This window comes from Flavobacterium sp. F52, from assembly GCF_000278705.1.
GTDB lineage: Bacteria > Bacteroidota > Bacteroidia > Flavobacteriales > Flavobacteriaceae > Flavobacterium > Flavobacterium anhuiense.
This window is the reverse complement of sequence record NZ_AKZQ01000023.1, coordinates 230,687-288,357: the sequence shown is the minus strand read 5'-3', so window position 1 is coordinate 288,357 and position 57,671 is coordinate 230,687. Positions and strand designations below refer to the sequence as shown.

Genomic DNA, 57,671 nt, shown 5'->3' with positions numbered 1-57,671 from the left:
TCTCAATATTGATGATGGTAAAAACAGGACTGCCCGGCATCACATTGACACCTGTTTCAATGAATTTTCTGCCTACGATACCGCTCTGGGGAGCATAGATTGAACACTGCTGGAGATTTTTTCTCGCGATTTCTTCGCTTGCCCGCGCTTGTTCTAATTTCGTTTTGACTTCCACAAATTGAATTTCCGGAAGACTTTTATCCTCATGCATAGAAGAAAGCCGTCTGTAAGCATCCTGGGCCTGTTTTAATGCCGCTACAGCTAAATCATGAGCATTTTTTTGAGTCGTAATATTAAGCCTGGCCAGCAGCTGCCCCTTTACGACCTTCTGTCCCTCTGTGGCATACATCTGCTCTATTGTACCAGGGAGAATAAAACTGACATCTACCGTCTTATCACTTTCAACAGTGCCGATATATTCCTGCGGATAAGAGTCATTATCTGAACGAATGGCCTGAATCCTAACAGGGACAGCACCGTCAGGTTTCTGGCTGTCTTTCGATGTACAGGAAAATATCAAGAGGATTGATAATATTCCTAAAATATGGAACGGAATAATTTTTAACTTGTTCATTTTCTCTTTAATTAGGTTTTACTATATTGCAAAGATCTTGTATTGCCAAAAGTTAGCAGAAATCAAATTGTCGCCAATGATGTTCAAAATGTCGCTTTTTAATATCTTTATCCCGTGAAAATTTAAGAGACTATGAAAAGAGACCTTTACGGTAAAATTTCAATTGACCATTTTGCAAAGCAGCTGCATGTTGATGTTTTAACTGATACTGAGGGCTTCATCATTTCCAGAAACGCTACCAAGGTGGAAGAACATGCAATTGATTTCGACCATCCTCACATAGTAGAGGGTATAGCCTTGGTATTTTGTAAAAAAGGGACGGGTAAAATTCGAATAAACCTAATTGAATATGACGTGGCTGAAAATACGCTGCTTCTGATTCTGCCCGAGAGTATTGTACAGATAAATGAACAAAGCAAAAATCTAAGGATAGAGTTCCTCTTATTTACATTCGACTTCATTTCCAATATTAAACTTCCGATACCGGTGGGAAATATTGTTAAAATAGTAGAAGATAAAGCATGCTGGCAATTAGCTCCCAAACAGTTTAAAGAATTTCTATTAGTTCATCAATTGATAGTTAATCAGTATAAAAAACAGGTCTTATACCGCGAGCACATTATTCGAAATTTTTTATCGGCAATTCTGTATCAAATACTACAGCTGTATTCAACAGAAAACAGCATTTCTGCTTTAAAATATAAAAGCCGTAAAGAAGAAATTCAAATGAAGTTTGCCGCGCTTCTTTATGAGCATTATAAAACTCAGCGAAGCGTTCAGTTCTACGCCGAAAAACTGCACTTGACACCAAAGTACTTTTCGAAAACAATAATGGAAGTAAATGGAAAATCAGTTTTGGAATTAATCGACGAGATGGTAATCATGGCAGCAAAAGCACTTTTAAAAAGCTCTAACTTGACCGTATTGCAGATTGCCGATGAGCTAAATTTTGCCAATCCTTCCTTCTTTGGAACTTACTTTAAAAAAAGATCAGGATTTACTCCTTTACAGTATAGAGAGCATTAAGAACTAAATCTCATGAAAACGCCAAAACATCTGATTTTTAAAGCTATCAATACAGAATTGACAGAAATGTGCTGTAACATATAGAAATACAATACGTTAAAAGATTTGAAGCTAAACACTGGATCAGGCTTCTTTCATTAAAAAAAATTCAAATAAAATCCGTGGCATTCGAACCATAGAAGTTAACAATGCAAAATCTTCTAATCATTCAATACTGCTGATAGTAACAAATAGTCTCGCAATCTTGCCCTATATCAGAACTTAAATCATAGTAAAAGATCTTTATCTTGAATTACCAAACAGAGCTGAATTTTTCAGGGAATTGAGATAAAAATCGATTGCAGCATTATAATTTGTTTTTAGGATATTACCTGATACTTTTGCAAAAAACCGCATTAGAACCACATTATTATTGACTACAAATTATTTTAGCGGCAGACTTGGCTAATTTAATTGGTAACGAATTTTTTGTCCCTTTGCTTCGCAGAATTGCCCCTTCAAATAACATCATAATCTGAATAGCCAGCGATTCACTTTCTTTAATTTTTGCCTCAGATAGATACTTTTCAATGAGCCCCTTTAAGGCATTTGTGTGGACATCACAAGCTGCTTCTATTTCTACTGCCTTATGCGCATATTCTGTTTTTGCATTCATTGCAAAGCAGCCATAAAGATTGCCAGCATCTACCAGCTTTGCAAGAAAGTCAAAAATGAGTAAAGCCTTATCAACTGGTTGGTCTAATGTAGATTTTTCTATATAATCTGCTATTGCTCTATACATGATTTCGTGGTAATAATTAACGGCAGCAATAATGAGTCCCTCTTTTGATGTGAAGTGTTTGTAAAGTGTTCGTTTGGATATACCAGTACTATCAACGATGGCATCTACACCGGTGGCGTGAAAACCGTTCTTGTAGAAAATATCATAAGCGCTTTTAATCATTTCGTCCCTTTTCTGGGATTTTGAAACTTGATTTATTTTTTTTTCCATAAATAAAATATTCTATTGCAAATGTAAACCAAACTGTTTACATTTGCAATAAGTAAACTGATCTGTTTACACTTTGTAAACCTGAATCTAAGAATAGAGATATATAATTTAAAAATTTTCAAAATGAAAGAAAACAATAAAATGGGGACTGCGGTAGTAACAGGTGCATCATCAGGTTTAGGTGCGGTATTTGCCGAAAGGCTGGCAAAACGTGGTTATGATTTAAAATTAGTAGCGCGTCGTAAGGATAGATTGGATGCACTTGCTGAAAAACTGGAAAGTAATTATGGAATTAAGGTAACTAACTTAGTTGCAGATTTAGGCCTGGATACAGATTTAGAAAAAGTGGCTGAAGACTTAAGAAATGACAAGAGCATAACATTGCTTATTAACAACGCAGGTACTTCTACACTTACCTCGGTTACTAAGACTAGCGTGTTGAAACAAAAGGAGATGGTAAATGTAAATATAACTGCATTAATGTTGTTATCAAATGCTATTCTACCGCAGTTTTTAGAGAAAAACGAAGGAACTTTAATTAATATAGCTTCAGTACTTGGATTTTATTCCTTGCCGATAAGTGCTGTTTATAGTGGCACAAAAGGTTTTGTAGTTCAGTATACCAAAGGGTTGCAGGAAGAAGTAAAAGGAACAAATATTCATGTTCAGTTGGTAAATCCTGCAACTACTGCAACCGAAATATGGGAGGTTGGCGGCATCCCGCTATCTGCATTGGAACAGTCAACGATTATGAAAACTGAAGATTGTGTTGATGCCATTCTTGCTGGACTAGATAAAGGTGAATTAATCACACATCCGTCTGTAAACGATCAAAACCTAATTGATGCTTATGAAGATGCCCGCCTAAAATTAATGCAAGGTTCACAAACGAGCCAGCCTGCGGAACGATACACCAAAAATTAGGAATTTAGACCTTTGCTTATTGGGGCTAAAAAAATATTCTTAAACAAATTTTAAATAAAAATGAAAACAATAATTTTAAACGAAGCAGGCAGTATTGATAATCTACAATATATAGAAACCTTAAAGCCAACAATTAAAAGTGACGAAGTATTAGTAAAAACAATTTCATTAAGTGTCAACCCTGTTGACTATAAAGTAAGATCAAACGATGGAGCGCTGAATTGGATTCTTGGTGCAGACAGACCTGCAATTATTGGTTGGGATTTGTCAGGAACGGTAGAAGAAGTAGGAGCTGATGTAACTGGTTTTAAAATTGGTGATGACGTTTTCGGAATGGCAAATTTCCCAGGAAAAGGGAATGCTTATGCCGAATTTATTGCTGTTCCATCAGCACATTTAACTTTAAAACCTGCAACTATTTCTCATCAGGAAGCGGCTTCGGCTACACTTGCTGCACTTACGGCCTGGCAGGCTTTAGTAGAAAAGGGCAATGTAAAAAAAGGAGACAAAGTCTTAATTCATGCAGCATCGGGTGGTGTTGGACACTATGCCACACAAATTGCGAAACATTTTGGGGCTTATGTGATAGGAATATCATCGGCGAAAAACAAAGAATTTATTTTACAAAATGGAGCAGATCAACATATAGATTATACAACAGAAAATTTTCAAGAAACAGTTTCAGATGTTGATTTTGTGTTAGATACTCTTGGAGGCGATACGATTTTAAAATCTTTAGATGTTATAAAACAAGGCGGAACAATTGTTTCAATTGCATCTAGCAATCTTTCTGCGGAAGAACTTGAAAAAGCAAAATCAAAAGAGGTGGATTTATCATTCTTGCTTGTACAGTCATCGGGTGAAAACATGCTGCAGCTTGCACAGCTATTAGAAAAAGGTATCATTAAATCGCACGTTTCTAAAATATTTACTTTTGACCAAATGCGAGAGGCACATTTGTATTTAGAAAAAGGCAGAACTGTTGGTAAAATTGTAGTCAATCTTTAAGAGCAGCTACAAAATAAATAATTATAATATTTTTTCGCATATATCTTTACAATGGTTTTTAATACAAATAATAGAAACCAAAATGGATATATGCGAAATTTTTAAAATTAAAAAATGAAACAGCTGATCAATATTTTAGTAGTACTGGCAATTCTTCCTTTATTGGTTTTAGGTACAGTAAATGTATTTGCTCCCTCAAATACTTTTGAACTGTACGGCATTAAGCCATTAGGCATAATGACTTACAGCACCTTTAGAGGAGCCATTGGCGGCATGCTCATCGGAGGAGGTTTAATAATGATTATGGGGCTAATCACCAAAAATAAAACTTGGTATCAAGCATCCTTGTTATTAATAAGCGTAATATTGATCTGCAGAATTATCAGTGTAATATTTGACGGTTACACAAATGATTTATTGCCAGCAGGCATAACCGAACTTTACATTATCATAGTAATGTATTTTGCATCAAAACAACTAGATCATCCTAAAAATTAAGCTCAATGAGATTGATCTGTTATAATAAAAGCTGTCAAAAAGAGGTATTGCATAAAACTTAGAGCCTGTTTAAAATTTAAATATTTAGATTTTTATGAGATTATTTTTCGATAGATGAGGCAAATTTTGAAAGAATAATAGACTTATTTTTGAGTGAATTTAACGAAATATAGCGGAAAATAATCCGTAAAAAGTAATTAGATAAAATTTAAACAGGCTCTTAAGTCGTTATTACAAAAATGATAACCATAATTAAGAGCAATATAGAATTATATAAGAATGCAGAGGTAGTAATTTCAATGGTGCTCAAAGAAAAAGAGCATGCAAAATATTGCACGCTCTTTCATTTATACACTATATATTTTACTCTGCCAAAAATCCAGTTTAAAAAACAATATTTGACTGCTGTATGCAGCAAACTTAACCATTAAAGTTTACCGCAGCTTAGCACTTATCAAACTACTTGACCTTAACAACAACTTTTCCTTTTGACCTTCCAGTTTCAACGTAAGACAATGCTTCATTGGTCTGCTCAAAAGGAAACACTTTATCAATAACAGGCTTAATGATTCCTGCTTCGATAAGCTTTGTGATTTCTCCTAATTGATTGCCTTCCGCTCTCATAAATAAGAATTTAAAAGACACATTTAATTTCTTTGCTTTTTTCCTTGCGCTGGAACTTAACAATTTTGTTACTAACTTTAAATACCAAGGCAAACCGATTTCTTTTGCAAACTCTGGTGTTGGTGGTCCTACTAGCGAAATTAATTGACCACCTTTTTTTAAGATACCTAATGATTGTTCTAACACTATCTTTTCCCGGTTACTGTGCAATACTACATCATAGTCTTTGAGCAGGTTAGAAAATTCTTGTGTTTTATAATCAATCACCAAATCAGCACCGAGACTTTTTACCAAATCAATATTTTTTGTACTTGTAGTTGTTGCAACATACGCCCCCAAATATTTCGCCAATTGAATGGCAAATGTACCAACACCACCCGAACCAGCTTGTATAAAAACTTTCTGCCCTTTTTTTACATTCGCAATTTCAACTAATGCCTGCCAGGCTGTTAAACCAACTAATGGAATAGAACCAGCCTCTTCCATGGATATATTTTTTGGTTTCAAAGCTAAATCGCTTACATCGACAGCAATATATTCTGCAAAAGTGCCTATTCTGTAATCGCCTACTCTTGAATAGACTTCATCACCAATTTTGAATTTCTTTACACCCGAGCCTACCTTAACAACAGTTCCAGCCATATCGTGTCCATTTATGATTGGGGTTTTATAAGGTAAAAAGATTTTGAACTCACCTTGTTTTATCATCGAATCCAAGAGATTAACACCTGCTGCATGAATTTGAACCAGAACTTCATTTTCTTTTGCAATTGGTTCTGCTACCTGGGTAAATCGTAATTTTTCTTTCTTGCTGTATTTTTCTACTATAAATGCTTTCATTATTATTATTATAATTTGATTTTATTTAGTCAAAAATGGTATTGCTTTTTCAAGAAATTCTGCATGATATTGAAAAATACCGCCATGTCCTGAATTTGGATAAATTATTACTTTTTCAGCATTAGGAAAACGCTTTGCCAAATCATACGAATTAGGTGTTGGTACCATTCTGTCATTATCACCATTAACCACCAATACAGGATGTTTGAAAACACTCAAATTGGCCGGATTATCATTTCCCCATATTTTAATAGCTTTAAGCTGTTTACCCAACACACTTAATTTTACTTTCTCATCACGGTTTTCAGTTCTTTCTTTTAGACGCTTTAGAAAATCACGGGCCGCTTCTTTACCTATTTTGTTTTGAGTAAAAAATAAATAAAATTTAGGATCTCTGAATGTTAACAGGCCTTTTAAAATATCCTTGTACGTTAAACCAGCCACATCGCTGATTCCTTTTCCACCCCTGGGGCCTGTGCCAGCAAGAATAATTCTACGAGCCAAAGCCGGCTCTTGCAAAAGTAATTCCTGGGTAATAAAACCACCCATAGAAAATGCCACAATATCCACTTGTCCGTATCCCAAAGCATGAATAAAGGCAATAGCATCTTTTGCCATATCGGAAATACTTGTTCCCTGCTCGCCTGTAGTTGCACCAACGCCACGATAATCAAAAGAAATAATATGGCGCTCTGCCGCAATGGCATCCATAATTCTAGGGTCGCAATTATCAAGGTTTGCTGTTAAGTGATTAAAATATATAACAGGAATATCTCCTTCCTTACCATAAGACCGATAAGCAAATTTTATTCCGTTAGCTTCAATAAACCGGGTGGGTACCGTAGCATAAGTATATGTGGTACTTTGTGAATCTGATGCAGCCATAATTTCATAATTATATGATTGTGAAATATTTGCTTGTGAAAATAGATTACTAATATAACCTATTAACATAAAAAATGCAATTAAATACTTTTTCATTTTATTCCGTAATAGTATTATTAATGAAAGTATTAATATAGGCAGTAGTCAATTCCGGATATTGATAATGAGGGGCATGACCAGCAGCATTAAAAATAATGTGCTGCAAAGTCGGTGCTTTTTTCAATAATGGAAACCAGTTTTCTACTGCAAACGAAATGTCATTGTCGCCTGAAATTGCCAATACAGGAGTCTGAAGTGTTTGGTAGCCTTCTCTAAAATTATCTTTGTCTTCTGTCAATTGTTGTGTGGCTGCAAAATAGCGTTGGAGTATTTCAGGCTTAACCGGTACCTTTGATTCGTCATATCTTTGAGCAATACGTTGTAAAGATGCGATTCCGGCTGTACTGCTTTTTTCAGATGTTGGCTCGAAAAACAAGGTAATAATATCTTCCGGGGTATAGTCAGGCTGCAATGCTTTTTCTAAAAATAATGAAGAAAGAGGGGCATCGTTTTTACCCATTGGATTGCTGCCAATTACGATGGTTCCTAAAACTCTTGTTGGATAAAGGAAGGTAGCATATTGGGCAATCAGGCCGCCGTAGGACCAACCTCCGACAAAATAGTTATCAAAATTTAGGTAATCTGCCATCTTGGTCACCTGCGATGCAACTTCGTGCAAATCAATTGGCAATTCCCCTTGCGAATACCCAATACCTGAATAGTCAAAAGTAACTACTGTGTTGTTTTTTGCCAATAAATCAAGAAAAAGAGGATCCCAGGTATCTAAAGTCCCTCTGAAACGATTTGCCAGAATCAGCGGAGTTCCAGTACCAATTTTGCGGTAAGCAATTTGTTTGTTTTCAATATTTGCATACTGAGTTTCTGTGGTTACTGCGTTATTTTCCATTTTTTTATTTGTTTAATTGCTTAAGAACATTTTTTTCTAAAATCCCATAAGCGAAATGCTGCAGGTTAATCAGGACAGAAGTGCCTTTGCCCACAATGTTTCTAAATTTTGGCTTCACTGTCTGGACTACTTTAAGTACTTTTTGGGCAACCATTGCAGGGTCTTCGGCTTTATCTACCAAATCATTTGTAAATTTTTCAATTTTATTTCTCAATGAGTTGTAGTCTTCAATTTTGTTGGTTGGTGATGAAGAATTATCCAGGATGCTGGTTTTGAAAGCCGCCGGCTCAATCATGGCAACTTTAATATTAAAGCCATCCAGTTCATAACGCAATGCTTTAAAATAACCTTCCAGTGCGTGTTTCGAAGCTGCGTAGTAGGCCGCATTGGGAAAAGATACTAGCCCAACAATTGAACCTACGGTAATTATTTTACCCATTTGCTGTTTTCTAAAGTAAGGCAGTAATGCATTGGTAACTTTGATCGTGCCCCAAAAATTAGTCTCTAATTGCTTTCTTCCCAGCTCAATTGGTATTTCTTCCGCAATACCAGACACTAAAAAACCGGCATTATTGATAAGGATATCCAACTGGCTTATTTCATTGAAAATTCTTTCCGGAAGCGTGTTTATAGATTGGTCCGAATCAAGGTCTAATGCAATTATTTTGAAAGGTACCGCCGACTGCATTTTTTCTGGATTTCGACTTGTGCCAATGACGTTGTACCCGTTACGGTGAAGCTCGTTTGCGATAAGCAAACCAAAGCCCGAAGATGCTCCTGTAATTAAAATATTCTTGCTCATTTTATTTGTTTTAAAATTTATGTCGTAAATTTGCTTGCAAATTGCAAGCGCAAATATACAAACAACTTTTAAATTGCAAGTTAAATTTTGAAATATTTTTAATTTATTTTATGGAAACAAGTAAAAAAAGGTCAGAATGCCCATTGAGCTGTTCATTGGATGTGTTTGGAGACAAATGGTCCTTACTCATTATCAGGGATCTGATATTTTATAAAAAAGGCACCTATAATGACTTTTTAAAATCGGAAGAGGGCATTGCCACCAATATTTTAGCATCAAGGTTAAAGGCATTAGAAGAAAACGGCATTATTGAGAAATCAGCACATCCAGAGAGCAAGGCAAAAATTTTGTACAGATTGAGTAAAAAGGGAATCGATTTACTGCCTATAATCGTAGAAATTTACATTTGGTCAGACAAGTATTTTTCAATGCCATTAGAGATAAAACAGATAATTACAGAGGCCAAAAAAGACAAAGATAAATTTGTCAAACAGATAACAAAAGAGCTGAAATCAAAATAATACGAACAAGATGAGCTGCCAAAAGCCAGGAGAAACAAAACTGACCGCGGCAAACAGATCCAAAACACTGTATTTAGTTTTACCAAACCCGATACAATTCGCCAGCTGAACAACTATCAATCTTTACATTATGGAAGACCTACAAGAAATAACCGAATTTAAATCATCACCTGAATTGATAGCCAAGCTATATCAATTCAGCGTAAGAAAACAATACGAAGCAGGAAGTACAATTTTAAATGAAAACTCACACATACGTTCTATTCCGATCGTTACCAAAGGAACGCTGAGAGTTATCCGAATAGAGGAAGACGGCAGAGAAATTCTGCTGTATTATATTCAAGCAGGAGAAAGCTGCATTATGTCTTTCCTGGGCGGGCTGCACAACGAGACGAGTAAAGTAAAAGTAGAAGTGGAAGAAAATGCTGAAATACTTTTTCTGCCTATTGAAAAGGTGTCGCTGTTTATCAAAGACTACCCGCAATGGCTTGATTATATTTTCCGCTTGTATCACAAACGATTTGAAGAACTTTTGGAAATTATCAATGCTATTGCTTTTAAAAAGGTAGATGAAAGATTGCTGGCATTACTGCAAAAGAAAAAAGATTTGACAGGCAGCACTATTCTAAACATCACCCACGAACAATTAGCCAACGAGCTGGGAACTGCCCGTGTTGTGGTTTCGCGAATGTTAAAACAGTTAGAAGATATCGGGACAGTTAAATTAGGCAGAAACAAAATAACCCTTATGTAACCAAAGTAGCTGTAGGGCTTTTTGATTTGATAGACCTTTGCTGTATCAATCTTAAATCAATGAATACAGTGGGTTATTTAGCTTCGATTTTAATAGGTGTAGCATTAGGTCTAATAGGCGGAGGAGGAAGTATTCTTACTGTTCCGGTTTTGGTTTATCTTTTTGGCATAGATGCATTTCTGGCAGCAGCCTATTCCCTTTTTATTGTGGGAACTACAAGCATTGTGGGCTCATTTTCTTATTTCAAAAAAGGATTAGTAAACCTTAAAACAGCCATTTTTTTCGGCATTCCATCTGTTGCAGCTGTTTTTATTACAAGGGCTTTTGCCCTTCCTGCCATCCCCCGGAAAATTTTCAGCATCAGAAACTTTACACTCGACAAAAGCATTCTGCTGTTACTGCTTTTTGCCCTTCTGATGATTTTCGCTTCATACAGTATGATTAAAAAAGATAAAGGAGATTATCTGCATTCTGAAAAGCCTTCCGCTAATGCCTGGCGAGTAGCGATACAAGGTTTAATTACAGGAACTATCACAGGTCTTGTAGGTGCGGGAGGCGGCTTTTTAATAATTCCTGCTTTGGTAAATCACTTACGGATGGAAATTAAAAATGCAGTGGGAACCTCCCTTCTAATTATCGCCTTTAATTCTCTGCTGGGCTTTGCAGTATCGGCCATACAGATAAACGCTGATTGGATTTTTCTATTCAAAATCCTTACCCTTACAATTACCGGAGTATTAATTGGAAGTTATTTATCAAAAAACATTACTGGTTCAAAACTCAAACCTGCTTTTGGCTGGTTTGTTCTGGTAATGGGAATTTACATCATTATCAAAGAAACCATTCTAAAATAAAATTTCTTATGTAACCAAAGTAGCTGTAAGATAAAAAATAACGTAAGAGATTTGCATTGTTAAACAAGTTTATAATATTAAGTACGATGAAAGTAGAACAAATATACACAGGATGTCTGGCACAGGGTGCTTACTATATTACTTCAAACGGCGAGGCGGCGATAATAGATCCATTGCGAGAAACAAAACCGTATATGGACCGTTTGGAAAAAGACGGCGTTAGGCTTAAATACATTTTTGAAACACATTTCCATGCAGACTTTGTAAGCGGCCATTTAGATTTGAGCAGAAAAACAAATGCCCCAATTGTTTACGGAACTACGGCTAAGCCAGAATTCGAAGCCATTATTGCAGCTGACAATCAGATCTTCGAAATCGGCGGCATAAAAATCAAAGTGCTGCATACACCTGGGCATACAATGGAAAGTTCATGCTTTCTGCTTCTTGACGAAAGCGGAAAAGAAACTGCTTTGTTTAGCGGCGATACACTATTCTTAGGCGATGTAGGCCGCCCGGATTTGGCACAGAAAGCAGCAAATATGACTCAGGAAAAACTTGCAGGCTTACTATACGAAAGTCTTTACGACAAAATCCTGACGCTTCCCGATGATATAACCGTTTATCCTGCACACGGAGCGGGTTCGGCTTGCGGTAAAAACATGATGAAAGAAACGATGGACAGTTTGGGCAGTCAAAAAAAAATCAACTATGCCTTAAACCAGCCTGGCAAAGAAGCATTTATTAAAGCTGTTACTGAAGGGCTATTGCCTCCGCCAGCGTATTTCGGGATGAATGTAGCAATGAACAAGAAAGGGTACGGTAGTTTTGACGAAGTCCTCAAGCACGGTTTGAAAGCCTTGGACGCAGCCGATTTTCAAGCAGCAGCAGAGAGCCTGGGGGCATTGATATTAGACACAAGAAGCGACAAGGATTTTGCAAAAGGATTTATTCCGCAGTCGGTTAACATCGGATTGATTGGCGATTTTGCCCCTTGGGTGGGCGCTATGGTGGTTGATGTAAAACAGCCGATTTTGTTAGTTGCCGATTATGGCAGGGAAGAAGAAACCGTAACACGATTGAGCCGTGTGGGCTTTGACAATGTTTTAGGTCATTTATCAGGCGGGTTTGAAACTTGGAAACTTGCTGGAAAGGAAACCGACACCGTAAACCGCATTACGCCCAAACAATTTGCATCGGAAGTAAAAATTGGCGAAAGCAAAATCATAGATGTCCGCAAAGAAAGCGAGTACGCAGCCGAGCACATTCAAGAAGCATACAGCAGGCCATTGGCATATATCAACGATTGGATCAAAGAGGTCGATCCACAGGAACATTTTTACCTTCATTGTGCAGGCGGTTATCGCAGCATGATTGCCGCATCAATTTTACAAGCTCGCGGTTTGAGAAACTTTACCGAAATAGAGGGCGGATTTAATGCCATTGCTCAAACTACTGTTCCTAAAACCAATTTCGTATGCCAAAGTAAAATTTTAAAATAATTTCATCACAATAACAGTAAAAGAAATGCTTGAAATCATAAAAAAACTGTTTGCATCAACAGACAACAGCAGCCTTAAAGATGCTGTGAAAAATGGTGCTTTTTTAGTGGACGTCCGCACCCCTGCGGAGTTTTTGGCTGGCAGCGTAAAAAGTGCAGTAAATATTCCTCTGGATACTTTACCTGCTCATTTATCAAAATTAAAGAACAAAAAAAATATCGTCGTTTTCTGCAGAAGCGGAAACCGAAGCGGTCAGGCGGAAAACTTTTTGAAAAAAAACGGCTTTCACAATGTAGTCAATGGCGGAACCTGGAAAAATGTAAATCAAATTATAAACGAAACTAGAATATGATAGAGTTTTTAAAACAGCCTTGGGCTTGGTATGCAGCGGGACCGCTAATCGGCCTAACGGTTCCTGCACTTTTAATTATCGGTAACAAATCATTCGGTATCAGCTCCTCGCTGAGGCATATTTGTGCTTCCTGCATACCTGCCAATATCCAGTTCTTCAAGTATGATTGGAAAAAAGAAGCATGGAATTTGTTTTTTGTTCTCGGCATATTTTTAGGAGGAATAATAGCCATACAATTTTTATCAAATCCGAATCCCATTGAAATCAATCCAAAACTAACCGCAGAATTGGCGGGCTACGGCATTACAAATTTAAACAGCCTTGTGCCGCTGGACATCTTTAATTGGCAGTCTCTCTTAACGCTGAAAGGTTTTTTTCTTATGGTGGCGGGCGGATTTTTAGTTGGATTTGGAACCCGCTACGCAGGTGGCTGCACCAGCGGTCATGCCATTATGGGATTGTCCAATCTACAGCTTCCGTCATTGATTGCAACCATTAGTTTTATGATTGGCGGTTTCATTATGGCAAATCTCATTTTACCTCTTATTCTTTCACTTTAACTAAACATAAATGCAGCAAAATACAAAAACAAATACAGATCTTGAAGTCCAGCCACAAGACACAGTGTGCGTAAACGAAAAACGTTTAGAGAACAAATGGCATCACAATCTAAAATACCTGATTATTGGGACACTATTTGGTATTGTGTTCGTAAAATCCGAAGTAATAAGCTGGTTTCGCATACAGGAAATGTTTCGTTTACAGTCTTTTCACATGTATGGAGTAATTGGCAGTGCAGTTGTTGTAGGTATGATTTCTATTTTTTTGATAAAGAAATTCAACATCAAAACTATTTATGGCGAGCCCATTAAAATTCCAAACAAAAAATTTAACAAAGGCCAGATCTATGGCGGATTAATTTTTGGCTTTGGATGGGCAATAACTGGAGCCTGCCCTGGTCCCTTGTTTGCACAAATCGGTACAGGTGCAACGGTTATTTTTATTACACTTTTAAGCGCTATTGCAGGCACCTGGGCTTACGGCTATTTTAGGGAAAAACTTCCGCACTAAATAAATTCTGGAACTGCTTTAAAAGATTGCCGGCAATAACAATATGGATATCATCCAACTTTGCAGGCGCTTTTATGCAGAGAATACGAAATACTTTGAAAACAAAGCGTCTGCCAATAATCAATCTATGATTACCAGGAAATAGTTTAGTTTTTAACGGATTTTTTTAGTTTTATAATCACCAGAGATGCTACTTAGCCTGTTAGCAGATTTCAATTTTTCCATGATATCAGAAACATTAAAGAGGGAATAAGGCCTCCGATTATAGCCGAAGCGGCTCTACAAAAAGACTAACAGAGCCATTGGATTCAATGGCTCTGTTTTTTCCTTAATGTTTTCAGTCCTTTATTTTCTCCTAAAATTAAATCTCAAATTACTATTCACCTCCGTAAATATTGGACATATTTTGTGTAAAGTGTAAAAACTGCATTTTTATTGGTAATAGAGAGCCACAATGAGCCAAACGTAGACAATTTTACTTTTCCAATTTCCTTATGAACTTATTTTGTAGATGGTTTTTAAAAACTGCCAAAATCTGAGTTAGATATTGTTCAATGTAAAAGTGAGAATTATGAATGTAGATCTTATTACCAGGGATGACCTTGATAAATTTAAAAAAGAACTTTTAGAAGAAATTCGAAGATTCCAGCAGTATCCACGCAAGCCAGGGCAGGAAACTCGTATTTGGCTCAAAAGTTACGAAGTGCGCAAACTTCTTAATATTTCAGCAGGAACCCTTCAAAACCTTAGAATAAACGGTACCCTTCCCTATAATAAGATTGGCGGGCTTATGTATTATCGCTATGATGACATTCAGAAACTGATGGATGGAGCTGGTAATTCAAAATAGAATTAGCAGGAGATAGACTTAAAAACTAAGTATTTCAATTACAGTAAAAATATAAAATGGATCGTTTTTTACAAATTTAGGATCGTTTTTTACATCAATCCTACGAGGGTTTTATTTTAATTTTGACTTGTAAAACACTCATAAAGTGACAACTAAATTACAAAAAATTGCATTTGTTAGTTGGATTGTTATTCTGCCAAGTCAGATTAAAATCCACTTTTGAGATTAAAACCTGTGACATGAAAGTATCGGTGTATCATAAAAACTTAATTATACATGTTATCGGATTGCTCTATATTTTGCTTTTTGTATATGCCGCAATTAGTAAACTTATTGACTACGAGGCCTTTCTTCGACAAATTGCAATGTCTCCTGTTTTAACAGCCCACGCTTCCTGGCTTGCATGGCTTGTCCCAGCCTTAGAAATTTTACTTGCCGTACTGTTGGTTTTCCCAGGAACCCGCAGGGTCGGAATGTTTGGTTCTATGAATCTAATGTTATCATTCACTGTTTACATTTATCTTATAATGAATTTCGCATCACATGTTCCTTGCTCCTGTGGCGGCATTTTGGAGAAAATGGGTTGGACTGAACACTTCTATTTCAATATTGTCTTTATCATACTAGGTCTGTCAGCACTTCTTCTGGATTATACCCTATCAAAAGAATCCTCCAAGGGAAAAGGCGTATATTATGCAATAATGCTTGTTGTTGCAATGTTTTTAAGTTCCGGGATTACAGTGCAGTTATTTTTAAAATCAGAACAAATTGTGCATTACGAAAACCGTTTCCAGCGGCGCTATCCGCATCCATCGGTGACAGAAATTATCAAAATACGGCTGCCACATAACAGCTATTATATTGCGGGATTTGACAATGGCAGGATATACTTGGGAAATGTGACAGCCCCGTTACATTTGCTGTCTTGTGATTTTAGCCTCTCGAATTTCAATACTGAAGAGATCAAAGTTGATACTACAGGCCTGTCTTTTAGTACGGCCCAAGTAAGAATAGATTTAGGAAAGTTCTATTTATTGAATGGAACCGTACCATACGTATTTCAAGGCAATACCTTCGACTGGAAAGCATACAGGATCGATGCAAATTTAAAGCGTTTCACTCTTGCAGAAATAATGGATGAAAAAATGGTGGTAAGAACATTTTCGCTAGAAGGGGATAACATAATGGGAATCCAGCCGCTATCTTCAAAAACGCTGCCTACTTATACATCGAATCTCCTGCAGAAGCAAATGGATGGGATCTTTGATACGGACGGCACCTTGCTGACAAATGGTGAAAATTTCGTATATCTGTATTTCTACCGTAATGAGTTCCTTATATCTGACACTTCTTTACAACTTTCCAGGAGAGGTAAAACAATTGACACTATTAGCCGCGCACAGATAAAGGTGACTGATAACCGACAAGGTTTAAGACAAATGGGGCAAGCACCACTTCTGGTTAATAGAAAAGCAGCTCTCTATAAAAACCTTTTGTTTGTGAATTCACAGCTCCCAGGAAAGGAAGATCTTGAAAAACTTTGGAAACAAGCCAGTATTATTGACGTATATGATATTCGCGACGGTTCCTATCGTTTCAGTTTTCCTCTTTATGACATAGATGGCAACAAACTTGACAGCTTCAAAATTATTGAGAACCATATTTATCTAATCAATGAAAAGTGGATCGTCCGATATGACCTAAACAAAAATCTGTTGGATGAAATCGAAAATACACCAGGCCAGGTTCAGGGATCCGATCGAAAACCTGTAAAAGAGTAGATCACAACCATTAAATTTTTAATTTATGAAAACTACAATTTTAAAAATGGCTTTACCTGTTGCTGCATTCATACTGGCATCTGCCGGAGCCGTAAGCACTGCTAAAGATGGAGATTCTTTGGCTCTATTAAATGGATATCGCCTTACAGGCAATCCTAGCCAGCCATGTGAGTATGTAAAAATGTGCTCAGACGTGCAGGGACAATTTTGTACAGTAAACGGTACACCTACAGGACAGAGACTTTGGCATCAGCCTAACACTGCCTCTCCTTGCAACATCGTAATTTATGAACCTTAAAAAAAACTGAGGCGGCTCCTGTTGGAGCCGCTTTTATTTAATCCAGTCTGTCTGGAAACCTTTTAAAAAACAATCAAACCATTGTTGAATCCGCTGGGTGAGGTCCTTGTTAGCTTCAGGTGTTACAAAGGCATGCCCTTCGTCGGGATAGACAAGCAAAGAACTTTGTTTTTTCAAACGTCGTAGCGCCAAGTACATACTAAAAGATTGATCAGGCTTTACTTGTTCGTCCTTGCCGCCGGTCCAAATTAATAAGGGAGTTTCAATTTTGTCAGCGTTAAGAACAGGGGAACTGTCCAAATAGGACTGCTTATCTTCAAAAAGGCTTTTGCCAATCCTAGACTGACCATATTCATAACGCCAATAATCGGCTTTTAAGCTATTTCTGTTTACGGTAAGATATGAGCTGATTGCATTCGAGATACCTGCCCCCATAACTGCCGCGCAGAATCTATTTGTGTAACTTACAATCGCTGCGGTCTCATATCCTCCAAAAGAATGTCCAATTATTCCTGGCGGAATACATAAAGTATCTTTTTAAGACGGTTAGGAAATTCTTTGGCGAGGCGATAGTCGTTACGCAGGAAGTGGATGATATCATCCAGTCTCCTATTGTAAAAGAAAGTATTATCAACAACTCCGACTGCAAAATCCTGCTGGACCAGCGCAAGTACATGAACAAGTTTGATGACATACAAGCCATGTTAGGCTTAACGGACAAGGAAAAGGCACAGGTACTTTCCATCAATATGAATAATGATGCTTCGCGCCTTTACAAGGAAGTATGGATAGGCCTCGGTGGTACGGATTCAGCAGTATATGCTACAGAAGTGAGCCTTGAGGAGTATCTCGCCTATACCACGGAAGAAACAGAAAAAATGGAAGTGATGCAGCTCGCATCAGAATTGGACGGCAATGTGGAACTCGCCATCAAGCATATTGCTATGCAGAGGCGCGAGAAAGCAAATCAGTAATAATAATTAACAATTTAAATTTAAGAAAAATGAAAAAACTAATGTTCATGTTGTATGCCGCAATTATGCTTGCCGCAGCGCCCTCGGTAAAAGCCCAGTGGGTGGTTACAGATCCTACGAACCTGGCTTCAGGTATCCTCAACAGCGCTAATGAAATCGTACAGACTTCATCTACGGTATCCAATGTTGTTAAAAATTTCAAGGAAGTGGAGAAAGTATACAATCAGGGAAAAGAGTATTACGACAAACTCAAAGCCGTAAGCAATCTTGTGAAAGATGCCCGTAAAGTGCAGCAGACCGTTCTTTTGGTTGGGGACGTATCGGAGATGTATGTTACCAATTTCGGTAAAATGATGAACGATCCCAATTTTACACCGCAGGAACTTGCGGCTATTGGAAACGGTTATTCGGCACTGCTCAATGAGAGTACCGAACTTCTGAAGGAACTCAAGCAGATAGTAACCGCATCGAATCTTTCTCTAAATGACAAAGAACGCATGGACGTTATCGACCGCGTTTATAAAGAAGTCAAAGAGTATCACAGTCTTGTCCGCTACTATACCAGCAAGAATATTTCTGTCAGCTACCTGAGAGCAAAAAAGAAAAATGACGCTAAGCGTGTACTTGAACTCTATGGGACTTCCAACCAAAAATACTGGTAAAAGATGGAATGGAATAATCTTCACGAAGTCCTGCGTTCGCTATACGATGACATGATGCCGCTTGCAGGTGATATGGCAGCGGTAGCTAAAGGTTTGGCCGGACTGGGCGCGCTGTTCTATGTAGCATTAAAGGTCTGGCAGGCGTTAAGCCGTGCCGAACCTATTGATATGTTTCCACTGTTGCGGCCTTTTGCCTTGGGATTGTGTATCATGTTTTTTCCCACGATCGTTCTTGGAACCGTAAATGCGGTGCTAAGCCCTATAGTTACAGGAACACATGCTATACTCGAAGACCAGGTGCTTGACCTGAACAAACTACAGCAGCAAAAAGATCAATTGGAATACGAAGCAATGGTACGAAATCCCGAAACTGCTTATATGGTTTCGGATGAAGAGTTCGACAAGAAGCTGGATGAACTCGGCTGGTCGCCTTCAGACATTGGGACAATGGCAGGAATGTACATGGATCGTCAGGAGTATAAGATTGAGAAAGCCATGAAAGAATGGTTCCGTAATCTTTTGGAAGTACTGTTTCAGGCGGCAGCATTGGTGATCGATACCATCAGGACATTTTTTCTTATCGTCCTGTCCATACTTGGCCCGATTGCCTTTGCTATTTCCGTGTGGGACGGTTTTCAGTCTACGCTTAATCAGTGGTTCACACGATATATAAGTGTCTACCTCTGGCTTCCTGTAGCGGACCTCTTTAGCTCGATGCTCGCCAGAATTCAGTCCCTGATACTGGAGCGTGACATTGAAATGCTGTCTGATCCGACATTCATCCCCGACACTTCAAATACCGTGTATATCATTTTCATGATTATAGGAATCGTAGGCTACTTTACTATTCCAACAGTGACAGGCTGGATTATCCAGGCCGGCGGAGCCGGGAACTTTACCCGCAATGTCAACCAGACAGCGATGAAAGCAGGAAATGTTACCGGAGCAGGAGCCGGTTCAGCAGCAGGAAATATCGGCGGCAGGCTGATGAGCAAACAAAACAACTAATTATTAAAAAAAATGGAATTTAAAACGCTAAGAAATATCGAAAACAGCTTCAGCCAGATAAGATTGTATGCTATTGTGTTTGCCGTACTCTGCACAGCCATTGCAGGATATGCCGTATGGAGGTCTTACAGTTTTGCCGAACAGCAGAGACAAAAAATATATGTGCTGGACAATGGCAAATCACTCATGCTGGCACTCGCTCAGGACGCGTCCATCAACCGTCCCGTGGAAGCAAGGGAACACGTAAGGCGCTTCCATGAACTGTTCTTTACGCTAGCTCCGGATAAAAACGCTATCGAGAGCAACATGAAAAGGGCATTTAATCTTGCCGATAAAAGTGCCTTTGATTATTACAAAGACCTCTCTGAAAAAGGATATTACAACCGTATCATATCGGGCAATGTGCAGCAGCGCATTGAAATAGACAGTGTGGCCTGCAATTTCGAGAATTATCCGTATGCCGTGCGCACCTATGCCAAACAGTTTATCATCCGTTCGAGCAATGTGACAAAACGTAACCTTGTTACGTCCTGTTTTCTGGTTAACTCCGTCCGCTCGGACAATAACCCGCAGGGCTTCAATATTGAGAAATTTTCCGTGGTGGAAAATAAGGACATAGAAGTCATTGAACGCTAAAAAATTAAGGGATATGAAACTTTTACTTGATTTAGACGCATTCGCACGAACCCTGACAGATAAGGGATATGACGGTTATTTCCAAACTGAGAGCAGTTGTCCAGGCAAACTAAAGGATAGTCTTAGTGGGTTTTTGGAGACTTGGGAAAATGGTACTGAAGCTCCATTATCAGCAAATTATCTCCGCTTATCTACCTATCTCGAATGGAATGGCGAAGACAAGCCGAAGGTTGAGTGCAATATGCGGGTAAGATACGAGAACGGGAAATTCGATTTAGGGGATACAGAAATGTATTTAAAAAGAACAGACCGCTACGGGCATTTAATGAAGGAATCTAAACTGACAAACCTTACAGCAAGTTCGGTTCCGACAATAAAGGAGGCAATTGCCCAAGTGTCAGAAAAACCTAAAGAAGAGATTGCTCCGCGAAAAAGAGGGTTTAGAATGTGATCACCCATAATCTTTAAATTATGAAAACAATAAGAATAAATATAGACAAGTGGTTTGACAAGCAGGATAAAAGCTGGCGGGCCTTATCCTTAGACAGACAGCGAAGATATACGATCTGCCTTTTTTTAGTGTACCTGCTGCTTACCGCCGTGGTTATTTTAAAAGTGTGGTACGACACTGCAAAATCTGATAACAGGATGGTCATCGAGCATATTGACAACCCTGTCCGTAAAAAAGAAAGTCCTGCCTCCCAATTGGACTCATTATCAACAAAATTAAAAGAAAAGATTTATGAAAGAAAATGAAAAAAGGGTCAGCGTTCTGGTTGAAGAAGCTGACCAATCCAGAGCATCCAATCTGCCCGATGATAAAAAGAGCGGCAAAGAACAGCTTAAAAAACCGGTAATATTCATACTTATGGGAATCGTGTTTCTCGGATGTATGTACCTGATATTTAAACCGTCTTCAGACAAGAAGGAAATCGAAAATATCGGGCTTAATGATGCCGTCCCGCAGGCCAGCGAGGCCGGGATGCAGGCTGACAAACAGAAAGCATATGAACAGGAAATGCTGGAACAGAAAGACCAGGAAAAACGTAATGCCCTGACCACGCTGTCCGATTACTGGAATGAGGACAGTTCATATAAAGACAATCAGGATACACTCGCTGACCAGGAAGATCAAAGCACGGGTTTCGGCAACAATCCGGGAAGGTCAGCTAATCCAGCACTAAACAGTTACCGCAATTCTCAAAGTGCGCTTGGCTCCTTTTATAAGGATGATAATAATGAAACGCAAGAACTCCGCAGACAGCTTGATGAGCTGAAAGAAAAGCTGGCTGATAAAGACATTCCCAAAAGCGTGACAGTTGATGACCAGCTGGCACTCATGGAGAAGTCCTATCAGATGGCTGCAAAATATCTTCCTACAGGTGCAAGTACCGGTGAGGCGTCCTCCAACAAAGGCAGTACAGCTGCTGCCAGTACGCAAAAGGAATATTTTGTGGCTTTCGCTCCTGCAGGAAAAAAAGCCGTTTCGGCTTTGTACAGAGAGCCTTCAGATAGTGCTTTTTTAGCGGATTGGAGCGCAAATAAAAACAGGAATTTTTATACTCCGGGATTTGTACAGCAGATCGCACAGCCGAAAAACAGTGTGAAAGCCTGCATACAGGAAACGCAGACAATTATTGGTGAAAGCGGCGTGCGCCTGCGTTTATTGGAACCTGCCCAAACCCCTAACCGCACCATCCCGCAGGGAACGCTCTTAACGGCAATCGCTAAATTTCAGGGAGGTCGTTTACAGATGAAAATTACTTCCATAGAACTCGATGGTAATATTATCCCGGTAGACATAACCATTTATGACTTTGACGGTCAGCAGGGTTTGTACGTCCCGTATTCTCCTGAAATGAATGCCCTTACTGAGATGGCCGGTAATATGAGCCAGACTTCTGGAACGAGCCTGATGCTGACCCAATCAGCAGGACAGCAGGTTGCGGCAGATTTGAGTAGAGGTGTTGTACAGGGCATTTCGGGCTATTTCTCCAAAAAAGTAAAAACGCCAAAAGTTACCCTGAAAGCTGGCTATCAGGTATTTCTTGTCTCTAAAAAATAATAGAAAACTAAAATAAATTAACAATGAAAAATTATTTAAAAACCTTTTGGGCAGCTGCCCTTATGATCGGCTTTGCCGCTACCTCTTTTGCGCAGGAAACTGCAAAAACTTCGCTTGCCTTGGGCAGGATAGAATCGTACGAAATGCAGGTTACTTACGACAAGACTTCTCACCTGATTTTCCCAAGCGCAATACGTTACGTGGATCTGGGAAGTGAGTACTTAATTGCAGGAAAAGCAGAAGACGCAGAAAATGTGCTGCGCGTAAAAGCGTCGGTAAAGGACTTTGAGGCTGAAACCAATTTTTCGGTGATTACCGACGACGGGCGTTTCTACAGCTTCGACGCCTATTATAGTGCCTGCCCATCTACATTGAGTTACAACGTTCTGGCAATGCAAAAGGCGATGGATAGATCCGCTGGACAAGATGTGCTATTTGAAGAGCTGGGGAACAATTCGCCATCTCTGGCAGGTTTGATACTGGAAACAATCTATAAAAAGGACAAACGTTTTGTAAAACATATCGGGGCGAAAAGTTTCGGCATTCAGTTTGTTCTCAAAGGAATTTACATCCATAACGGTAAATACTATTTCCATACCGAACTGGATAATCGCACGAATGTTCCCTTCCAGATTGAATTTATGAACTTCAAGGTGATAGATAAGAAAATAGCCAAACGCACCGTGATACAGGAAAGACCGATGCTGCCGCTTCGGAGTTACAAGCCATTGGGTGTGATTGGCGGTAAAGAAGTCGAACAAAACGTATTCCTTTTGGACCAGTTTACCATCGCCGATGAAAAGGTATTGCTGATTGCCATTTTTGAGAAGAACGGTGGAAGGCATCAGACGCTTCAGGTGGAAAATTCGGATTTGATAAAAGCCCGATTAATTAGCGACATGCACCTGAAGTTTTAGTAATCCATTAAGCAATAGAAAATGAAAAAGTATATCTATACAGTAATGCTCGTTTTGATGAGTATCACAATTGCGCAAGCACAACGTATGCTGCCTAAACAAAAAGGACTGGAAGTAAATGCAGGTGTATTATCCAATGACAAAATCGGCAATGATTATTACATTAATGCGGCCATGACCGTAAATGGTAAAAACGGGAATTACCAGCTTTGGGCTTTAGAGTATGCACACCAATATTATCAATATAAAGACCTCCGCATTCCGCAGGAGACCTATACCGCAGAAGGCGGCTACAGTTTCTTCCTGCTGGGTGATGCCCGTAAGAACATTACATTCAATGCAGCCATAACAGGTGTCGTTGGGTATGAAAGTATCAATCGAGGCGAAGAGCTTTTATTTGACGGGGCGAAAATTGTAAGTGAAGACAATTTCATTTACGGTGCTGGCGGACGGCTGTCTTTTGAAACATACCTGTCCGATCATTTTGTATTAGTCCTGCAAGGGCGTACAAAAGTTTTGTGGGGTACTGACCTGAAGCAGTTCCGCCCATCCGCAGGTGTGGGATTAAGATTTAATTTTTAAAACGAAAAACGATGACAGCATTTTTTAATAAGTTGAGAATAGGATTAATGCCGGTATTGCTGGCAGTCCTGATAAGTTCTGCTACACTCTTATCCTGTGATAAGGACGAACTGGAAATACAGAATAATTTCCCATTTGAGGTAACGGTGATGCCCGTACCTAAAGAAATTGCTAATGGAAATACCGTGGAGATAAGGTTTACTATAAAGCCAACGGGTAATTATAACAATGCACACTATTTCATTCGCTATTTTCAATTTGACGGACAGGGCACATTGCGTTATTATAGTGAACCGCCTTATCAGCCAAATGATTTATATTCGATACCAACAGAGCAGTTCAGACTGTATTACACTTCGAACTCCAACGTTTCCCAGTCTTTTGAAGTGTGGATTTCAGATAGCTTTGGGAATGAAAAACAATTGAGTTTTGACTTTAACAGTAGCGATTAGCAGTACCCATTATTTTATTACAAGCAGTAAATTTTCTCATTTTAAGCACAACCCGGAGATTATCTTCGGGTTGTTTTATTGTCAGTTGTAAAAACACTATAAATTTACAATGTACATTTTGAAAATCGTGATATTTATCTAATTTAAATTATTATAATCATTGTCTTTATCTATATCAAGTAGAAAATTTTAAATTAATCAAATTTAATTTTAACTTTTTTTGCATTTTTTAATGAAGTATTAAGCGTAGCATCTTCTTTTGCTGGTGGAGCGGTTGTAGTTGTCGCTGCTGTATTGGCAGTAGCAGTTGCTCCCGCGGTGTTAACTGCAGGTGTTACCGCCGCAGGACTTGTTACTGCCGGCGTTGTTGTAGCTTCTTTTGCTGGGACTGTCGCTACAGCTTTTGGATGCCCTGAATTGCTGTTTGGTGTCTTTACAGATTCAAATACGGTATAGGAGACGGCCACAAAAAAGCCTGCAGCAATCTTTTTACTGTACTCTAAATCAATAGGAGCAGCATAAAGTTGGGTACCTATATCGGGGTAAAGTTCACCCTTTAGTTTTTCCATCTGTACAAAGGAGGCGCCAACAGTAAAATTAAATTGCTTATCCTGACCGAAGAAACCCGTCACACCAAGGAAATAAGCCATTTCAACTTTATCTAAAATGGTAGCTCCTACACCTATGGTTGCTCCAAATCCAAAATAATCCGTAATTTTATTTCCGAGATTAGCGAATGCTCCGATACCAACTGGCAATCCGTTTTGTCCCGATTGCACGAGTTTGTATTGTGAGGTATCGTCAATCACACCATTCGATGCCTGACGCTGCCAGCCGTAAGTAGCTGTCTTAAATTGATTGTGGATGGCCACGAACGGTCCGGTACTGAAACTGTAAAACCATTTATTTTTAACTCGGAATTCTACTGTGCTATGATCTTCGTACAAAGGTGACGTCTGCCATTTCTTGGCTTCTTCAGAAGTATTAGGCATGATATCTACCGATAAAATCAGGCTGTTGCCTTTTGGAAAAATTGACGGACTTATAAACTCAAAATTATCCTTGACGAAATTATTCTCAAAATGAACAAGTTTTAAAAGTTTCTCATCATCGATTAATTCAAGTTTCTTTCCAAATTCGGTTAGGGATGCCAATGATGTTTTCACTATATCCAGTTGTTTTGCCGCTGCATCCAGATCCAGTTTCAACTGTATAGCCTGTTTCTTTGTAGTGTTAGGATCAGCAATCTTTTTTTCATAATCTGCTTTGTCTTTTTCAAGATTACTTTGTTTGGTATCGAAATCAGATTTCGCCTTTATAAAACTTATTTGCAGTGCTAGCAATTGCGCTGAAAGTTTACTGAATTTTGAGGCTTGCTGATCTCCGCAGCACTTCGCATTATTGGGAAGGCACACACTGTATGCTTTGAGATAATTTTCTAAAATGCTGTTATAACTCTTTTTAAACTCCTGGTATTCTGACAGAAAATTTGTCAGCGGCGTATTGTCTGGGTCAGCTCCTGCCGCACCACCGCCGAGAGCGGCCTCAGCAACTTCAGCGGCTGCCTCTTTATTAAGCAGATTAATCCCTTTAATATCAAAACCTTCTCCGAGGAAAAGCTTTTTAAAAAGTTCCGGTTCATTACTTTTTAGTAATACGTCATCAAATGCAATCTCCACATTATAAAGGTATCGGTTAACATTAATCACCTTAAACCGAAGCCTTTCATTATGTTTTACCTTGACGTCTTCAAGACTCTTTACAACGCCTTGGTTGGGTTTAATGAATTCTTTGCACTTAAAATCATAGATTAGATCATAATCTCCACAGTCTTCACATTCTGCAGTGGGATAGAAAATACAGCCGCTTTTTAAAAAATAGACAGACTGTCCGTTAATGCTTAGTTCAAATCCATCTGCAGTACCGCCTGTGAATTTAACTTTTGTAAAATTATCAAAGAAGCCAAAATTTCCAGTAGCTGCTGAGATTGCAGAAACATATTTTACATTCGTTATGTCCAAGGAGCCAATCCCTTCAGCAAATCCAAAACTTTTTAAATTTTCATTGATTAGATAAGTCAGCTTTGGATTTTTTAAGCCGGCAAGAAAAGCGATATATTGTGCGGGATCATTTGATGCAGGATAAGCAAGTGAGCTTTCACATATGCTGTTAGAATTTAGTACAGCCGGAGGATTAAAATAATTATGAAAAAATGGCTTTTCCTGTGCATGGCAAGCTGCAGCAGCAACAATCGCAGTAAATAAGGACAACATGTAATTTTTTTTCATAATTTCTCATATAAAGTTCTGATAACAAACATAGTAAAACAAATTGAAACAATAGTTTTTTGTTAATATTTATTTTAACATCCTGTTAATTTTTCTAAAAATACCTTACATTTGTTTATAAACAACCTGAGCAATAATTATATCCTTTTTTCACTATGGCATCAAACACCCTGCTTCCTTTTGATATGTTCCAGCAATTAAAAAATAACTGGTGCTGGGCGGCAAACGCAACCAGTACTTCACTGTATTACAATCCGACCTCAATATGGACGCAATGCAAAGTGGCAAGTGCCTGTTTGAACATAAATGACTGCTGTTCCGGAAAAGCAGTAGCCTGCGATGTATATGGTCTATTGGATCTGGCTTTGACAAAGACGCAGAATTTTCGAAAACTGGTTTACAGGCCATTGACTTTCAGTGAAATCAAGACCGAGATAGATCAAAAGCTGGTTATAGGCGTAAGAACAGCGTGGCGTGGTGGCGGAGCTCATTTTTTATCAATTTATGGATATGATGATACTTCCGGCACGGAATTTATTTATCTTGACGATTCGATATATGGTAAAAACTATATGGAACTAAGTATCTTTAATACAAGTTACCAGAATAGTGGAACCTGGACACACAGTTTTTTAACTCAATCACCTTTTTCTAATATGATTAAGTTTAAGCCAGTTGATATTAACCTTCTCGAAAAGGCGCGATCACTTTCTCCGTTTTCGATTTTGGAAGAATTGGGAAAATTAAAATTTTCACATAAGATGTTGCCAATTCATGCTATGGCACACGATATCTATTTCATAGATTTTAATTCCTTAAAGGGTAAAGGCCAGCCACAAATAAAAAAGACCGGGGTACGACTTTTAGATAACGGTTCTAAAGGGAATACCATCATTTATGAATTTGAAAATGAAGATAAAGAAGGTACTTTGCAGAAAATAATTCATGGAAATCAATATGTAAAGCGATATAAAAATCTATTGTTTAAAATTGAACGCGAATATCAGAAGCTGATTGATAATTACGAACTGCGTATCGTACAGCAACCCGAACTTAAGGTAGAAGCTTTTTGGTTGCATAATAATAAAAAACAGGATAAATTTATTCCGTTGCTAAATAATGAATTTCTCAAAGCTAGAAGCATTTACAGTGAAGAAGACTTCTTTGAAAAGCTGAAAATAGCTGCCACAAATTTTCAGCAATTGGATAACGAATTGCTTGGAGGTTAAATGCTGCCTATCTGCTATCTGCCATATTAATATTTACAACTTGGAAGGGTATCTTAGCTCTTCAATCCAAAGAATCAATTTCTTGTAAGTAAGGTGTTAATTTTTTTGTTTTGAGGTAAACCAAATTTTACAATTTTGATTTTTGTTTTTTTTCTTAAATAACAATTTGTAAAATTGAATATCAATTCTAATTCTGCGGCGTTCTTTTGCTTCTTTTCTTTAGCCGCTTGTACGAAAAGAAAAGAAGCCCTCTAAAAGAACAAAAGGGATACTGCATATCCCTTATAAAATTTTCGCAGTCTGTTTGATAAAATGGCGCATTGTGCATTTTTATTAAAATGACTGCACCGCTTAAACGCAAAAAGACTGTCCCGACCTTTTGGGAGGGAGTGTCTTTTTGCCGCCCGATTTGGATCAGGCGACTTTTAGGGGTTGTGACTGAAAATTTCCAAGATTAAGGAAAAATCCCCTGTACTCGGTCATGCCATAGCGGAACAAGCTCCACAAGAGCGAACATCCCATTTGTGCCAAGGCAGAATTGATAAACAATTCCTGTTTTTCCAAGGCTTCTGCTAAGGAACAGCTTGGTGTCTCGCCCTGTTCTTCGGACTGCAGCAGCAATTCCCCAAACTCTTCGGTAACAAATGGCAGGCTTGCCACCGTTTCATACTTTTCAGAATTGGGCTGCTTAATTTCTCCAATAGTGGATAATATGACCTGTCCTGTATGTTGGCTGTTGCCAAAGTCTAACCAATATTTAGGTGTGTCTCTATGATTTCTGCGGTTGCATAATTCTTTAAGTATTTCAGCAACGCCAAACCTCGCCTGTACATTGTCCACACAAGTAATATAGATAGTTGCCTCTGCATTTTGGGGCAGTCTTCCCAAACTATCTTTCTCAAATTTCACTGTTTCCGATTTCCAATAAGTTCCCATAAAACGATTTGCCCGATTAATGAGGGCAACCGATTTATATAACCCAACCTCGCATTCTGCAAAACGCTGTCTGCCTAAGTTGGCACTTGTGATGACATCATCATCCCAAAGGCGGACGGATAAGCCTGCGTGCCCCAATTCAATCAGGCTGTGGTTCATTTCCATTAAGGCGGTCAGTACTTTTGAACCCGTGCCTCCTGCACCGATTACATTTACGGCAATAGGATTGGTCGGATTTATGAGGTAGTTATCCGTAAAATGTATTTTTGTTTTCTCGGTATTCATCACAATAGATTTTTAAGGGTTTTGTTATTTTTTTTAAGTACCTCTTTAGGAAAGGACTTATCTGAATTGATTAGGTCTTTCCAAAGGTTTACACAATTGCCTTTTATTGGGCTGTTTCTTCCCAATAAATGGCTGAAATAGGAATTAAAAAAGTAGTCTTCCCAACCGTTGGTAAATTCTTCCACCGAAGCCGAGTTTTTAATATTGATATTGACCGAACCCATACATACTTTCCCATCTTCATAGATGTTGAAAAATGGTGCGTAATGCAAAGGTGTTTTTTCTGTCGGTCGTCGGTCGCTTGCCAATGCAAATACCGTAAGACTATTTTTGTTGGCATACCAAATCATTGGCGGTGCATAAGCCATTCCATTGGGTATTTCCAAACCGTCCACAAAATACATTTGTCGTCTTTGTGCTTTGGTATACCACAATACCGAACTTTTATCTGCATTATGATTAATCTGCAGTATGTTGGTCGGCAGTATTCCATTGGATTTTAAAAAGGCTTTGTCCTTGTCCTTTTCTGTTACCAATGCCCCTGCCAATGCTTTTGCCTCCCGTTCTGTGAGCGGGTGGGCATTAATGGGAGTACCGTTCTTGTCCATATCGAAATATTCCACATATACATCGCTGTCGGCTCCTTTGGTTTCATAGAAAACGAGTGCGTTTTTAGGATGGTACAGCGTACCAAAGCTTTCTGTAATATCTATTGTGTTTTTCATCTTTTTGTAGTTTTATAATTATAAAGCAGACTGCACATATCGTCCAAGAGGGCAAATAATCTGTTCTCAAAATCAAGGCTGTTTTCCGTTATCCCTTTTTTGTCAAAACGTTTGCAGATGGTCGGTTCCTGCATTTCTGCGTACTCTTTAAACTCGTTGTTGATGCTCTCGGCAAGGTTCTCATACAGCCATCCTTTTGTATGCGATATAAAGGAAATATACTTTTCCATACCAATGGTTTCATTGTCGTTGTCATCGTTTTCATGGTCCTGTTCAGTCATTGGCGCATTTCGGAAAATGCTTGCGTTCGGATATTGCGTAAACAGCGCAAAGGCATTGCAAGCTGTGAGCCAACACTCATGGTCGAATGCATCGCTTTTTTTAAAAGTGTTTAAACGCTGAGCGAATACCTGTAAACTCATAGGGTTAAAAATCTTTTGCTCTATGCAGTTTCCAATAAATTCCGCTTTTTCAAACTCAAGTTTATACGCTTGGTTTTCCTCGGTTTCATCGTCCTGCTCCAACCATTCTTTGTGCATTTCATACATCCAATACAGATAGCTGCTTTCCTGTCTGAAATAAGGAATATCGGCAATGTGATACAGGTAAGAGCAGACAGAAATAAGCAGTTGGGCGCTTCTTTTGCGCTTGGGGTCGTGGAGCATCTGATACAGCGGTTCAATCGGTATATAATACAGGGTTGTGCCTGTGTTGTATTTTTCCTCACTGATGAAATAGGTTTTCTTACTGTCCTGTACCAAACGTAGTTCCTGCCAATTCAAAACACTTTGCTTTAGCTTTTCTTCTATATCCCATATAGCCAATGCCATATTGTAAGGATACTCAAATTGGTTGGTTTGCATAGGTTCAATATTATAATGCTCTGCAAGTAATGACAGCGACTTGTAAAAATCCTTGTGCGTTTTTGCTGTTTCCATACAATCCTGTACCGTTTCAGTTTCTTTAAGTCTGGGCAGGAACGAAGTCTTTAGAAAACCATTGGCAGCATTTCCACAGGTACTGACCTGCGTTTGTCTTTTTGAACCTCGTTGGCATCCTTTGGTTTTTGCATCCATTGGGCGAACTCGCTGAGCTGCCTGTACAACTGCCTTTGTCGTTTTTCTTCGGGTGGCTTTATTGTTCCCGATATGATATGTTTTTGCATAATCCATTGCTTTAAAATTTTAAATTATCCTTTAGTTCCCATTACGCTCTCAAATCGGTATTCTACTGCATCATCCTTGATGGCAGGTGCAGATATTTTGGCGGTTGTCAAAATAGGATACCTGCTGGCGTAAAAATTCAGTACTGCTTCCACGCTCCAGCGTGGTTCGGGATCGGTCAATATAATATCGTGTCCCTTATCTTTGAGTATAAACACTCGTTCCAATTGCGTTGCTAATAACATGATGATGAGTTTTAAGTTAGTACATTTAGTTTTCCTGTGCAGTTTCTGCTGAGTACTCGGCAGTTACTTCTTCCACTTTTGCGGGTTCGGATTTCTCTTCCTCGATAGCTCCAAAAAGACTTGGGGCAGAAAACTTGTCGGAAAGTTCTCTTTTACGTCTGCGTAGCTCGTCAGCCTTTTCGGGGAACTCCGTTATTTCGGGTACTTTGACCCACGCCTCACGGAATTTGCCCTCTTTTTCCAGTTCATCCGCTTTTGCCATTGCATCCTTGAACTTCTTTTCCTTGGCTTCCTGTTCTTTCTTCTGCCTGTCGGCTTTGTCTTTTTCCATTGCAGACTGTTTTTTGGTTTCTTCCAACTGCTTCATAAAGCTTTCCATATCCACCATCAATCCCGAAACGGCTTGTATGGGTGTCGCAATCTTCTCGAAAAAACCGTTGTCGAGTTCTTCGGCTGTTCCCCGAAGAGTAAGGGGCGGTATGATGTTCTTTGCGTTATCTCCGCACTGTTCGTTTTGGAGCATAACCGATACGATTAAGTTGTTTTCTGCTCCTTTTGCTATGGTGAGTTGCAAATCACCTGTAATCTGCAACTGTGCTATCTGATGGAAAAAATTTGCGTTCATCGTTCTAAAATTTTATTGTCGTCTAATTGTTTTTTAATTGCTCTGAGTTTCTCGTACATATCCGACCAATAGGCTTTCTGCCTTTTATCGAACTCTGAGAAACTTGTATCCTCGTGGCGGTATTCCTTGTACTGTCCTGCCATTGTAATAGCTTCTTTCAGGTTTGTCACTTCAATAGGGCAACCGTTCAAATCTGTTATATTCATCATTTTATCTGTTCAGTTTTCAGCGTTATAAACTCCGTTCTCATAATAGCCTGTAAGCTGTTCCCAATTCCTTAAAAAGCTATTGGTATCTATATAGAAATACTCGGTTCTATTGCAGTAAATGATATATATAGCTTCGTCTTTGTATTTGGTTTCAAGGCTTTGTGATTTAGCCATATTTTTAGCTTCGTCTATTGATTTTGCTTTCATATCAGTTGTTTTATAGCAGGCTGCCGCCGATTAAGGCGGTAGCCTTTGTTTATCTAATTAAAGTTTAGGATTTCTGCACCGTCCAAGGCAAAGCCTGTACACAAGTCAAATGCTTTCTGTGATTTGAGCTGGGCAGTACCGCCCAGTACAATGCTCTGTAGCTTGGCTTCGCCATCCTTGTAATTGCGCACATTCTGATAGTAGCCTGTCACAGCGTTATATGCCCCGAACAATGTGCCTTTGGTAGTTTCCATCTGCTGTGTGTCGCTAATCATAGCGTATGCAAAGGCATCCTCAACGGTATTTTTGAATATGGTGGAAATTTCATCTTCCGCACCTTTTTTTAGTAAATCGAAAGTTTCTTTATTTGGACAAAGTGCCAATTGGATTAGCTTTCTTACTTCTTGGTCTGTTACCCTTACTTTTGCCCATTCATTGAATATGCCCTCTAACTGACTGCTCAAGGTGTTCGCCAATCCCATAATCTTGTGGGCGTTCTCAATACGCTGTTTTGCTCCCGAAGTGTGTTTGATGCGCACTACATTAGTCATACTGCGTAAAGAGGCGTTAAGCGTGTTTTGGCATACGATACGAATAGGCGTAAAAGCGGCTGTGATACTTCCGCTACCATCGTGCGAAGTGGTCAGGAAAATGTATTTTTCGGTTACATCATCGCCATTGCCCACACGGATATAGTCAGGCAGTTTGGCTGTGATAAATATGCGTTCCCCGTTGCCTAACGCTCCTGCTGTTTCATACAGTATTCCCTCGCCACCGCCTACAATGGCATCAAAGAAATTAAATGCTTCACGGTTCTGCACGATATGATAGTCTTTGCCTACCACGCCCAACACTGCGTTGTTATCCGTGCGTATATTGGCAAAATAGTTAGGGACTTCCAATTCGTTACTGCCAATCTCGATACTGTCAGCCGTTTGAATGATACCCGAACCTTTGGTAAACAGCGGACTTTTAACCACTTCGTAGTCTAATCCTGCAAATTTGATAGCTTCCTCGCTTGTTGGGTATTGCTCTACAATCTGCCCTAGTCCGTGCCACGCTTTTTCCTTTACGCTAAAGAATGAATAACGTCCTGTTTCGCTGTTAAAATTGATATTATGTGCCATGATAAAATGATTTAAAAGGTTAAAATTGTTTAGATGCTCGTTGTTAAAATGGGAGGTCGTCCCCTGTATCGTCATTATTGTTTCCTGCAGGAGCCTGTACCGCTTCGGCTTTTTTACCGCCCCCGTGCAGTTTGATTTGCGAGGTATTGAAGTTCAGTCCTGCGTGCGGTTGTCCGTCACTGCCTGTCCAAGCCCTTGCGCTCACTTTGCCTGTAAGTTCTACCACTGTGCCTTTTGTGAGTATCTGCGCTACTTTTGGACTAAGCCAATAGGCGCAGTCGAAATACGTTGTCTGCTGTATGCGCTCGCCCGCTTTGTTTTTGTAGCTGTCGTTGATAGCTACCGAAAAGTTTACTACTGTTTTGCTGTTCGACACGTTGCGTACCTGCGCATCCGCTGTCACTCTTCCTGTGATGTTCATAATTCCTACGATTTTTAGTGATTAATTTTTTCTTGAAATTTTATTCGGCAATGAGAGGAGGTGCAGTTTTGTTTCATCAAATCCATTTTTAATATTTTACTTTTCATTGCTGACATTTTTTTTATTCGTCTAAAGAGCCGGAGTATGCTATGTTTCGTTTCGGGAGCATAAAAAGGTTAGTGTCTAGCAATAGCAAGGTTTTGACAAAAAATACAACCCGGATGGGTGGAGATTTTTTGTCAAACCTGAAGGGCCTGGCCTTGCTATTGCGTTAAGGACACGGAAATACCTTTGCTGCTGAAATGAGACAAAAGCATACTGGTTTCTTGAGTAAAAAAAGATGGGAAGAATGAGCTAAAGAATTAGATTTTGAATCATCCTTAATAATATATACCAGAGTTATAACCCTTTAAAAATAAATAGATTGCTAACGGTGAGATATAATATAATAACATCTAAATTTGTAGGTCTAACCAAGCAAAAACATAATGAAAATAGGAAGAAATGACCATTGTACATGTGGAAGCGGAAAAAAATATAAGAGATGCTGTGGAGCTCCGGGTGCCAGTAGCTCTCATGTACAATCCGCTGATCCAGTATCCTTTTTTGAAAAGTATAATACCACCGACCTTCTACAATCTTTAGCAGGGCTTAGCATCTTAAGAGAAAACCATGGAAAAAATTACAGGTTTGAAAAAATTACTGAGGAAGCAATTATGAATTTTAACGTTAATGCCGCCATTACTCCTGTAAAAGAGTTACAAAGTTTTCTTTCTGCTGAATATCCCAGCGAGCCTATGGAGGATGATCCGTTTAATCCTTATACTGATGTAGTAACGTTTCACGGTGGTGACTATTTGATATTTCCTGGTATTAGTGATAGTACAGCTTTCATACTGAACAGCCTTCTAAAAGCGATATTTCAGAATCCAGACAATAAGCTGGCAGATGAGTTTAAAGGAATTGCTTATAGAGCAGCTATGCTTATATTGGAAATATCTGACCATATTGCTAAAGTCATAGGTTGTAGGCGATATCAGGTCGGTGAAGTTGATAAGGGACTGATTAAATTTCCAAGTGAAGAAAAACTTAGCTTACTAAAGAAATCGGTGACCATAACACGGACTGAAATGTATCGCTTATTGGAGGCATCCGGAATCGATAAGGCGACTCTGGATGGCTTTTTACTCGACATTGCCTCGCCGTATTTAGGTGGTAAGTACGGTCAGGAAAGCCCTTTGATAACAAAGCCAATTATAAATGCACAAGATAAATTTGTAGTTGCATCGCCTTCAAATTTAAGTTACGCATTGGTGGAATTTATAAAGAGTGAAGCGAAAAGGCTGGGCTGTTATGATATCCTGGTTGCGGCTTACCATGATTTTCTATGGCTTGATTTACAATTAAAGCTAAAAAAAATAGGCTTTAAATACATTCCGCTTGAAGTAACAGAAAATGAAGGAGCACTTTCTTTAAGATATGGTGTTTACCGTTTCGATGATGACAAAATTGCTTTGATATATCAGAAATATCCAGGCCAAAGTGTGAAAGAAGAACAAGATAGAGAAGTTGCTTTTAAAGCTGTTGTAGAAATGCCTGAATTTAAGGGGTATCAAATACTGGAAATACCTGTTGTTTCAAGTATCGGAGAAATGTTTATGGGTGGTGCAAACAAAGCTACAAATGGACAAACTCTGCTGCTTGAAGCAGCAGAGCTGAACATTATTGTCGGCCTGAAAGATGTTGACGCCATTGATCTATACAAATTTGCTATAGCAAATGAAAAGGCGCATGACTCTATGATGGGACCAATTTCATTTATCGACAGATATAAATTTTATAAGGACAACGACGACTCGTTCTATTGCTCCGATAATGCAGGCCCAATAAATATAATCATTGAGCCTGGCTACGGGTTTGACTTGCTTTTAAAATCCAAATGGAATATTGATTTGCACGCTGTTCCATTTAAAGAGGATGGGCAGGTCCGGTTAATAGAAGTTATGAAAATGGATAAATATGGCGGTACATATTTTAATTTTGAGCAAATTGGCAGTGGACGTCTCAGCCTGTTGGTCGAAAATCTTCCAGTATATATATGGATCTCACCGTTAGTCAGTTTAAATGAAGCTTCTCCTGGCTTGCTTAAAATGTACGGCGAAATATGCGATGCAATAGCCTACTGGCTGTGGCAGATGGAAAATGGGATTAAAGTAAAATTATCGGCGTTGGGCGACATGCCTATCAAAATCACTTTCGAGCTAGTTGATGAAGACAAATTCGAAATAATAGAAAGAAATTTCACACGGGACACGACACTATTCGATTGCTTTAAAATAATAGCGACGACCGGTACTATTAATATTACCGTTCCACATCAGATACTACCATATTTATATGGAGCGGATAATGAAGGGGAAAGACAGCTTGTAAAAGCAATACTGACTGGACTCAACGATCTTCTTGTAAGAAATTCTAAAATTGGATTTTCTGCTGAAGAAATATTACAGATTATAGATTCTGCTGCACCATTGGGTAACAAGAAAAAAGTATATATTTTGGATACAAGCGATAATTTGTTACTGGATCCTCAATTTCTGTCAGGTTATAGGATAGTGAAACAGCACGATGTGAACGTTGTACTAGATAATATTGTACCGCTTCTTGGGCAACATGCGCCGCCAATTGGTTCTTTAACCACTAAAAAGGACAAGGAAAAGCTAACTTCAAACATAGTTCAAAAAGCATTACTTCCATATCTGAAAAGTAAGATCAAACAATATGACTCGACCGAATTATTAAAAAGGTTGATCAGAATTAATGAAGGACTGATTAACAAGCGAGAGCGTGTTAGAATAAACACTCCAACCAGAATAGCATGCTTTGTGGACGTTGCACAGCATCAGATAGATTTGGCAGTAGAGTTACAGCAACTGGATAAATCTACCTTATCAGTCCGTTGCCTTATAGAGCACCTCGCGGCTGAACCTTTCAAAGGTGGCCTACCAGTCAGTACCACGGCAATTGATGAGCTGATTGCTATTATGGAACAAATCCTTGCCTGGGGCTCTATTGGTGATCAGTTACATTTCGACTTGCTCGACATAGAGCTCTCTGTTTTGCCGTCTAAAAGAATTGGAAGCAAAAAAGAAAATATCCGTGAAATTTTTGATCCTTTTCAAAGCGCCAAAGCAACTGAAAATATCTCAGATGCTATAGAAACTTATAAGCATGTTTTCCCACAGCACTTAACAGTTGAACAGACACCTGTTCCCCCTGCATTAGAAAAAGCATTTCTTAAGGATTATGGCATTTCTTTCTCCCGTTTATGTGACTTTGTAGAAGGTTTGGTTCATATTGGCTTTCTTCAGGAGGACGCCTGTTCAAGCTTTCCGCTAAAAGATTTAAATGCAGAAGTTAACAAATACGTTGATGAATTTTCAAGCGATGAATTTGATAGTGCAATAGAATTTTTATGCCTTTGTGCCAGGGGAAAAGTAGAAGTTTTACCATCAGGTGATTATGAATTTATTGATATAATTCCTTGGCGATACAACAGGATTCTATCTTTGCTTCGCAAGCCTTTGGTGATTGTAGAAGAGAATGGTGAAAGGATGATATATTGGGGTGTAAGACAACTTCTTCAGTGTAGAATGACGTGGATGCAACAGCTCCTTTCAGGACGTTTTAGATCTATTGCAGGAGGTGAAGTAAATAAGGTTCTTGGAAAATTTGCCAATAAACGCGGCGATGATTTGGTGGGTGCAGTTGTAAATTTAATAGATCCAACTAATTTGATAATAGATACTGATGCATATATTAAGCCCAAGGCGGCACTGCATAATGAGGAAGACATTGGTGATGTTGATGTACTTATTATTGACAAAGCTAATAAGCTGCTATATAGCCTCGAATGTAAAAGCATGTCTCCTAGCAGAAATGTCAAGGAAATGATTGAGGAGGTTACAAAGTTGTTTGGTGAAAATTCATCAGATAAGGGATGGATTGAAAAACATATGGTCAGGCATGAATGGCTGAAGGCCAATCTTGATGCTGTTAGCAAGGTTTACAAGACAAATGTGAGTGACTTTACGGTAAAGTCTTTCTTTGTTACAAATGAGGAAATGCTGACACCACATTTGCGTAAACAAACTTTGCCGTTGCCTTTTATAACGCTGTATGATCTCGAGAGGGATGGATTTAGTGTCTTAGAAAGAAATTACGACCATCAGCTTAAAAATTAGTCAATAATTATTATCATGATAAATATTGCCGGATAACATCCTCTTTCTCTGGCACTATTTGGTAATTTTACATCTTACGGTTATATAAATCCGAGCAGGTATTAAATAATATACCTGCTCTTTTTGAAACTATGTCATATAGTTATTAATTACTTAAACCCGAGAGCGATGGAGGAACAATACTATGCATTCGATGAATCAGGCAATACAGGCGGCGATCTCCTAAATCGTGAGCAGCCGGTTTTTATATTGTCTTCAGTACGATTAACTGAAAACCAGTCACAGGAGCTTCGCAGTCTGCTGACAGCCAAAGCAGATGAATTAAAATTCGCCAGGCTTAAGAAAAGTAAAAAATACCAGAAGGAAATCATATCATTGCTAAACCACAGCATTATATCGGATGAAACGGTTCAAATCGCTCTATTCCATAAACAATACTGTTTATGGTTGCATACCGTTGACAGATTGATAGAGCCTGTACTCAAGGAGGATATAGATTGTGATGTTTACGAGGATGGTCAAAATATCGCCATAACCAATATGTTTTTTTTCTGCGTCCCGGCATTCTGCGATGTAGATGCAGTGGAAGAATATAAACATGCTTTCATTAATTTATTCCAGTTTAGGGATGAAGTTCATATCGATAGGTTTTATACGGCAGTTGAAAACCTAATTGCTTCAAGCAAGGATGAAAAATTTGTAGACGCCCTTTTACCCATTTTAGGGAGCTACCGCTATATCGATGATATTTTAGACCGCTGGGATAAATATAATTTTGATTCGACATTAGCCGGATTCATCAACCTGATAGATTATTGGGGAAGAAAAACAGATAAAGGTTTCTATGCTTTTGTGGATAATTCTAAGCCTCTCGTTCATCACAAGGAACTGATTGATCTTGTCAGGGATATAAATAAAGAAGGCGAAATAGGGACCGAAAGGAGGAAGTTAAAATTTCCCCTAAAACTGATCGATATTAAATTTGCCGACTCTAAAGATGTTCATGCAGTGCAGATAGCTGATGTAATTGCCGGAGCAGCGAACCATTATTACAAAGCCATAGCTGATCCGCAATATGCCGACGAATTTTCTGAAATGCTAGGACAAACGAAACTTGTAGAACTGATTTATAGTCCTGTCTGGCCTCATATGGCATTTACGCCTGAAGAGCTAGGCACAAAATATGATGGAGGTGAAAATATTCTCGACAGCTTAGCATCATTGAGCATTAAAAAGGATATAGATGACTAAATATTCTTACCATAGTTATCCCATTATGCAACACATTCTTTTATTTAAGAATTCTTTACAAAATGCAACATTTAAGTTACATTTGCAGTACTATGATGCTAAAGTAATATAATTTTTATGAGATTATTAGGAACAGAAATAGGTAAGCTTTTAAAGGATGCTCGGGAACAAAAAAATCTTACTCAAGAACAGCTAGCTGCAAAAGTTGGAAAAAAGAGAAGTTACATTTCTCGTATTGAAAGCGAGGGTGGTAATAATATCAAAATACACACCTTTATCGAAATAATAGAAAAAGGTTTAGGTGGTTCAATAAATATAGAGTTTTAAGACCTTATGGCAATTAAAAAATCAGAATTATACAGCTCTCTTTGGAAAAGTTGTGACGAGTTAAGAGGTGGAATGGATGCCTCGCAGTACAAAGATTATGTTTTAACACTACTCTTTGTAAAATACATTTCAGATAAGTATAAAGGAAAGAAGTTTTCAGCTATTAAAGTTCCGGAAGGAGCTTCGTTTGATGATATGGTAGCATTGGTAGGAACTCCGAACATTGGAGACGATATCAATAAAAAGATTTTAAACAAAATTAAGGAAGCCAATAAATTAAATGATTTTCCAGATTTTTGTGATGAAACAAAATTAGGTAAAGGAGATGCTTTAATCAAAACTGTAAGTAACTTAATTTTAATTTTCAATTCCCCAGATTTAGATTTTTCTGGGAACAATGCAAATGATGATGATTTACTTGGTGATGCTTATGAATTTTTAATGCGCCATTTTGCAACAGAATCTGGAAAATCCAAAGGGCAATTTTATACTCCGTCCGAAGTAAGCAGGGTTTTAGCTAAAGTTATTGGCATTAATGCCAATAATTCAAATGCACAAACTACAGCATATGACCCAACATGCGGATCTGGTTCCCTACTTTTAAAAGTTGCAGAGGCAGCCGAAAAGAAAATAGATTTATACGGTCAAGAAAAAGAATTTGCAACTGCCAATTTAGCCAAAATGAATATGATTCTACACGGCAATCCATCGGCAGAAATAATAGCAGACAATACTCTTTCACATCCATTTTTTAAAAGTGAAAATGATGATGAAGCATTGAAGACCTTTGACTATATCGTATCAAATCCGCCATTTTCACTAAAAAGCTGGAGTAATGGTGTATCTATAAAAAATGACCCTTACAATCGATTTGAATTAGGAGTCCCTCCTGATAAAAATGGAGATTATGCTTTTTTACTTCACATTTTAAAATCTTTGAAGTCAAATGGTAAGGCAGCTGTTGTTCTACCTCATGGGGTTTTATTTAGAGGAAATGCTGAGGCAGAAATTCGTAAAAACATTCTAAAAAAAGGGTATATAAAAGGAATTATTGGGCTACCTGCGAACTTGTTCTATGGTACAGGAATTCCTGCTTGCATTTTGGTTTTAGACAAAGAAAATGCGCACGAAAGAACTCACGTTTTTATGGTCGATGCCAGTAAAGGATTTGTTAAGGACGGTAATAAAAACAGATTACAAGAAAAAGACATTCATAAAATTGTTGATGTATTTACTGCTGAATTAGAACTTCCAAAATATAGTCGTAAAGTTCGTATCGATGAATTAGCCAACGAAAAAAACGATTATAACTTAAACATACCAAGATATATCGATTCACAGGAAGCGGAGGATCTACAAGATATAGATGCTCACATTTTTGGAGGTATTCCTCAAAGAGATATTGAAGCCTTAGACAAATACTGGAAAATTTTTCCAAACCTAAAAAAAGATTTATTTGAACCGCAAAGAGCTGGTTACTATGATTTGAAAATAGAACGCAATGAAGTCAAAAACACTATTTTCAATTTTGGAGAATTTGTAAGCTACAAGCAAAAGCTTCAATTTACTTTTGACAGTTGGAAAACCACCACACAAAAACAATTAGAAGAATTTAAAAAAGGTATCCAGCCAAAGCAAGAAATTGCAAAAATAGGAGAATCTATTTTGACTACTTTTTCAGAAGACCCTTTATTAGAGGGTTATGATATGTACCAACACCTTATGCAATATTGGGAAGAAACTTTGCAAGATGATTTTTATGCGATTGCATTAGAGGGATGGAAAGCTGGAAATGATTGGGAAAGATTAATTATAAAAGGAAAAAAGAACAAAGACGGAAAGGTTACTAAAGAGAAGCCAGTAGAAGGATTAGACGGAATCGTTGGAAAATTGATACCACCAAGTTTACTTATTCAAAACTTCTTTGCAACTCAATGGGAAGCAGTAACAAGTTTTGAGGAAAAAGTAGAAAGCATCAAAGCAGAAATTGAAGAGATGCAACAAGAGAATGAAGTTGAAGATGGAATTTTTGCAGATTTAGATAAAGTCAATCTTACTTCGGTTAAATCCTTATTGAAAAAAAGAAAAAGCGAAAAAGCTCCTAAAGAAGAAATAGCAGTCATTGAAAGCTATATTGACCTTAACGAAGCATTAGCAAGTATAAGTAAATTAATCAAAATCGAGAAAGCTACAATCGAGAAAGCGGTGTTAGAGAAGTACCCAAAACTGACCGAAACAGAAATAAAAAATTTGGTAATAAACAAAAAATGGATGCAATTCCTTGCTGATGCTTTGCATAGTGAACAGGAACGTTTAAGTCAAACTTTAGCAAACCGCATAACGGAATTATCAGACCGCTATGAAATAACCTTACCAGAAATGGAAATTACTTTAAATGATTACGAAACCAAAGTAAAACAACATTTACAAAAAATGGGCTGGGAATGGTAAAATCAAAATATAAAGTTACAGATATAGGAATGTTTCCAGAAGATTGGGAGATTAAAGAAATGTTAGAAATTATTTCTGAAATTTCAATGGGACCATTTGGTTCAGATATTAAAGTTTCAAATTTCGTCAACAAAGGAGTTCCTGTGTTAAATGGATATAATGTAAGCGGAATAAAATTAAAAGAAAGATATTCAAATTTTGTTACACCAGAAAAAGCTAAAAGTTTAAAGAAGGCTGTAGCAAAAAAAGGAGATATTGTTGTTACTCATCGTGGAACTATTGGGCAAATAGCTTATATATCTGAAGATTCAACTTTTGAAAAATATGTCATTTCTCAAAGTCAGTTTAGATTTTCTGTTAATAAAGTATCAGCATTATATCAATATATTGTCTTGTTTTTTCATTCAGATAAGGGGCAAAATATTATTTTAGAAAGTAAAGGGCATACTGGGGTACCAGCAATTGCTCAGGCAACAACTACTTTTAAAAAATTTAAAATTCCACTTCCTTCTCTTCCTGAACAGCAAATCATAATAGAAGTATTAAGCGACACTAATACTTTGACAGAAAGTTTAGAAAAATTCATTTCAAAAAAACAATTTATTAAGCAAGGAATTTTACAAACACTTCTAACTCCAAAAGAAAATTGGGAAGTAAAAAAATTAGGAGAAATTACAGAAATTAGTAAAGGGAAAAATTTATCTAAAAATTTGCTTAACTGTAATGGTAAATTCAATTGTATTCTTTATGGTGAACTCTTTACAACCTATAAAGAAGTAATAAATAATGTTATGTGTAGAACTAATTATGCGGACAGTATAAAGTCTGTTAAAGGTGATATATTGTTTCCTGGTTCTACAACCACAAAGGGAATTGATTTAGCAAAAGCGTCAACAATATTAAAAAATGATGTATTGTTGGGAGGAGATATTATTGTTGTTAGGAAAAAGAACTACGAATATAATTCTATCTTTTTAACTTATTTTCTAAATGTAATTAAAAAGTATGAAATAGCTCAAAAAACAAGAGGAATTACTATACATCACCTTTATGGCAATGATTTAAAAGATATTGAAGTCCTATTTCCTACTTTAGAAGAGCAAACACAAATCGCAACAATTCTAACAGACTTGGAAGACGAAATTCAAAATTTAGAAAAGAAACTACAAAAAGCTAAGCAATTAAAACAAGGTATGATGCAACAGTTGCTTACTGGCAAAATAAGATTAGTAAACACACTACAAACCTCATAAATATTGAAACTATGAGCATAAATCCAATAGAGCGTATTACTCAAAATAGAATTATCCAACTTTATAAAAGTTTGGGATATATCTATTATGGCAATTGGGAAGAGCGAGAAAAGAATAGCAATGTAGAGCCTAGTTATTTACGTGCTTATTTGCAAAATCAAAACTATTCAACTGCTCTAATTGAAAAAGCTATTTCAGAAACTACTCAACTTGCCAGCACCAATGCTAGTAATATTTACGAACGAAATAAGAATTTTTATTCTTTGCTTCGTTATGGGGTAAAAGCAAAAGAAAATGTTGGAGAACAAAATGAAACTATACATTTAATAGATTGGAAAAATTGGAACAATAACGATTTTGGTATTGCAGAAGAAGTCACATTAAGAGGCAACAAAACTCGTCGTCCGGATATAGTGTTATATGTAAATGGTATTGCTCTTGGTGTTTTAGAATTGAAAAGAGGAACAGTTGATATATCTGAAAGTATTCGACAGAATATTTCTAATCAAAAGGAGAAGTTCAACGAAAACTTTTTTACTACAATACAGTTCATTTTAGCTGGTAATAACACGCAAGGTTTACGATATGGAACTATCGAAACTTCTGAAAAATATTACTTAGCATGGAAAGAAGACGAAGAAGATAATGTTGGTTACAAACTTGACAAATACATAAAGAAACTTTGTGACAAAGAGCGTTTCCTAGATATAATTTACAACGGAGTTGTATTTGATGCGGGAAGAAAAAAATTACCAAGACCACATCAGTATTTTGCACTTAAAGAAGCACAAAAGTTTATCCAGATTCAAGAAGGTGGTATTATTTGGCACACACAAGGTTCTGGTAAAAGTATATTAATGATTGTTTTGGCTAAATGGATACTTGAAAACGTTACCAATTCGAGAGTGGTAATACTTACAGACCGTACAGAGTTAGACAAGCAAATTGCAGATACTTTTGAAGATATTGGAGAAAAAGATATTGCTCGTGCTCGCTCTGGTAATGAGTTAATGCGTTTTTTAACACAATCAAAACCTAGACTAATAGCCTCTTTAATTCATAAATTCGGTAATAAAGGAGAAGCAGATTATAAATCATTCATTGAAGAAATAAAAAGCAATCCAGTACTAATACAAGGCAATATATTTGTTTTTATAGATGAGTGCCACCGTACTCAAAGTGGAAAATTAAATGAAACAATGAAAGCCGTTTTGAAAGGCGCCATTTTCATTGGATTTACAGGTACTCCATTATTGAAAAAAGACAAGCAAACCACTATGGATATTTTTGGTAGATATATTCATACTTACAAGTTTAATGAAGCGGTAACTGATGGTGTTGTAAAAGATTTGGTTTATGAAGGCAGAGATATTGTTCAAAATCTATCTTCACAAGATAAAGTAGATGCTTGGTTTGAGGCAAAAACAAAAGGATTGAATGACTTTCAAAAATCAGAGCTAAAAAAACGTTGGGGAACCATGCAGAATGTTTTGAGTTCTCGATCTCGTATGGATAAAATTGTAGCAGATATTTTATTTGATTTCAGCGTAAAACCTCGTCTTGCCTCCGAAAAAGGAAATGCCATATTAGTAGCATCGAGTATTTATGAAGCGTGTAAATACTTTGAGCTGTTTATGAATACACCTTTCAAAAATAAATGTGCTATTATAACCTCTTACAATCCGCAAACCAAAGATATTACTACAGAAGATAGCGGAGAGTATAGCGAAACGGATAAAGAGTTTATTTATAAGACTTATGAATTTGTTTTGGAAAATGTTGTTCCAACAGCAGGTAAAACAAAAACAGAAACATACGAAGACAACAGTAAAGACCTCTTTATAAAGCAACCGGCCAGAATGAAATTGCTAATTGTTGTTTCAAAGCTATTAACTGGATTTGATTCTCCGCCTTGCTCCTATATTTACATAGACAAGAAAATGCAAGACCATACCTTGTTTCAAGCTATTTGTAGAACCAATAGACTAGATACAGATGATAAAGATTTTGGTTACATAGTAGATTATATGGAATTATTCGGAAAAGTAACTGATGCTATTGATGTTTATACAACCGAGTTAGATACGGAAACTTTTACCATTGAAGATGTAGAAATTCAATTAAAAGACCGTTTAAAAATGGCAAGCGAGCGCATAGAAAATGCGCTTGAAGAATTAGAGGCTCTTTGTGAGCCAGTTGAAGCTCCAAGATCAGATTTAGAATTCATACATTATTTTTGTGGCAATACAGAGATTCCAACTGATTTAAAGGAAAATGAATTTAAGCGTGTAGCATTATACAAAGCTATAGTTGCATACATACGAGCTTATGCAAACATTAAAGCTGAATTGGATTTGGCAGGCTACAATGAAAATCAAATAAATCATTTTGAAGAGCGATTAGACTTTTATTTGAAGCTAAGAGAAACCATCCGAATAGCAAGTGGCGAAACGTTAGATTTGAAAGCCTATGAAGCAGATATGAGACATTTAATTGATAACTATATTCAAGCCGAAGATTCAAAGGTAATCACTCCATTTGAAGATATTTCGCTTTTGGATTTAATGGAATCTGATATTTTCAGTGCAATTGAAACTTTACCAGAAGGAATTAGAAGTAATCCAGAAGCAGTTGCAGAGGTAATAGAAAATAGTATTAGTTCAAAAATTGTCGAGAAACATCTTTTAGATCCTAAATATTTTGAAAAGATGTCGCAACTTCTTTATGAATTAATTGAGCAAAGAAAGAAAAATAGTATCGCTTATCGTGAATATCTTAAAAAAGCAGCCCTATTAATAAAAAAGGTAAATTCCAGCAAAAGTGATGATACTCCGTTTTCAATTAGTTCAATTGGTATGCGTGCCATTTATAATTATTTAAACAAAAATGAAGAACAAACAATAGCTTGTGAAAAAGCTATACAAAATTCAAAAAAGGACGGCTTTAGAGAGAATATACAAAAACAGAATGAAATTCAAGAGGCAATCTATTCAGTACTAAAAAATGAAGAACAGACTGTAGAGATTTATAGAATTGTTGAGAATAATAAATTAGATTACTAATGCGGGAGATTCTAAAATTCAACGATATTGAAGTAGAACTATCTCAAAAAGAGATTAAAAACGTACACCTAAGAGTTCATCCCCCTTTAGGAAGGGTTACCTTATCTGCACCTGAAAGCATGAATAAAGAACATCTTAGAGTATATCTTAGTTCAAAATTAGGCTGGATTCGTCGTCAGAAAAAGAAAATAATTTCTCAAAAAAGAGAACCTGAGTATTTATACATAACTAACGAAAGTCACTATTTTTTTGGCAAACGCTACTTATTAAAGATTACGGAATCGGACAAAAAACCACAGGTTATTTTACATCATAGCAATATAGAATTAATTGTCCCTTTTGGATGTTCAATTGAATATAAGAAAGATAAATTGTATAAATGGTATCGAAAAGAGCTACGTAATTATTTGTCAGATATGATTGATAAATACGTAAAAATTATAGATGTTTCTCCTAAAAGTTTTGGTATTAGAAAAGTGAAGACAAAATGGGGAAGTTGTAATGATAGTGCAAAATCTATATGGTTTAACATAGAGCTTGTAAAAAAGCCGAAAGAATGTATTGATTATATAGTAGTACATGAATTAGTACACCTTAAAGAAAGGCGACATAACAAAAATTTTATAATTTTAATGAATAAATATTTACCCAACTGGCAGGTAAGAAAAAAAACACTTAATGATCTTCCTATATAATTTTTTTTGTATTCTATTAGCTTTTTTAATACATTTACAGATAAAAGTACATTGACTGACTGCAATTAAATTGATCAAGGAAACAAACGGCTGTAAGGTAAGTCATTTTAAATGAGACCTATTCGGCTACCCTTTTTGGGGGAGTACTTGGAAATACCAGTAAAATCAACGGATTAAGGAATAGGCAGGTCGTCCTGCCACCCCGACAAGCCGAACAGAAATGTTCGGCTTTTCTGTTTTAACTCCAACCTTATGTTTTTCGTTTATATTCTTTACAGCGCTACAAAGGAAAAATTCTATATCGGTCAAACAAATGATATCGACGATAGATTGAGAAGACACAATAGTGGACAATCACTATCCACAAAAAATGGTGCTCCTTGGAAAATCATTTACACAATTCAATTAAACTCAAGGTCTGAAGCAATGGCTTTGGAAAACAAAATAAAAAAGCGTGGTGCAAAAAGATATCTTCAAGATATTAATTTTGAATATCAATTGTAGCGTAGCTTGGCTATCGCGTCCGATTCTGATCGGAAAAGCCACAGTTTCCCCCGAAAGCTTTCGGGACTGCCACCCCAACAAGAGTCGAACAGAAATGTTTGGCTTTTTTATTTTTCATACATTGTATTCCAATGGTTGAAGCCATTGGCTATATCCTCAAACAAAGCCGAAACCAAATAAATAGCCACGAATTCACAAATTTTCTTTTTAAATACTTTATCTAACATTATTCGAATTAATTCGAATAAATAATCGCAAAGATTTGAAAAAAAATAATTCGTGAATTCGTGGCAAAAAAAATAGTTCTTATTATTTCTCCATACTTATATAAGAAGGATAAGATTCTTTATTAGGCAACGTAAATTCCTCATCAAAAGGCTGTGTGCCCTCGCCATTATTATAAGATGCTACACGTTTTGCACCAGTTGCTGTACTTCCGCCTGTACCATTTATAACGTTTTGAATATTTCCCGAACCTGCAAAACGAGTAATGCACATTTTCTCCAATTTCACATTTGGACTATTCGGAATTTCAAAACCATTTTTCTTATTTACATTTCCATCCGTTCCTGTAAAAACAGCATACGAACCCATCCCGATTGTGTGATGTTCTTTTACCGAATTTGCTACTTTAAAAGCTGCATAACCATCAACCCTTCCTCCTTGACTGCTCCAACTCGCTTGATTTGGCGTATCATAAGGAGGTTCGTTCTGAAAGAAAAATGTTCTGCCACGTTCTCCCAGCCATAACACTTCATATTCCTGATAATGCTCAACAAATAATGCATAAAGCGTAACATCATTTCCTGCCACAATAAGTCCGTTTTTACATCTGTCTCTTTTCCAACGCGCGTCGCCACCTTTCTGCGATCCATGATCGGCACGCCACAACCAGAAATGGTCTCCAACGACATTATTACTATTTATCTGCATAGAAGCCTGAATCTGAATATTCTTTGACTGAACTCCACCTACTCGACACGTAATATCGCTGAGCAAAATAGGATCCGTGCTATGATCTGCATTCGCTCCTTCATTGCCAATTCTAACTTGATACGTGGTGCTATTAAATGAATCCATTAAAAGGCCAGCAATGATAATTCCGTCTTTATCATCAGCATAAATACATCCCCAAATATTTTTTTCTGTTGGCTCTAGCGTCACAGAAGCAATACCAGCCCCCAAAAGTATAGCGTCTTTTCTATTTACCTGAATGGGAGCGTTCAAAGCATAATGTCCAGGAGTAAAAAATATGTTTTTGCCAGCTTTCAATGCTGCATTAATCTCTACATCAGTATCTCCTTCTTTCGCCACGTACCAGCTCGCAATCAAATCTTGAATTTCGCCTTTTCCCATATCTGTTGCCGACCAAGAAACTCCCACTCGATCTTTTTGCCATGCAGGAACAAAAACTTTATATTCTCCATCATCTCCAATAAAAAGAAAAGGTTTTTCGCGAATAATGGGAGTTGTCGTAATTGGAGAATTAGCTTCATTTGCTTGCGGAGAATTTACACAACCCTGCCAAACCATATTGTATGAACCACCCATAACTCCAGAACCCGATGGAAAAACTGTATTTCTAGTATACCATTGCTGTTGTCCGCCCCAATTTGGCCTCGAAGTTGTATAATGTGCATCGGCAATGAAGCCGCCACTGCCCCAAAAGTTAGTATTTCCAATATCTGAAATATATTTTGAAGTGCTTTCAATTAATAATCTTCGTGCGCTTGTTGACTGAGAAACAGTCCACGAAAAATCACGCATTACTTCCACATTTTCTACAGAACGCCAAAATGTACAAGTCGCATTTGCTCCACCCGAAAGATGTGGTCTTGTAAAAATTGCACCTAATTTTACATCTGATGGCACTTTACCCAGACCTCCAATATGAGAATAAAATCCTAACTCTATAGAATTAGCCTCAGCAGATGACGCAGAACCTGATCCGCCAACATCATAAGTCTGCCCATTCACATTTGGCTTAAAATAATAGGCTTGACGTTTTGTTGTCCATTCACCATTTGCACCGCCTAAACCGCCGATACTGCTAAATTGCGAATTAATTTCATTTCGCGCCGTCTCAGCTTTTTCATGTTTTCTGTCGTAGAAATACATATTGTCTCCAAAAATCTGATTTTCGAGCGAAATGATAATCGTAATATCATTTCGGCTTACTTTATAATAGTTCTCATATTTGCTAGTATTAGGCTTATTATCGATAAATGACAATTTAGAAGTTGATCCTACCGACACAAAATCAGATGCCAAACGACTACCTCCTCTTGTAATGGTATAATTTCCAGAAGAACCAAAAGCCGACCATGATAATGTGATACTATGTTTCTTTTTGTTGTAAACAATTTTACGCTCTATATTTTTATTTCCTTCTAGTTTTTCATTAGCCGAATTGGGCAAAACGAAACTGCATAAAAGCATCATAAACGTAAATACTGTCAATAATGAGATTACTTTTTTACTCATAAGAATATTCATTTTGTGGTTTGATAGATTGTAATACTTATAGTTTTAAGAAAGCCCAAAATAGCAATAATCTCGAACCTTTACGTCCGTTTCTGAGCTCAATTTTCTTATCAAAAACACTACAAAACTTGAAAATTTGTCTTTTTCTAACACAAATAAAGCTTATCGAACATATCTGTTTTTCTCTAATAGTCTTTTTTTGTCAATAAAATAGAAAGAGAAAATAATATGAGAGAGATTATACTATTTATTACCTTATTCTTTTCTGCCGTTGCAATCGCACAACAAAAAAACACCACTCCTATCGATTCATGCGCTTCAGTTAGAGAAAGCGTCTTATACAAGCAGAATGCCCACGCCTCTTATTATCACGATAAATTTAACGGACGAAAAACAGCAAGTGGCAGAAGATTCAACAACAATGATTTTACTGCCGCACACAAAAAATTTCCTTTTGGCACCATGTTAAAAGTAACGAATGAAGTAAACAATAAATTTGTTATTGTAGAAATTACAGATCGCGGGCCTTTTGTAAAAGGACGAGAAATTGATCTTAGCAAAAGAGCTTTTATGGATATTGCTACTAACAAAAAAAGCGGTTTGGTTTTTGTCACTATCGAAATTTTAAAATAGTTTCTTGAACCTAATCAAAATTTAGGTCCCCATCATTTTGCAGCAAGAATATCACCTAAATTATTCAAAAAACTTATTAATAATTTTATTCATAACTAAAATTATTTTCTATCAAACTCCCATAAAACCCCGATTAATCACACTTTCGCAAATGTTAACAAAATAGATTTTCAGAAACCATAAATAATTGTATTTTTACGGTTCAAAATTCAGAAAATAAATGGGCAAAATCATTGCTATTGCTAATCAAAAAGGAGGCGTTGGAAAGACTACTACATCAGTAAATCTTGCTGCCTCATTAGGTGTTTTAGAGAAAAAAGTATTGTTGATCGACGCTGATCCACAGGCTAATGCTACATCTGGTCTTGGAATTGACGTAGAAACAGTTGAAACTGGAACTTACCAAATACTTGAGCATACTGTAACACCAAAAGAAGCCGTTTTAAAATGTACAGCTCCAAACGTTGACGTGATCCCTGCTCACATTGACCTTGTTGCTATCGAAATTGAATTGGTTGACAAAGAAAACCGAGAGTATATGCTTAAAAAAGCATTGGAAGAAGCAAAAGAAGAATATGATTATATCATTATCGACTGCGCGCCTTCTCTAGGCTTGTTAACCTTGAATGCTTTAACAGCAGCAGATTCTGTAGTTATTCCTATTCAATGTGAATATTTTGCACTTGAAGGATTAGGAAAATTATTGAACACTATTAAGAGTATTCAAAAAATACACAACCCAGATTTGGACATTGAAGGTCTATTGCTAACCATGTACGATTCAAGATTACGTTTATCTAATCAGGTTGTAGAAGAAGTTCAAAAACACTTTAATGATATGGTTTTTGATACTGTAATTCAGCGAAATGTAAAATTAAGTGAGGCTCCGAGCTTTGGAGAAAGCATCATCAACTATGATGCTACAAGCAAAGGTGCCGTAAACTATATTCATTTAGCACAAGAAATTATAAAGAAAAACAGTAAATAGTTTTTATGACAAAAGTAATTAAAAAACAAGCCTTAGGAAGAGGATTATCTGCCTTATTAAAAGATCCGGAAAACGACATTAAATCAGTAGAAGACAAAAATGCTGATAAAGTTGTTGGAAATATCATTGAACTTGAAATAAGTGCAATTGAAATAAATCCGTTTCAGCCTAGAAGCAATTTTAATGAAGAATCGTTACGCGAATTAGCCACTTCTATTAAAGAACTTGGCGTAATTCAACCTATTACTGTTCGTAAATTAGATTTTAATAAATACCAGTTAATCTCTGGAGAGCGTCGTCTTCGTGCGTCTAAATTAGTAGGACTTACTCATGTTCCTGCCTATATTCGTATTGCAAATGACAACGAATCATTGGTTATGGCTTTGGTTGAAAATATCCAACGACATGACTTAGACCCAATCGAGATTGCTTTATCATACCAGCGTTTGATTGACGAAATTCAATTAACTCAAGAACAAATGAGTGAAAGAGTGGGTAAAAAACGTTCGACAATTGCCAACTATTTACGTCTTTTAAAATTAGATCCGATTATCCAAACCGGTATTCGTGATGGTTTTATCAGCATGGGGCATGGTAGAGCAATTATCAACATTGAAGATTTAGACGTTCAGACTGATATTTATCAAAAAATCGTTAGTCAAAATTTATCTGTTCGTGAGACAGAAGCTTTAGTTAAAAATTACCATGAAGGCCAACAGCCTAAAGCTGATGGAAAGCCTAAAGCTGATGCCGCTTTTATAGTTAGAGAAACGCAAAAAAACACTTTCAACGATTATTTTGGCTCAAAAGTTGATATAAAAGTCGCTGGTAACGGAAAAGGAAAAATTACAATTCCATTTAATTCTGAAGCTGACTTTAACAGAATTATAAAATTAATAAACGGATAGTGAATAAAATTGTCCCCATTGGTCTATTGTTCTTTCTAACAGGAACCGTTTCTCTTTTTGCCCAGGTAAAAAAAGACACGGTTTTGGTCGTAAAAGACACTACTGCATTACAAGAAATAGACCCGCTTACACCAGCAAAAGCAGCTTTTTATTCTGCTATTTTACCAGGTTTAGGCCAAGCATACAACAAAAAATATTGGAAAATTCCATTGGTCTACGGAGCAATCGGAACTAGTTTATATTTTTATATAGACAACAATAAAAAATACCACGATTATCGTGACGCCTACAAACGAAGATTAGAAGGCTACAACGATGATAAATATCAATTTTTGGATGACAGCCGTCTTGTTGATGGACAAAAATTCTACCAAAGAAACAGAGATCTCTCTGCATTGTTTGTTGTCGGATTCTATGTCTTAAACATTATCGATGCCAATGTTGATGCCGCGTTGATACAGTTTAACGTAAACGAAAGGCTTTCAATGCGTCCAGAAATTTATCCCGACGATGTAACATTTAAACCAAATGTCGGACTAACCTTTAATTATAAGTTTTAATAGATCATATTCTATTTAAAAAATCAAAAACAAATCATAATGAAAATTGCGCTTTTAGGATACGGAAAAATGGGTAAAGTAATTGAAAGAATTGCTTTAGAAAGAGGTCATGAAATAGTTTTAAAGAAAGACGAATTTAACACCTATGACGGACTTTCAACAGCCGATGTTGCCATTGATTTTAGCGTGCCATCAGCAGCAGTTAGTAATATCTCAGCATCCTTTAATGCTAATGTGCCTGTAGTATCAGGAACAACAGGATGGCTGGAGCATTATGATGAAATGATTGCACTTTGCAACGAGAAAAAAGGAGGATTTATTTCTAGTTCAAATTTCAGTTTAGGAGTAAATATTTTCTTCGGGTTAAATGAATATTTAGCTAAAATCATGAATCAATTTGATTCTTATAAAGTTTCGATGGAAGAAATTCACCACATCCACAAACTTGACGCTCCAAGCGGAACAGCTATTTCTTTAGCACAAGGTGTTATTCAAAACAGCAATTACGCCAATTGGACTTTAGAAGAAGCAAAAGCAAATGAAATTCATATTGAAGCAAAAAGAATTGGAGAAGTGCCTGGAACACACACCGTAACTTACGATTCGCCAATAGACAGCATCGAGATTAAACACACCGCTCATAATCGTGAAGGTTTTGCATTAGGCGCTGTTATTGCGGCAGAATGGCTAGCAGGAAAACAGGGGATTTACTCTATGAAAGACGTACTTAACTTACAATAAATTGACCAAAATTCAAGTCAGAAAACCTTGAATTTGAAACTTAAAATACAATTATTATGACACTTTACTCTTGGTTCGTATTTTTTCTAGCTGTACAGATTATTCATTTCCTTGGTACTTGGAAACTGTATCAGGCAGCAGGAAGAAAAAGCTGGGAAGCTGCAATTCCGGTATACAATTCAATCGTTTTAATGAAGATTATCGGACGCCCAACATGGTGGACATTATTACTTTTTATTCCAATCATCAATCTGATTATGTTTCCAGTTGTATGGGTAGAAACGTTACGAACTTTTGGTAAAAAATCGACTTTAGACACAATCTTAGGACTGTTTACTTTAGGCTTTTACATCTATGTTGTCAATTATACTCAAAAATTAGAATATCATAAAGATCGCAAACTAACTCCTGACAACAAAGCAGCAGATACCGTTAGCTCTTTATTATTTGCCATTATTGTAGCAACATTAGTACACACTTATGTTGTACAGCCGTATACGATTCCAACATCGTCTTTAGAAAAATCTTTATTGATTGGCGATTTCTTATTTGTAAGCAAATTAAACTACGGTCCTAGAGTTCCCATGACAACGGTAGCCTTGCCAATGGTTCACGACTCAATTCCTTTAACCAAAAGCAAATCGTACTTAAGCTGGCCGCAATTACCATATTTTAGACTACCTGCTATCCAGAAAATAAACCGATGCGATATTGTCGTCTTTAACTGGCCCGTCGATACGGTTCATTATTTCTTCGAACCAAAAGGAAGACCTGGCGTTATTAAGCCAATTGACAAAAAATCAAATTACGTAAAAAGATGCGTTGGTATTCCCGGAGACAGTTTATCAATAAAAGATGGCTATGTTTTTATTAATGGAAAAAAATTAGTTTTACCAGAAAGAGCTAAACCACAATACTCATACGCTGTAGCATTAGACGGGAAAACACCTATTGATTTTGAAACCATTTTCAAAGAATTGGACATTACAGATCCTGCAGGCTTTAGAACAGAAAAAAGAGATACACTTTATTTAGGAGCCTTAACAGAAGCTGGAGCAGAAAGATTTAAAAACACTCCTGGCGTTACTGCCGTTATCCGAAAAGTTGATCATGGAGATGACAATGCTATTTTTCCTCATATCAACAAATGGAACCAAGACAACATGGGACCAATTTACATCCCTGAGGCAGGAAAAACGGTTGCTCTAACAAATGAATCTCTTCCTTTCTATAAAGAGATTATCACAAATTACGAAGGAAACACATTAGAATTGCAAGGTTCAAAATTCTTAATTAACGGAAAACCTGCGACAACGTACACTTTCAAACAGAACTACTACTGGATGATGGGAGACAACCGTCATAACTCTGAAGACAGCCGCTATTGGGGTTACGTACCTGAAAATCATATCGTAGGAAAACCAGTATTCATTTGGATGAGCTGGGATACCAACGGAAAAGGCATCAATAAAATTCGTTGGAACAGAGTATTTACAACTGTAGACGGCGAAGGTCAGCCTCATTCTTACTTTAAATATTTCTTAATACTTCTTGCCATCTACTTCGTTGGAGATTTTATCTGGAAAAAAAGAAGAGAGAATAAAGCATAATTAAAAAATAAGTTATTTTTGTGTCAGGTTTCAAGTTTCACGTTTTACGTCAACTTGAAACCTGAAACTTTTTAAACTTGAAACAAAACGAAATGAATTCCTTAATACTTCCAACTTATTTCCCATCTATCAGTCATTTTGCTGTAATCGCGCAATCAGACAGCATTACTTTTGAAATGGAAGATAATTTTCAGAAACAGACCAATAGAAATAGAACTTACATCTATAGTCCGAATGGAATTCAATTATTAAATATCCCTGTTAAGCATTCTAAAACTGCACATCAAAAAACAAAAGACATTTTAATCGAAAACGAATTTGATTGGCAGAAACAGCATTTTAAATCGCTTGAGGCCGCATATAGAAGCTCTCCGTTCTTTGAATATTTCGAAGATGATATCGTTCCTATTTTCGAGAAAAAACATGAATTTTTAATGGATTTGAATTTCGAAGTGTTAGACGTTGTGACAAAATGCCTTCGAATGAAATTGGAATTTGGAAAAACTACAGAATACTTTCATGAAGTTGCTGATTTTGCCGATTTCAGATATCTAGCAAATGGTAAAAAGGATGCTAATTCTTTTGAAAAATACACTCAGGTATTTGATGACAAACACGGTTTTATCAATAATTTAAGTGTTTTGGATTTGCTTTTTAACGAAGGTAAATTTGCAATGGATTATTTGAAAACCCAAAAGATCATATAAATTATGAATTATAAGTTATGAGTTATGAATTTTCGTATCACCCTTAACTTTTGACTTTCGAACTTTCAACTAAAAAAAATCATTCCACAGAAAGTCTTGTCATAATCGGATAATGGTCTGAATTTTCGAAGTCAGAAAAGCTTTCAAATTGTTTTACTTTCATTTTACTATCTGTAAAAATATAATCAATTCTAGCAGGATAGTATTTGAATTTATAAGTAGCTCCAAAACCTTCTCCAGCTTCTTCAAAAGCATCTTTTAATTTCCCTTTTATATTTCGGTACACATAAGAAAATGGACTATTATTCATATCTCCGCAGATAATAATTGGATAGTTGCATTTTTTAATATGCTCTTTAAAAATTTCTGCCTGCTCTTGCTGTTGCGTAAATCCTTTACTGATTCTAGCATAAATGCGTTGTGATTTCTTCTGGTTTACATTATCAATGTCATCGGAAATTTCACTTACATCTGGAGATATTTTAATTGATTGCAAATGCATATTATATACGCGAATAATATCTTTTCCGCGCTTAATATCAGCATAAACTACATTATTATCTGACTTTGGAAAAATGATATTTCCTTCGTCAATAATTGGAAACTTAGAAAAAATAGCCTGCCCAGTCTTAATTTTTTTGCCGTCAATAAAAATATAGCGGTGCGGATAAACCTTTAAATCCAAATGTGCCGAATTTGAGTATTCCTGAATACACAAAATATCAGGATCTTTCTCATCTATAAAAGCTTTAATGTTTGACGGAATATCATCACGATCCAGCCATTTAAAAACATTAAAAAGACGAACGTTATAACTCATTACAGAAAAATCCTTTTCATCTTTCACATACTCTTTTCCAGAAAACTTATAAAATTTACTGATGAATGTAATTCCGGTCAGCAAAACCAAACCCGATAAAATAAGGCGTTTTTTAAACTGAATTCCCCAATAGATAAAGAACAATCCATTGGCCACAAAAAAAGCAGGCATAAACAAAGTAAGCACCGATAAAAGCGGAAAACTTTTAGGTGCTAAAAAAGGCAAAACATAGATGCTAAATGTAAGCACAGTCAGCACTATGTTCAAAAAGAACATTATTTTATTAAACCAAGAAAGGTTTTTCATATTTATCTCCTACAAGTTTATTTTCCAGCTTTAAATAAAAACTCTTTTTCTTCCTTTGTCAGACAATCGTATCCTGACTGACTAATTTTGTCTAAAATTTCATCAATCTGCTGTTGCGTTTTATCTTTCGTAACAATTCTTGATGTCGTTTTTTCTGTAGGTCTTTTGTAATTTTTATGAACTTTTGTAAATGGGGTCGTAGGAGATTTTCTAAAAAGATTTGCGAAGAAATCTAAAGTTTTAGAAACAACGATACTTAAATCAGTACCGTTT

The 57,671-nt window shown here is 37.0% G+C and carries 59 protein-coding genes and 1 pseudogene (2 of these 60 running past the window's edge); 40 read left to right on the top strand and 20 right to left on the bottom strand.

Annotated elements, in window-relative coordinates; all coding sequences use genetic code 11:
* On the bottom strand, nucleotides 1–574 hold the 5' portion of the coding sequence (locus FF52_RS08610) for an efflux RND transporter periplasmic adaptor subunit (RefSeq protein WP_008464644.1). It extends 467 nt beyond the left edge of the window; only the first 574 of its 1,041 coding nucleotides appear in the window; the start codon lies at nucleotides 572–574; its stop codon lies off the left edge, out of view.
* 132 nt (nucleotides 575–706) lie between these two features.
* Between FF52_RS08610 and FF52_RS08605 the strand changes: the two genes are divergently transcribed.
* Complete coding sequence (locus FF52_RS08605; protein ID WP_008464643.1) at nucleotides 707–1,600, top strand: helix-turn-helix domain-containing protein; 894 nt, start codon at nucleotides 707–709, stop codon at nucleotides 1,598–1,600.
* A gap of 409 nt (nucleotides 1,601–2,009) precedes the next feature.
* Here the strand turns inward: FF52_RS08605 and FF52_RS08600 are convergent, their stop codons facing one another.
* A complete protein-coding gene (locus FF52_RS08600; RefSeq protein ID WP_008464642.1) occupies nucleotides 2,010–2,591 on the bottom strand; it encodes a TetR/AcrR family transcriptional regulator in 582 nt (193 codons plus the stop codon).
* 123 nt (nucleotides 2,592–2,714) lie between these two features.
* Between FF52_RS08600 and FF52_RS08595 the strand changes: the two genes are divergently transcribed.
* The 3 genes from FF52_RS08595 (at nucleotide 2,715) to FF52_RS08585 (ending at nucleotide 5,021) form a co-directional block, all read left to right on the top strand.
* The gene (locus tag FF52_RS08595; RefSeq protein ID WP_008464641.1) at nucleotides 2,715–3,515 is read left to right on the top strand and encodes an SDR family NAD(P)-dependent oxidoreductase; all 801 of its coding nucleotides are present in this window, start codon (nucleotides 2,715–2,717) and stop codon (nucleotides 3,513–3,515) included.
* 60 nt (nucleotides 3,516–3,575) lie between these two features.
* Complete coding sequence (locus tag FF52_RS08590; RefSeq protein ID WP_008464640.1) at nucleotides 3,576–4,523, top strand: NADP-dependent oxidoreductase; 948 nt, start codon at nucleotides 3,576–3,578, stop codon at nucleotides 4,521–4,523.
* A 114-nt stretch (nucleotides 4,524–4,637) separates the two neighbouring features.
* Nucleotides 4,638–5,021 carry a DUF4345 family protein gene (locus FF52_RS08585; protein ID WP_008464639.1) on the top strand — a complete coding sequence of 128 codons (384 nt, stop codon included), beginning with the start codon at nucleotides 4,638–4,640 and terminating at the stop codon, nucleotides 5,019–5,021.
* A gap of 459 nt (nucleotides 5,022–5,480) precedes the next feature.
* Here FF52_RS08585 and FF52_RS08580 read toward each other — a convergent pair whose 3' ends face one another.
* The 4 genes from FF52_RS08580 to FF52_RS08565 are packed head-to-tail and all read right to left on the bottom strand — an operon-like array spanning nucleotide 5,481 to nucleotide 9,118.
* Nucleotides 5,481–6,485 (bottom strand): NADP-dependent oxidoreductase, encoded by a 1,005-nt coding sequence (locus FF52_RS08580; protein ID WP_008464638.1) that lies wholly within the window; start codon nucleotides 6,483–6,485, stop codon nucleotides 5,481–5,483.
* A 21-nt stretch (nucleotides 6,486–6,506) separates the two neighbouring features.
* Entirely contained in the window at nucleotides 6,507–7,466 is a 960-nt protein-coding gene (locus FF52_RS08575) for an alpha/beta fold hydrolase (protein WP_237718542.1), read from the bottom strand.
* A 1-nt stretch (nucleotide 7,467) separates the two neighbouring features.
* Nucleotides 7,468–8,316 (bottom strand): alpha/beta fold hydrolase, encoded by an 849-nt coding sequence (locus tag FF52_RS08570; protein ID WP_008464636.1) that lies wholly within the window; start codon nucleotides 8,314–8,316, stop codon nucleotides 7,468–7,470.
* A gap of 4 nt (nucleotides 8,317–8,320) precedes the next feature.
* Nucleotides 8,321–9,118, bottom strand: coding sequence for an SDR family oxidoreductase (locus FF52_RS08565; protein WP_008464633.1), 798 nt, complete (start codon nucleotides 9,116–9,118; stop codon nucleotides 8,321–8,323).
* A gap of 110 nt (nucleotides 9,119–9,228) precedes the next feature.
* Between FF52_RS08565 and FF52_RS08560 the strand changes: the two genes are divergently transcribed.
* The 10 genes from FF52_RS08560 (at nucleotide 9,229) to FF52_RS08515 (ending at nucleotide 17,098) form a co-directional block, all read left to right on the top strand.
* Nucleotides 9,229–9,639, top strand: coding sequence for a winged helix-turn-helix transcriptional regulator (locus tag FF52_RS08560; RefSeq protein ID WP_008464631.1), 411 nt, complete (start codon nucleotides 9,229–9,231; stop codon nucleotides 9,637–9,639).
* Between the two features lie 130 nt (nucleotides 9,640–9,769).
* Entirely contained in the window at nucleotides 9,770–10,393 is a 624-nt protein-coding gene (locus FF52_RS08555) for a Crp/Fnr family transcriptional regulator (protein ID WP_008464630.1), read from the top strand.
* A gap of 59 nt (nucleotides 10,394–10,452) precedes the next feature.
* Nucleotides 10,453–11,247, top strand: a complete 795-nt coding sequence (locus FF52_RS08550; RefSeq protein WP_008464629.1) for a sulfite exporter TauE/SafE family protein — start codon at nucleotides 10,453–10,455, stop codon at nucleotides 11,245–11,247.
* Nucleotides 11,248–11,333: 86 nt separating this feature from the next.
* The gene (locus FF52_RS08545; protein ID WP_008464628.1) at nucleotides 11,334–12,746 is read left to right on the top strand and encodes an MBL fold metallo-hydrolase; all 1,413 of its coding nucleotides are present in this window, start codon (nucleotides 11,334–11,336) and stop codon (nucleotides 12,744–12,746) included.
* A gap of 25 nt (nucleotides 12,747–12,771) precedes the next feature.
* Nucleotides 12,772–13,098, top strand: coding sequence for a rhodanese-like domain-containing protein (locus FF52_RS08540; protein ID WP_008464626.1), 327 nt, complete (start codon nucleotides 12,772–12,774; stop codon nucleotides 13,096–13,098).
* Nucleotides 13,095–13,658 carry a YeeE/YedE family protein gene (locus tag FF52_RS08535; protein WP_008464624.1) on the top strand — a complete coding sequence of 188 codons (564 nt, stop codon included), beginning with the start codon at nucleotides 13,095–13,097 and terminating at the stop codon, nucleotides 13,656–13,658. The genes FF52_RS08540 and FF52_RS08535 overlap by 4 nt, the downstream gene beginning before the upstream one ends.
* Nucleotides 13,659–13,668: 10 nt before the next feature.
* Nucleotides 13,669–14,169, top strand: a complete 501-nt coding sequence (locus FF52_RS08530) for a DUF6691 family protein (RefSeq protein ID WP_008464623.1) — start codon at nucleotides 13,669–13,671, stop codon at nucleotides 14,167–14,169.
* 571 nt (nucleotides 14,170–14,740) lie between these two features.
* Nucleotides 14,741–15,019, top strand: a complete 279-nt coding sequence (locus FF52_RS08525) for a helix-turn-helix domain-containing protein (protein ID WP_008464622.1) — start codon at nucleotides 14,741–14,743, stop codon at nucleotides 15,017–15,019.
* 239 nt (nucleotides 15,020–15,258) lie between these two features.
* Complete coding sequence (locus FF52_RS08520) at nucleotides 15,259–16,800, top strand: MauE/DoxX family redox-associated membrane protein (RefSeq protein ID WP_008464621.1); 1,542 nt, start codon at nucleotides 15,259–15,261, stop codon at nucleotides 16,798–16,800.
* A 25-nt stretch (nucleotides 16,801–16,825) separates the two neighbouring features.
* The gene (locus FF52_RS08515; RefSeq protein WP_008464620.1) at nucleotides 16,826–17,098 is read left to right on the top strand and encodes a DUF6520 family protein; all 273 of its coding nucleotides are present in this window, start codon (nucleotides 16,826–16,828) and stop codon (nucleotides 17,096–17,098) included.
* 33 nt (nucleotides 17,099–17,131) lie between these two features.
* Here the strand turns inward: FF52_RS08515 and FF52_RS08510 are convergent, their stop codons facing one another.
* Nucleotides 17,132–17,569: an alpha/beta hydrolase family protein gene (locus FF52_RS08510; protein ID WP_237718544.1), complete on the bottom strand. Its 438-nt coding sequence runs from the start codon at nucleotides 17,567–17,569 to the stop codon at nucleotides 17,132–17,134.
* Between the two features lie 41 nt (nucleotides 17,570–17,610).
* Between FF52_RS08510 and FF52_RS08505 the strand changes: the two are divergent.
* The 10 genes and pseudogenes from FF52_RS08505 to FF52_RS08460 form a co-directional block, all read left to right on the top strand.
* Nucleotides 17,611–18,072: pseudogene (locus tag FF52_RS08505) on the top strand (TraG family conjugative transposon ATPase); the annotation flags it as partial.
* Nucleotides 18,073–18,101: 29 nt separating this feature from the next.
* Nucleotides 18,102–18,734 (top strand): DUF4141 domain-containing protein, encoded by a 633-nt coding sequence (locus FF52_RS08500; protein WP_035691154.1) that lies wholly within the window; start codon nucleotides 18,102–18,104, stop codon nucleotides 18,732–18,734.
* A gap of 3 nt (nucleotides 18,735–18,737) precedes the next feature.
* Nucleotides 18,738–19,742, top strand: a complete 1,005-nt coding sequence (gene traJ / locus FF52_RS08495) for a conjugative transposon protein TraJ (RefSeq protein WP_008464616.1) — start codon at nucleotides 18,738–18,740, stop codon at nucleotides 19,740–19,742.
* Between the two features lie 12 nt (nucleotides 19,743–19,754).
* Complete coding sequence (traK, locus tag FF52_RS08490) at nucleotides 19,755–20,378, top strand: conjugative transposon protein TraK (RefSeq protein WP_008464615.1); 624 nt, start codon at nucleotides 19,755–19,757, stop codon at nucleotides 20,376–20,378.
* Between the two features lie 13 nt (nucleotides 20,379–20,391).
* Nucleotides 20,392–20,829: a hypothetical protein gene (locus FF52_RS08485; protein ID WP_008464614.1), complete on the top strand. Its 438-nt coding sequence runs from the start codon at nucleotides 20,392–20,394 to the stop codon at nucleotides 20,827–20,829.
* 20 nt (nucleotides 20,830–20,849) lie between these two features.
* Nucleotides 20,850–21,134, top strand: a complete 285-nt coding sequence (locus FF52_RS08480) for a hypothetical protein (protein WP_008464613.1) — start codon at nucleotides 20,850–20,852, stop codon at nucleotides 21,132–21,134.
* On the top strand, nucleotides 21,121–22,443 hold the full coding sequence (traM, locus tag FF52_RS08475; RefSeq protein WP_008464612.1) for a conjugative transposon protein TraM: 1,323 nt from the start codon (nucleotides 21,121–21,123) through the stop codon (nucleotides 22,441–22,443). Before FF52_RS08480 ends, traM begins: the two co-directional genes overlap by 14 nt.
* 23 nt (nucleotides 22,444–22,466) lie before the next feature.
* Nucleotides 22,467–23,360 carry a conjugative transposon protein TraN gene (traN, locus tag FF52_RS08470; RefSeq protein ID WP_008464610.1) on the top strand — a complete coding sequence of 298 codons (894 nt, stop codon included), beginning with the start codon at nucleotides 22,467–22,469 and terminating at the stop codon, nucleotides 23,358–23,360.
* Nucleotides 23,361–23,381: 21 nt separating this feature from the next.
* Complete coding sequence (locus FF52_RS08465; protein ID WP_035691152.1) at nucleotides 23,382–23,942, top strand: conjugal transfer protein TraO; 561 nt, start codon at nucleotides 23,382–23,384, stop codon at nucleotides 23,940–23,942.
* Between the two features lie 11 nt (nucleotides 23,943–23,953).
* Nucleotides 23,954–24,394 (top strand): DUF3872 domain-containing protein, encoded by a 441-nt coding sequence (locus FF52_RS08460; protein WP_008464607.1) that lies wholly within the window; start codon nucleotides 23,954–23,956, stop codon nucleotides 24,392–24,394.
* Between the two features lie 194 nt (nucleotides 24,395–24,588).
* Here the strand turns inward: FF52_RS08460 and FF52_RS08455 are convergent, their stop codons facing one another.
* Complete coding sequence (locus FF52_RS08455; protein WP_035691150.1) at nucleotides 24,589–26,682, bottom strand: hypothetical protein; 2,094 nt, start codon at nucleotides 26,680–26,682, stop codon at nucleotides 24,589–24,591.
* Between the two features lie 155 nt (nucleotides 26,683–26,837).
* On the opposite strand from FF52_RS08455, the gene FF52_RS23145 reads away from it, so the two are divergent.
* The gene (locus FF52_RS23145) at nucleotides 26,838–27,911 is read left to right on the top strand and encodes a papain-like cysteine protease family protein (protein WP_008464605.1); all 1,074 of its coding nucleotides are present in this window, start codon (nucleotides 26,838–26,840) and stop codon (nucleotides 27,909–27,911) included.
* A gap of 414 nt (nucleotides 27,912–28,325) precedes the next feature.
* Here the strand turns inward: FF52_RS23145 and FF52_RS08445 are convergent, their stop codons facing one another.
* Genes FF52_RS08445 through FF52_RS08405 form a run of 9 tightly spaced genes read right to left on the bottom strand, consistent with a single transcriptional unit; the run spans nucleotide 28,326 to nucleotide 33,854 of the window.
* The gene (locus FF52_RS08445) at nucleotides 28,326–29,132 is read right to left on the bottom strand and encodes a PRTRC system ThiF family protein (protein ID WP_008464604.1); all 807 of its coding nucleotides are present in this window, start codon (nucleotides 29,130–29,132) and stop codon (nucleotides 28,326–28,328) included.
* The gene (locus FF52_RS08440; RefSeq protein WP_008464603.1) at nucleotides 29,132–29,857 is read right to left on the bottom strand and encodes a hypothetical protein; all 726 of its coding nucleotides are present in this window, start codon (nucleotides 29,855–29,857) and stop codon (nucleotides 29,132–29,134) included. The genes FF52_RS08445 and FF52_RS08440 overlap by 1 nt, the downstream gene beginning before the upstream one ends.
* Nucleotides 29,854–31,029 carry a hypothetical protein gene (locus FF52_RS08435; RefSeq protein ID WP_008464601.1) on the bottom strand — a complete coding sequence of 392 codons (1,176 nt, stop codon included), beginning with the start codon at nucleotides 31,027–31,029 and terminating at the stop codon, nucleotides 29,854–29,856. The genes FF52_RS08440 and FF52_RS08435 overlap by 4 nt, the downstream gene beginning before the upstream one ends.
* A 17-nt stretch (nucleotides 31,030–31,046) precedes the next feature.
* Complete coding sequence (locus FF52_RS08430) at nucleotides 31,047–31,265, bottom strand: PRTRC system protein C (RefSeq protein ID WP_008464599.1); 219 nt, start codon at nucleotides 31,263–31,265, stop codon at nucleotides 31,047–31,049.
* A 25-nt stretch (nucleotides 31,266–31,290) separates the two neighbouring features.
* The gene (locus FF52_RS08425; protein WP_008464598.1) at nucleotides 31,291–31,890 is read right to left on the bottom strand and encodes a PRTRC system protein E; all 600 of its coding nucleotides are present in this window, start codon (nucleotides 31,888–31,890) and stop codon (nucleotides 31,291–31,293) included.
* Complete coding sequence (locus FF52_RS08420; RefSeq protein ID WP_157498549.1) at nucleotides 31,887–32,099, bottom strand: BBE domain-containing protein; 213 nt, start codon at nucleotides 32,097–32,099, stop codon at nucleotides 31,887–31,889. Before FF52_RS08420 ends, FF52_RS08425 begins: the two co-directional genes overlap by 4 nt.
* Before the next feature lie 9 nt (nucleotides 32,100–32,108).
* Nucleotides 32,109–32,306, bottom strand: a complete 198-nt coding sequence (locus tag FF52_RS08415; protein WP_008464594.1) for a hypothetical protein — start codon at nucleotides 32,304–32,306, stop codon at nucleotides 32,109–32,111.
* 53 nt (nucleotides 32,307–32,359) lie between these two features.
* The gene (locus FF52_RS08410) at nucleotides 32,360–33,433 is read right to left on the bottom strand and encodes a DUF932 domain-containing protein (RefSeq protein WP_008464593.1); all 1,074 of its coding nucleotides are present in this window, start codon (nucleotides 33,431–33,433) and stop codon (nucleotides 32,360–32,362) included.
* Nucleotides 33,434–33,476: 43 nt separating this feature from the next.
* Nucleotides 33,477–33,854, bottom strand: coding sequence for a single-stranded DNA-binding protein (locus tag FF52_RS08405; RefSeq protein WP_008464591.1), 378 nt, complete (start codon nucleotides 33,852–33,854; stop codon nucleotides 33,477–33,479).
* Between the two features lie 488 nt (nucleotides 33,855–34,342).
* Between FF52_RS08405 and FF52_RS23810 the strand changes: the two genes are divergently transcribed.
* From FF52_RS23810 to FF52_RS08360, 8 genes are all read left to right on the top strand, one after another.
* Entirely contained in the window at nucleotides 34,343–38,098 is a 3,756-nt protein-coding gene (locus tag FF52_RS23810) for a YecA family protein (protein WP_008464589.1), read from the top strand.
* A 168-nt stretch (nucleotides 38,099–38,266) separates the two neighbouring features.
* A complete protein-coding gene (locus FF52_RS08395; RefSeq protein ID WP_008464587.1) occupies nucleotides 38,267–39,349 on the top strand; it encodes a DUF3800 domain-containing protein in 1,083 nt (360 codons plus the stop codon).
* Nucleotides 39,350–39,466: 117 nt separating this feature from the next.
* Nucleotides 39,467–39,676 carry a helix-turn-helix domain-containing protein gene (locus FF52_RS08390; protein ID WP_008464586.1) on the top strand — a complete coding sequence of 70 codons (210 nt, stop codon included), beginning with the start codon at nucleotides 39,467–39,469 and terminating at the stop codon, nucleotides 39,674–39,676.
* 6 nt (nucleotides 39,677–39,682) lie between these two features.
* Nucleotides 39,683–42,127 (top strand): type I restriction-modification system subunit M, encoded by a 2,445-nt coding sequence (locus FF52_RS08385; protein ID WP_008464584.1) that lies wholly within the window; start codon nucleotides 39,683–39,685, stop codon nucleotides 42,125–42,127.
* On the top strand, nucleotides 42,121–43,380 hold the full coding sequence (locus FF52_RS23140) for a restriction endonuclease subunit S (protein ID WP_008464582.1): 1,260 nt from the start codon (nucleotides 42,121–42,123) through the stop codon (nucleotides 43,378–43,380). The genes FF52_RS08385 and FF52_RS23140 overlap by 7 nt, the downstream gene beginning before the upstream one ends.
* Nucleotides 43,381–43,391: 11 nt before the next feature.
* On the top strand, nucleotides 43,392–46,442 hold the full coding sequence (locus tag FF52_RS08370; RefSeq protein WP_008464580.1) for a type I restriction endonuclease subunit R: 3,051 nt from the start codon (nucleotides 43,392–43,394) through the stop codon (nucleotides 46,440–46,442).
* Nucleotides 46,442–47,137, top strand: coding sequence for a M48 family metallopeptidase (locus tag FF52_RS08365; RefSeq protein ID WP_008464578.1), 696 nt, complete (start codon nucleotides 46,442–46,444; stop codon nucleotides 47,135–47,137). The genes FF52_RS08370 and FF52_RS08365 overlap by 1 nt, the downstream gene beginning before the upstream one ends.
* Nucleotides 47,138–47,389: 252 nt before the next feature.
* Complete coding sequence (locus FF52_RS08360) at nucleotides 47,390–47,641, top strand: GIY-YIG nuclease family protein (protein ID WP_008464576.1); 252 nt, start codon at nucleotides 47,390–47,392, stop codon at nucleotides 47,639–47,641.
* Nucleotides 47,642–47,950: 309 nt separating this feature from the next.
* Here the strand turns inward: FF52_RS08360 and FF52_RS08355 are convergent, their stop codons facing one another.
* Nucleotides 47,951–50,125 carry a hypothetical protein gene (locus FF52_RS08355; RefSeq protein WP_008464574.1) on the bottom strand — a complete coding sequence of 725 codons (2,175 nt, stop codon included), beginning with the start codon at nucleotides 50,123–50,125 and terminating at the stop codon, nucleotides 47,951–47,953.
* Between the two features lie 228 nt (nucleotides 50,126–50,353).
* Between FF52_RS08355 and FF52_RS08350 the strand changes: the two genes are divergently transcribed.
* From FF52_RS08350 to FF52_RS08320, 7 genes are all read left to right on the top strand, one after another.
* The gene (locus FF52_RS08350; protein WP_008464572.1) at nucleotides 50,354–50,758 is read left to right on the top strand and encodes a septal ring lytic transglycosylase RlpA family protein; all 405 of its coding nucleotides are present in this window, start codon (nucleotides 50,354–50,356) and stop codon (nucleotides 50,756–50,758) included.
* 220 nt (nucleotides 50,759–50,978) lie between these two features.
* Nucleotides 50,979–51,746, top strand: a complete 768-nt coding sequence (locus FF52_RS08345; RefSeq protein ID WP_008464569.1) for a ParA family protein — start codon at nucleotides 50,979–50,981, stop codon at nucleotides 51,744–51,746.
* Between the two features lie 5 nt (nucleotides 51,747–51,751).
* On the top strand, nucleotides 51,752–52,654 hold the full coding sequence (locus FF52_RS08340) for a ParB/RepB/Spo0J family partition protein (protein WP_008464568.1): 903 nt from the start codon (nucleotides 51,752–51,754) through the stop codon (nucleotides 52,652–52,654).
* Nucleotides 52,654–53,214 carry a DUF5683 domain-containing protein gene (locus FF52_RS08335; RefSeq protein ID WP_052017591.1) on the top strand — a complete coding sequence of 187 codons (561 nt, stop codon included), beginning with the start codon at nucleotides 52,654–52,656 and terminating at the stop codon, nucleotides 53,212–53,214. Before FF52_RS08340 ends, FF52_RS08335 begins: the two co-directional genes overlap by 1 nt.
* Nucleotides 53,215–53,253: 39 nt before the next feature.
* Complete coding sequence (gene dapB / locus FF52_RS08330) at nucleotides 53,254–53,955, top strand: 4-hydroxy-tetrahydrodipicolinate reductase (RefSeq protein WP_008464565.1); 702 nt, start codon at nucleotides 53,254–53,256, stop codon at nucleotides 53,953–53,955.
* Nucleotides 53,956–54,011: 56 nt separating this feature from the next.
* Nucleotides 54,012–55,565 carry a signal peptidase I gene (lepB, locus tag FF52_RS08325; RefSeq protein WP_008464563.1) on the top strand — a complete coding sequence of 518 codons (1,554 nt, stop codon included), beginning with the start codon at nucleotides 54,012–54,014 and terminating at the stop codon, nucleotides 55,563–55,565.
* Between the two features lie 92 nt (nucleotides 55,566–55,657).
* Complete coding sequence (locus FF52_RS08320; protein ID WP_008464562.1) at nucleotides 55,658–56,272, top strand: WbqC family protein; 615 nt, start codon at nucleotides 55,658–55,660, stop codon at nucleotides 56,270–56,272.
* 79 nt (nucleotides 56,273–56,351) lie between these two features.
* Here FF52_RS08320 and FF52_RS08315 read toward each other — a convergent pair whose 3' ends face one another.
* Nucleotides 56,352–57,398, bottom strand: coding sequence for an endonuclease/exonuclease/phosphatase family protein (locus FF52_RS08315; RefSeq protein ID WP_035691148.1), 1,047 nt, complete (start codon nucleotides 57,396–57,398; stop codon nucleotides 56,352–56,354).
* Nucleotides 57,399–57,415: 17 nt separating this feature from the next.
* Nucleotides 57,416–57,671, bottom strand: partial view of a rhomboid family intramembrane serine protease gene (locus FF52_RS08310; RefSeq protein WP_008464557.1) — the final stretch only. 608 nt of this gene lie beyond the right edge of the window; 256 of the gene's 864 nt are visible here — the last part of the coding sequence; its start codon lies beyond the right edge, outside the window — the gene reads right to left on this strand; its stop codon occupies nucleotides 57,416–57,418.

Bases quoted from the DNA above. Each gene is read 5' to 3' on its own strand.
- FF52_RS08500 (WP_035691154.1), top strand. From the start codon at position 18,102: ATGAAAAAACTAATGTTCATGTTGTATGCCGCAATTATGCTTGCCGCA.
- FF52_RS08460 (WP_008464607.1), top strand. From the start codon at position 23,954: ATGACAGCATTTTTTAATAAGTTGAGAATAGGATTAATGCCGGTATTG.
- FF52_RS08545 (WP_008464628.1), top strand. From the start codon at position 11,334: ATGAAAGTAGAACAAATATACACAGGATGTCTGGCACAGGGTGCTTAC.
- FF52_RS08520 (WP_008464621.1), top strand. From the start codon at position 15,259: ATGAAAGTATCGGTGTATCATAAAAACTTAATTATACATGTTATCGGA.
- traM (WP_008464612.1), top strand. From the start codon at position 21,121: ATGAAAGAAAATGAAAAAAGGGTCAGCGTTCTGGTTGAAGAAGCTGAC.
- traJ (WP_008464616.1), top strand. From the start codon at position 18,738: ATGGAATGGAATAATCTTCACGAAGTCCTGCGTTCGCTATACGATGAC.
- FF52_RS08320 (WP_008464562.1), top strand. From the start codon at position 55,658: ATGAATTCCTTAATACTTCCAACTTATTTCCCATCTATCAGTCATTTT.
- FF52_RS08555 (WP_008464630.1), top strand. From the start codon at position 9,770: ATGGAAGACCTACAAGAAATAACCGAATTTAAATCATCACCTGAATTG.
- FF52_RS08590 (WP_008464640.1), top strand. From the start codon at position 3,576: ATGAAAACAATAATTTTAAACGAAGCAGGCAGTATTGATAATCTACAA.
- FF52_RS08425 (WP_008464598.1), bottom strand. From the start codon at position 31,890: ATGAACGCAAATTTTTTCCATCAGATAGCACAGTTGCAGATTACAGGT.
- FF52_RS08405 (WP_008464591.1), bottom strand. From the start codon at position 33,854: ATGAACATCACAGGAAGAGTGACAGCGGATGCGCAGGTACGCAACGTG.
- FF52_RS08315 (WP_035691148.1), bottom strand. From the start codon at position 57,398: ATGAAAAACCTTTCTTGGTTTAATAAAATAATGTTCTTTTTGAACATA.
- traK (WP_008464615.1), top strand. From the start codon at position 19,755: ATGGAATTTAAAACGCTAAGAAATATCGAAAACAGCTTCAGCCAGATA.
- FF52_RS08485 (WP_008464614.1), top strand. From the start codon at position 20,392: ATGAAACTTTTACTTGATTTAGACGCATTCGCACGAACCCTGACAGAT.
- FF52_RS08445 (WP_008464604.1), bottom strand. From the start codon at position 29,132: ATGAATACCGAGAAAACAAAAATACATTTTACGGATAACTACCTCATA.
- FF52_RS08515 (WP_008464620.1), top strand. From the start codon at position 16,826: ATGAAAACTACAATTTTAAAAATGGCTTTACCTGTTGCTGCATTCATA.
- FF52_RS08565 (WP_008464633.1), bottom strand. From the start codon at position 9,118: ATGAGCAAGAATATTTTAATTACAGGAGCATCTTCGGGCTTTGGTTTG.
- FF52_RS08440 (WP_008464603.1), bottom strand. From the start codon at position 29,857: ATGAAAAACACAATAGATATTACAGAAAGCTTTGGTACGCTGTACCAT.
- FF52_RS08560 (WP_008464631.1), top strand. From the start codon at position 9,229: ATGGAAACAAGTAAAAAAAGGTCAGAATGCCCATTGAGCTGTTCATTG.
- FF52_RS08570 (WP_008464636.1), bottom strand. From the start codon at position 8,316: ATGGAAAATAACGCAGTAACCACAGAAACTCAGTATGCAAATATTGAA.
- FF52_RS08370 (WP_008464580.1), top strand. From the start codon at position 43,392: ATGAGCATAAATCCAATAGAGCGTATTACTCAAAATAGAATTATCCAA.
- dapB (WP_008464565.1), top strand. From the start codon at position 53,254: ATGAAAATTGCGCTTTTAGGATACGGAAAAATGGGTAAAGTAATTGAA.
- FF52_RS08540 (WP_008464626.1), top strand. From the start codon at position 12,772: ATGCTTGAAATCATAAAAAAACTGTTTGCATCAACAGACAACAGCAGC.
- FF52_RS08415 (WP_008464594.1), bottom strand. From the start codon at position 32,306: ATGAAAGCAAAATCAATAGACGAAGCTAAAAATATGGCTAAATCACAA.
- FF52_RS08360 (WP_008464576.1), top strand. From the start codon at position 47,390: ATGTTTTTCGTTTATATTCTTTACAGCGCTACAAAGGAAAAATTCTAT.
- FF52_RS08550 (WP_008464629.1), top strand. From the start codon at position 10,453: ATGAATACAGTGGGTTATTTAGCTTCGATTTTAATAGGTGTAGCATTA.
- FF52_RS08480 (WP_008464613.1), top strand. From the start codon at position 20,850: ATGAAAACAATAAGAATAAATATAGACAAGTGGTTTGACAAGCAGGAT.
- FF52_RS08365 (WP_008464578.1), top strand. From the start codon at position 46,442: ATGCGGGAGATTCTAAAATTCAACGATATTGAAGTAGAACTATCTCAA.
- FF52_RS08600 (WP_008464642.1), bottom strand. From the start codon at position 2,591: ATGGAAAAAAAAATAAATCAAGTTTCAAAATCCCAGAAAAGGGACGAA.
- traN (WP_008464610.1), top strand. From the start codon at position 22,467: ATGAAAAATTATTTAAAAACCTTTTGGGCAGCTGCCCTTATGATCGGC.
- FF52_RS08345 (WP_008464569.1), top strand. From the start codon at position 50,979: ATGGGCAAAATCATTGCTATTGCTAATCAAAAAGGAGGCGTTGGAAAG.
- FF52_RS23810 (WP_008464589.1), top strand. From the start codon at position 34,343: ATGAAAATAGGAAGAAATGACCATTGTACATGTGGAAGCGGAAAAAAA.
- FF52_RS23140 (WP_008464582.1), top strand. From the start codon at position 42,121: ATGGTAAAATCAAAATATAAAGTTACAGATATAGGAATGTTTCCAGAA.
- FF52_RS08430 (WP_008464599.1), bottom strand. From the start codon at position 31,265: ATGTTATTAGCAACGCAATTGGAACGAGTGTTTATACTCAAAGATAAG.
- lepB (WP_008464563.1), top strand. From the start codon at position 54,012: ATGACACTTTACTCTTGGTTCGTATTTTTTCTAGCTGTACAGATTATT.
- FF52_RS08410 (WP_008464593.1), bottom strand. From the start codon at position 33,433: ATGGCACATAATATCAATTTTAACAGCGAAACAGGACGTTATTCATTC.
- FF52_RS08350 (WP_008464572.1), top strand. From the start codon at position 50,354: ATGAGAGAGATTATACTATTTATTACCTTATTCTTTTCTGCCGTTGCA.
- FF52_RS08575 (WP_237718542.1), bottom strand. From the start codon at position 7,466: ATGAAAAAGTATTTAATTGCATTTTTTATGTTAATAGGTTATATTAGT.
- FF52_RS08585 (WP_008464639.1), top strand. From the start codon at position 4,638: ATGAAACAGCTGATCAATATTTTAGTAGTACTGGCAATTCTTCCTTTA.
- FF52_RS08605 (WP_008464643.1), top strand. From the start codon at position 707: ATGAAAAGAGACCTTTACGGTAAAATTTCAATTGACCATTTTGCAAAG.
- FF52_RS08395 (WP_008464587.1), top strand. From the start codon at position 38,267: ATGGAGGAACAATACTATGCATTCGATGAATCAGGCAATACAGGCGGC.
- FF52_RS08525 (WP_008464622.1), top strand. From the start codon at position 14,741: ATGAATGTAGATCTTATTACCAGGGATGACCTTGATAAATTTAAAAAA.
- FF52_RS08385 (WP_008464584.1), top strand. From the start codon at position 39,683: ATGGCAATTAAAAAATCAGAATTATACAGCTCTCTTTGGAAAAGTTGT.
- FF52_RS08435 (WP_008464601.1), bottom strand. From the start codon at position 31,029: ATGGATTATGCAAAAACATATCATATCGGGAACAATAAAGCCACCCGA.
- FF52_RS08580 (WP_008464638.1), bottom strand. From the start codon at position 6,485: ATGAAAGCATTTATAGTAGAAAAATACAGCAAGAAAGAAAAATTACGA.
- FF52_RS08530 (WP_008464623.1), top strand. From the start codon at position 13,669: ATGCAGCAAAATACAAAAACAAATACAGATCTTGAAGTCCAGCCACAA.
- FF52_RS23145 (WP_008464605.1), top strand. From the start codon at position 26,838: ATGGCATCAAACACCCTGCTTCCTTTTGATATGTTCCAGCAATTAAAA.
- FF52_RS08455 (WP_035691150.1), bottom strand. From the start codon at position 26,682: ATGAAAAAAAATTACATGTTGTCCTTATTTACTGCGATTGTTGCTGCT.
- FF52_RS08595 (WP_008464641.1), top strand. From the start codon at position 2,715: ATGAAAGAAAACAATAAAATGGGGACTGCGGTAGTAACAGGTGCATCA.
- FF52_RS08465 (WP_035691152.1), top strand. From the start codon at position 23,382: ATGAAAAAGTATATCTATACAGTAATGCTCGTTTTGATGAGTATCACA.
- FF52_RS08420 (WP_157498549.1), bottom strand. From the start codon at position 32,099: ATGATGAATATAACAGATTTGAACGGTTGCCCTATTGAAGTGACAAAC.
- FF52_RS08390 (WP_008464586.1), top strand. From the start codon at position 39,467: ATGAGATTATTAGGAACAGAAATAGGTAAGCTTTTAAAGGATGCTCGG.
- FF52_RS08355 (WP_008464574.1), bottom strand. From the start codon at position 50,125: ATGAGTAAAAAAGTAATCTCATTATTGACAGTATTTACGTTTATGATG.
- FF52_RS08340 (WP_008464568.1), top strand. From the start codon at position 51,752: ATGACAAAAGTAATTAAAAAACAAGCCTTAGGAAGAGGATTATCTGCC.
- FF52_RS08535 (WP_008464624.1), top strand. From the start codon at position 13,095: ATGATAGAGTTTTTAAAACAGCCTTGGGCTTGGTATGCAGCGGGACCG.